Raw genomic sequence first — 55952 nt, forward strand, 5'->3', positions numbered from 1 at the left:
CCCCCCGGCGCGTCGTCACAGCCAGTGCACCGTGTGTTGTTCCGCCCGACAGTCTCAACGCGCGAGGCACCCCGGGTCCGTCATGTCGCTATGCGTGAGTGACGGGCACTGTTCGAAGCGAGGCGAGTCCTGCTTGCCATTGACCTGAAGATCAATCATTCTTCGCGGTACAGAACCGAGTTCCAGAGCCACGCGTCGGTGAGATCCGGATCCGTCTCGTGTGGCCAGAAGTTCGTGTCGCTCAGTTCCAGAGCCACCAGCGCTACGCGTGTGGGTGCGCCGGCAGGTCGACGACGGAGCGCCCATAGGGACTTCGCCTTAGTCCCTAAGACCTGCAATCGGCGGACGCGCCGGCGCTCTCATCACCGACTCCACCGTCTCCTGGACCTCGAACTGCTTCACAGACCGCTCAAGCCGCTGAACCTGCGTGCTGGCGAATCTTCGTCCACTGGCCGTGGGCGCTACATACGGGGCAGCGTCTAGCTGAACTGGGGATGGTGCGGGCCGCCCAGTTTGACGGAGATGGCGTCCACGAGCCTGCGGTAGGGGGCGCCGTCCGGCGCTGTCGGGTCGTCCTCGTCGGCTTCGGCGGCGACTTCGTCCGCGATGAGAGCCGATTCGATCAGTTGCAGGAGCAGGTCTGTCCAGCGCGGGCCGGTCATCGTCATCCTGGCGTCGGTCCGCTTGACGTCGGTGCCCGCGCGGAGCAGGCGCTGCTGGCGGCCGGTCAATTCAACGGCGTATCTGCGGTCGGGACGCAGGCCAAGCTCGTTCAATGCTTCCAGGCTGACGTCGCCCAGCCCGCGATAGTCGATGGCGTCCGGGGACACGGTGAACTCGCACCAGGACGTCCAGGCCTGCTCGTCGTTCGGGTCGCTGAAGGAGAGGGGGTTGCGGGCCCGTTCCTGGGTGTCGTCGGCTCGTGCCCGCCAGCGGTAGCTTCTGCCCGGCGCCAGGTCGCCCGGACCGAACTCCAGGATCTCCGTACCGGATGTGTTGATGGTTTCGCTGCCGTCGAGCTGCTGGTACTGGTAGGTGATCGCTTCGCCCGGCCCCGCTGTCGCGGACACGCTGGTCAGTGTCGTGCCGACCACTGGCCGCCCGGTACCGGCGACACAACCTGCCTGGCCCGCGGTAATCGGCCGGGTCGGTGCCGGCCGGGTGGGCGCGGCCGGCCACCACAGCTTCGGGTCCGCGACCGTGCCGTCCGGCCGTTCGCAGGCGATGTCGAACAAGGCGTTCTCAACTTGGCGGTACTTATCGGCCAGTTCCTGCGCCGCCTTGCGGCACTGCGCGTACAAGGCCTTGTCATCGTCGCCTGGCCCGGCTTGCGCGGGCACCGACCCGGCGGCGGCGAGCAACATCACGAGAGCGGCGAACCCGGCTGGCCAGCGCAGCACCGCGCGCGTACGCCCCGCAGCCACCACCGCCACCCCCCATGCATCCGACCGCCACTCCATCGGCTGCCGGACGCCGGACTCAAGGAGCCTTACCCGTACGGGGCTTCAGGGCGCGCGCTCAAGACCTTCGACGGCCGTGGTCGTAAGCGCGCCTCGTCGCGATCAACACTCGCAAGCCGGCTCAAGTTCCAGCTTCGCCGCCACGTGCCGCCGATTCCGTGCGGGCGGATCTCAGGGGCGGAGCGCCATGCGGGCTCGGAAGCGATGGATCCCGGCGGCAACAGCGCCCGTGGTGGCAGGTGAGTTGGATCACCGGCGGGCAGCCATGACGGCATATGCTGCCCCCTGTCGCCAGGTATCAGCGTCTCCGGATCACGCATGGATCACGCAAGCGTCCACAAGGGGCACGAAAAGGGCCCCGACCAGAGCAGAAATGCCTGGTCAGGGCCATGATCACCTGTGCGCCGCGTAGGACTTGAACCTACAACCCGCGGATTAAGAGTCCGCTGCTCTGCCAATTGAGCTAGCGGCGCTCGCTGGCAACGGGAGAAACATTAACACGACCTTCCGGCGCTCCGAAAATCGGGGCTCCGGCATGATCGCCGTCGGCAAGCCGCCGCTCGGTGGGCCCCTTCTGTTGCTGCGGTAAGGCAGGATGTGCCCGCGGAACGTGAGAACGGGGCAGAGGATGGTCGGCATGCGGCGGCGCTCGCTACTGGCGGTTGTGGCACTGGTGGTGGTGGCGCCGCTGGCGCTGGGCGGGTGTGGGAAGGGCCGGGCGAAGCCGGCTGACGCCGCCTGGGTCGGGGCTTCCGCGGGGCCTTCGGCGGGGGCATCCGGTTCGCCGGGTTCCGGGCCGGCTGGGCAGAACGGCGGGAGTTCGGCCCTCGAGTTGAGCGTGACGCCTGCCACCGGGAAGAAGGGCGTGCCGGTCAGTGCCGAGATCGGGTTCAAGGTCGCCGGCGGGAAGGTGACGACCGTCTCCCTCGCGGACGACAAGGGTAAGGCCGTCTCCGGTGAGCTGCGCGAGGACGGTTCCGCCTGGGTACCGGGCAAGACCCTGCAGACCAGCAAGAGGTACGTGGCCACGGTCACGGCCGTGAACGAGGCCGGGCAGTCGAAGACCGAGACCACCACCTTCACCACCATGGGCCGGCCGGGGCATGAGACCGGTACGGGCCTGTACCTCTTCGACGACCGCACCTACGGGGTCGCCATGCCGGTCGTGGTCGAGTTCAACCCCGGCATCAAGAAGAAGGACCGGGCCGCCGTACAGAAGCGGATGTTCGTCAAGAGCGCGCCCGCGCAGCCCGGAACCTGGTCGTGGACCTCGAGTGGCACCCAGGCCTATTACCGTGCTCCGAAGTTCTGGCAGTCGGGCACCGAGCTCGCCGTGCGTATCGCTGTCGGCGGGCTGCCGACCGGCGGGGGACGGTACGGCGACCGGGACCGGGCCGCGACCGCGAAGATCGGGCGTAGCTTCGTCATGAAGGTCGACAACAAGACGAAGAAGATGGCCGTCGTCCAGGACGGAAAGACCGTACGGACGCTGCCCGTCAGCCTCGGCAAGAAGAGCACCCCGTCGTCGAGCGGGACCATGGTGGTGATGGACAAGCAGGCCTCGACCGTCTTCGACACCATCGCCGAGCTGGGGCCCGAGCAGGGCTATCGCACCGAGATCGAGTACGCCCAGCGGCTGACCTGGTCCGGCCAGTTCATCCACGCGGCGGAGTGGTCGGTGGGTGCCCAGGGTCACCGGAACGTGTCACACGGATGTGTCAATGTCTCTCCCTCGAACGCGCGGTGGTTGTTCGGCAAGACGCTCATCGGTGATCCGGTCACCGTTCGGGGTACGGAGGACAAGCTGACGTACGGCAACGGGTGGACGCCGTGGGACGTGAGCTGGAAGGAGTTCGTCAAGGGCAGCGCCCTCCCGGTGCCCGCCGAGCTGGCCGCGCAGGCGGGTCAGGACTGACGCTAAAGGCGCGCGGTCGGAAACCCGTCACTCGGGGGCCTGCGCCCGTATCGGGGGCGCCTGGCCAGGCCGGATGGGGGTACGCGGCACGAATCCGGGATTGGAGCTCTGGCATTCATGACGGATGATGGTCGCCGGGACGACAGCGCGGTGAGAGGGATCATGAGACTTCGCAGAGTGACCGGCCCGGCCGGGCGGCGCCAGTGGCGTAGTGCCGCGGTGGCCTTGGTGGCTGCCGGTGTGCTGCTGAGCGCCGGTTGCAGCGGTGACGACAAGTCCGATTCCCCCTCCTGGCAGGGCGGGTCGGCCGGACCTGGCGAGTCGGGCGCGCCGGCGCCGGCGCCGACCCTGAGCACCGTCGCTGTGACCTCGCCGGCCGCGAACGCGACCGGGGTCAAGGCCATCACCGAGATCAAGTACGAGACCGAGGACCCCGCCAACACGTCCGTCGAGGTCAAGGACGGCGACGGCGGCGAGGTCAAGGGCACCCTCGACAAGGATGAGAAGGTCTTCCGGCCGGCGAAGGCGCTCGGCTGGGGCGAGACCTACACGGTGACCGTCAACGGCACCCCCTCGGGTGACAAGGGCGGGTCCACCACCAGCTCCTTCACGGTGATGAAGAAGCCGTCGAAGCTGGTGCGGATTTCCAGCTTCCTGGCGGACGGCCAGACCGTCGGCGTGGGCATGCCGATGATCGTCAGGTTCGGCCGCTCGGTCCCGGAGAAGTACCGCGCCGACGTCGAGCGCCGGATGGCCGTCACCGCCACGCCGGCGCAGGAGGGCACCTGGCACTGGACCAGCCCGACCGAGGTGCACTACCGCCCCAAGACGTACTGGAAGCCGTACACGAAGATCTTCTACAAGGTCCAGCTGGCCGGCGTTCCGATGGGTGACGGCTGGTACGGCCGCTCCGACGTGACTGTGGATCTCAAGGTCGGCCGCGCCTTCGTCATGACGGTGGACAACCGCACCAAGCACATGACCGTCAAGCAGGACGGCAAGACCATCAAGAGCATCCCGGTCAGCCTCGGCAAGAAGTCGACGCCGTCGTCGAGCGGCACCATGGTCATCATCGAGAAGAAGCGGCACACCGTCTTCGACACGATGGACGAGCTGCCCAAGGGCGAGGGCTACCGCACCGAGATCGACTTCGCCCAGCGGATCACGTGGAGCGGCCAGTTCGTCCATGCCGCCCGCTGGTCGGAGGGTGTCCAGGGGCACAGCAACGTCTCGCACGGCTGCGTCAACGTGTCGGAAGCGATGGGCAAGTGGCTCTTCGACCGCACGATGATGGGCGACCCGATCACGGTCAAGGGCACCGAGGCGAAGCTCCAGAACGGCAACGGCTGGACCGACTGGAACATGAGCTGGGACCAGTACAAGAACGGCAGCGCCCTCTAGGGCCTATCCGGCCGTCTCCAGCCCGGAGTCGGCGCAGACGGAGACCATGTCGGCCGCGGCGGCGCTGACGGCGGCCACCAGATCCGGTTCGTCCTCGCTGCCCTGGGCCTTCACCGCCTGCTCGTACGCCTGCTGGAGGCGGGCCGCCGCGTCCGCCACCGGGGCGTCGGCGGTCGCGGTGGACGCGTTGACGCCGGTGATCACGCCCGGCTGCATCAGGGTGGCGGCCTCGACCGCCTCGGCGATCCTGCCGCAGGCGATGGTGCCGGGTGGCTCGTCCGCGGCGGCGAGGGACGCCGGCGACGGTGCGAGCGATGCGGCCACCGGTTTCGGGCCGGTGCCCGAGCAGCCGGCGAGGGCCAGGACGACCGCGGAGATCGTTACGGGGAGTCGGTGCGACACCATCTCACCGTAAGCTTCCGGCGGGCGTCGGGCGGCTGGAACATCCGTGATCACTCAGACAGCTTGGCGCGTAGTTCCGCCGCGTCCGGGTGGTCGAGGTCGGTGAAGATCTGCAGCGCCTGACGCCACGCCTCCCGCGCGGCCGCCGGGTCACCCGCGGCCTGGTGCGCGTCCCCGAGGTGGCTCAGGATCGTCGCTTCGAGGCGGCGGTCGCCCTGCCGGTGGAACAGCTCCTGGGAGCGGCGGTAGCACCGGATGGCATCGTCGAATTCGCCGAGGTGGTGGTGGACGTAGCCCAGGCTGTCCCACGAATGGGCCGCTCCGGGCCAGTTCGCCACCTCTTCCTGGATGGCGACGGCGCGCTGGCAGTATTCGAGCGCCTCCGCGTAGTTTCCCAGCGTCACGTGGCACCAGCCCAGGTTGTTCAGCGCCGACGCCATGCCGGGCTGGTCGCCCAGCTGGCCGTACCGTTCCAGGGCCTGCTTGCCCTGGCGGAGGGTCTCCTCGTAGTGGCCGAGGCGGCGGGCCGTGGTGCCCAGGTTGAGGTGGACCAGGGCGCGCTCGTCGAGGTTGCCGGTGTCGCCGAACAGCTCGAGGGCGCGCGTCAGGTGGGTGTGGGCCTCCTCGGGGCGGCCCAGCTCACGGTAGGCGTTCCCCAGGTTGCACAGGATGCGGGCCTGCCAGAACGCGTCGCCGGCCCGCTCGGCGGCGGCCAGCGAGACGCCCAGGCAGGCGAGCCAGTCCCGGCCGTTCCACTGGCGCTCGAAGTACGTGGACATCGCCCACGGCAGCAGCCACGCGTGGGTGTCGAAACCCTGGGCCGCGGATTGGTCGACGGCGGCGCGCAGGCTGCGCTCCTCGGCGGCGAACCAGGCCAGCGCCGCCGGGACGCCGGGCAGATCGGCGGGGCGGACCTCGGGCGCGGCCGGCTCGGGGCGGTAGTGGAACCGGTGCCGGTGCGGGTACAGCCGCTCGTCGCCGGCCAGCGCGGTGTGCAGGTAATAGTCGAGGATGCGCAGGGTCGCGGCCCGGCGGTCCGCTTCCGGGTCGTTCCAGTCGGCCAGTTCCCGTGCGTACGCCCGCAGCAGGTCGTGACAGCCGAACCGCCCGGCCGGCTGCTCGACCAGGAGGTTGGCCTGCACGAGCCGGGCCAGCGGGGCACGCGCTTCGGCGGCCGGCACCCCGAGCAGGGCGGCGATCCCGGCCAGGCCGGCGTCCGGGCCGGGGTGCAGCGCGAAGAGCCGGAACAGCCGGGCGGCCGGCGGGTCCAGGGTCCGGTACGACCAGGAGAACACCGCGCGGACGTCCGTGGCGGGGTCGGTGTCGGCCAGCGCGTCCAGGCGGTGCCGGGAGCCTGTCAGCTCGGCCGCCACCGTACCCAAAGCGAACTCCTCGTCGGTGGCGGCCCGGGCCGCCGTGATGGCCAGGGCCAGCGGGAGGCCGGCGCAGGCGGCGACGATCTCCGCCACCGCCGACGGTTCGGCGTCCACCCGGCGCGGCCCGATGCGCCGGGCCAGCAGGTCGCGCGCCTCGCCGGCGGGGAGCGTCTCCAGCCGTACGGGATGGGCGCCCTCGGCCGCGACCAGCCCACCCAGCCGGCCGCGGCTGGTGACCAGCACCAGGCACCCGGCCGCGCCCGGCAGCAGCGGCCGGACCTGCCCCGCGTCGGCGGCGTTGTCCAGCAGGATCAGCATCCGGCGTCCGCTGAGCAGGCTGCGGAAGAGCGCGGACTGGCCGGCGAGGTCCCCCGGCATGCGCTGGGGGAGCACACCGAGCGCCTCGAGGAAGCCGCGCAACGCCTCGGCCGGCGCGGCCGGCGGGCCGCTCGGATCGAAGCCGCGCAGGTTGACGTAGAGCTGACCGTCCGGGAACCGGTCATCGAGGCGGTGCGCCCAGTGGACGGCGAGCGCGCTCTTGCCGACGCCCGCCGTGCCCGAGAGCGTCGCCACGACGGCTTCCCGCCCGGTACGGCCGAGAAGGTGGTCGAGGCGCGCCAGTTCCGCCCGGCGCCCGGTGAATCCCCGGACGTCCATCGGCAGCTGGCGGGGGCGGCCGGCGTCCGGTGCGGGCCGGCTCTGCATCGCCTGCCGCAGCTCGGCCCCGGGTGCGGTGCCGAGCTCGTCGTGCAGGCGCTGGCGGGTCCGGGCGAACACCGCCTGAGCCTCCGCCTCCCGGCCGTCCCGGCGCAGCGTGCGGATCAGCAGCACGGCGAGCGGCTCCACCAGCGGATGCTCGTCCAGCAGCGGCCGCAGCAGCTCGGCCACGACGGCCGGGGCGGTGCCGAGGCCGAGCTCGACGGGGGCCAGCGCCAGGGCCGCCCCCAGCCGCTGCTGGGCCAGGTCGTCGCGCAGGCCGGCGGCCCAGTCACCGCCCAGGCCGGCCAGCGGCTGGTCCGTCCACAGCGCCAGCGCCTCCCGCAGGTGCGCCGCGACCTCGGACGGGGAAAGCCCGCTGCGGCGGGACCGGGCGATCAGCTCGCGGAAGCGGCTCAGGTCGATCCGGTCGGGGTCGGCGGCCAGCGCGTACCCGCCGCTGCGGAACTCCAGGCGGGGAGCGTCCGCGCCGATCTCCTCGAACACGCGGCGCAGGCGCAGCACGTATGTGTGCAGGGCGTTACGGACCGTCCGCGGCGGCGTGCCGTCCCAGACCCGGTCGATCAGCTCCTCGAGCGGCACGGCGCGGCCGGCCTCGGCGGCGACCCCGGCCAGCACCGCACGCTGCTTCGCCGGGCCCAGGTCGAGCCGGTTCCCGGCCACCCAGAGCTCGACCGGACCGAGCAGGCGTAACTCCCACATGGGTTTCAGTCTTCATCAATCCGGATTTCAGCGTAAGCGGGCAGGATCGGGCGTGCTCGATGCACGGGGGTGGGTGGCGCCGTCGATGCCCTCGCGGCGCCACCCAGAGCGCACCGGTGGTCGGTCAGACCACGCTCGCGTGCGCCGCGAGAATCCGCCAGCCGCACGCGTCGTCGTGGATCCAGGTGCGGGTGTAGCGCATCCGGGCGTCGAACGGCACGCCGTCGATGCTGCCGCTCAGCCGGCCGAGGAACCACGTCACCCCGGTGCCGCCGGCGACGAGCACGTCCAGGTGCTCCTCGTCGAGGGAGCGGATGACCTGCGAGCCCTCGCGGTGCACCCGCAGGTCGTCGGCCTTGGAGTAGAGCCTGCCGTCCGGCCCGGTGAAGACCAGCCGGTCGTGGAGCAGCCGGTCCAGCGCCGTGACGTCGGATGCGACCTGGGCGGCCTGCAACCGCCGTTCGGCGTCGCGGAGTTCGTCATCCATGCGTTCTTTCTAGCCGTCCGCGCCCCGTGCGCCGGCGGCGGGCGTCACTTCGGCTGGACGAGCCATTTCCACGCGCGCCGCAGGCCGTCACCGAGGGAGTCGTTCTCCGCGGCGGCGTCCTCGCTGGGCTCGGGGAGCCGGCCGGCCGGCACGGCGACGATCACGCCGTGCGCGTAGATGCCGTCGACCTGGTCGGCGGCGGCGTACCGGTGGCCGTCCCCGGTCTTCACGACCAGGCCGTGGAAGATGTCCTCCTGGTCCCCGGCGAGGACGTGCGCCACGGTGCCGACCCGGTCACCCGCGCGGTCGTAGACCGGGGTGCCGTCGGCCAGGACGAGGAACGACTGCGGTGCCCCGAGGTCCTCGGGTGCGGAATCGGTGTCGGGCATGCGAGGGGACGTACCCAGGCCGGCCGGCGGATAACCGGGCCGTCAGTCGCCCGGCGGCAGGACGGCCACCTCGCGATAGAACCGGTTGATCGTGCGTACGGTCGATTCGAAGTCGTCCAGGGTGAACGGCTTGGTCACGTACGCATTGGCCTGGTGCTGGTAGCTGGCGGCGATGTCCTGGTCGGCGCCGGACGTGGTCAGGATGACCACGGGGATGGCCTTGAGCCGGTCGTCGGTCTTGATCGCGGCCAGCGTCTCGCGACCGTCCATGCGCGGCATGTTGAGGTCGAGGAGGATGAGGTCCGGACGGTGCGCTTCGCCGTACGGCGCGATCCGCCGCAGGTAGTCCAGCGCCTCGCGGCCGTCGGACACGCGTTTGACCGTCGTCCGGGTCTCGGAACTCTCCAGCGCCTCCGAGATCATGAAGGCGTCCGCGTCGTCGTCGTCGACGACGAGGATCTCGAGACTTCGCACTCTGCCCCCTTATTTGCAGTGCGGCAAGCATAGGGGCGGGCCGACCGGAATACCACCTCTGCCAGGTATGAAATGCGGCGCGGCGAGACATGTCTCATAACCGGCCATCGAATGCCACTGATGCCGGGGTTGCCGCGTCTTGTCGTCGTGGAGAAAGAATCGGACCGGAAGCCGCAGCGGCGGCGCCTTCTCCGTCGGATCGTCACCCGCCTGGTGGTGATCGCCCTCTTCTACTGCGGTACGGGAGCAGCCGCCGCGGAGGCGTACGTCGAGTCGGTGCCGGTGCCCCCGGCGCCCGTGGCACCCCAGGCCTCGACGCTGTACTTCCGGGACGGCCGGACGATCCTCGCGCGGGTCGGGACGATCGACCACAGTGACGTGCCGCTGTCGGCGGTGCCCCCGGCGGTCCGCACGGCGGTGCTCGCCGCCGAGGACCGGGACTTCTACGAGCACGCCGGCGTGTCGGTACGCGGCGTGCTGCGCGCGGTGGTGGCGGACGCGGGTGGCGGGCGGCAGGGCGCCTCGACCATCACCCAGCAGTACGTCCGCAACGCCTTCCTGACCCAGGACGTGTCCGTCGAGCGCAAAGCGAAGGAGGTGGCGCTGGCGATCCGGCTGGAGCGCGAGCACTCCAAGGACGAGATCCTCGAGCGCTACCTCAACACCATCTACTACGGACGTGGCGCGCAGGGGATCGCTGCGGCCGCCCATGCGTACTTCGGCATCACCCCGGACCGCCTGACGCCGGCGCAGGGTGCCGTGCTCGCCGCGGTCATCAAGGACCCGTACCGCTACGACCCCGCCAACGACGCCGCCGCGGCCCGCAGGCGGTGGAACTGGGTGGTGAAGGCGCAGCGGGACCTGGGGTGGCTGGCCGGCGAACCCGCGTACCCCCGGGTCGAACCGCCGTCGGCCAAGGGCCCGGGCCCGGACGGGCTCGTCATCGACCGGGTCGAGGCGGAACTCGCCGCGCACGGCGTCACCTCCCAGGCCCTGCACACCCAGGGGCTGTCGGTGGTCACGACGGTGGACCGGGCCGCGCAGCAGGCCGCCGCCGACCAGGTCGCGGGGCACCTCGCCGGCCAGCCCCGAGACCTGCGGGCGGCGCTGGTCGCGGTCGACCCCCGGACCGGCGGCGTCCGGGCGTACTACGGCGGGAAGCGGGGCCGCGGCTTCTTCGACGACGCCTCGGCGGCCCATCCGGCCGCGTCCACGTTCAAGCCGATCGTGCTCGCGGCCGCCCTGCGCCGGGGGATCAGCGCGACGTCACGGTGGGACGGCAGTTCGCCGCGCATCTTCCCGGGCCGCCTCGGGGTGCCGCTGCGGAACCAGAAGAACCTCCAGTGCCCCGACTGCACCCTCGAGAAGTCGATGGTCGAGTCGCTGAACACGCCGTTCTACGCGGTCACCGAGGAGATCGGCGCGGACACGGTCCGGGACATGGCGCACGCGCTGGGCATCTCCGAGCGGTACGCCGGAGCGCCCACGCTGGTCGACGCCAAGGGCGATCCCCGGCCCGGGAGGACCCGTCCCGACATCGCGATCGGCCGGTACCCGGTGACCCCGGGCGACCTGGCGACGGTCTACGGCACGTTCGCCTCGGGCGGCGTACGCCACGAGCGGCACTTCGTCGAAGCGGCGGCCGACTCGCAGGGCCGGCAGCTCTGGACCGCGGCGCCGGGCGCCCGTACCGTCCTCGCCCCCGAGATTGCGGCGGACGTCGGCTCGGTGCTCGGCGCGGTCGTGACCGCGGACCGGGTGCGGCCCGGGCGGCCTGCCGCGGGCAAGACCGGTACCCAGCAGTGGCGCGACACGAAGGACAACCAGGACGCGTGGATGGCCGGGTACACGCCCGACCTGGCGACCGCGGTGTGGGTCGGCCGGGAGCGGCCAGGGCCGATCCGGGACTCGTCCGGTAAGCCGATCCAGGGCGACACCGTGCCCGCGAAGCTGTGGAGCGCCTTCACGCGCGACGCTCTGATCGGGACCCCGGTCCGGACGCTGCCCGCGGCCGCGCATGTGGGGCGTACTGATGCCGGCGATGCGGGCCGGTCACGCCCTTCGGGCGACGCGGCGCCGGAGAAGAGCGCCAAGCCGGGATTCGGTACGCCGGTGGTGCGCACCGAGGGCTCCGGGAAGCGGCTGGCGCTGACGTTCGACGACGGCCCGTCGCCGTACACGCCGCAGGTGCTCGACCTGCTCGGCCGGTACGGCATCAAGGCGACGTTCTGCCTCGTGGGCGAGGAGGCGCAGCGCTACCCCGCGCTGGTGCGCCGGATCGTCGCCGAGGGACATGCGCTGTGCAACCACTCCTGGAAGCACGACGACCTCGGGGTGGTGCCGGCCGCGGCGACGCGAGCCGACATCGAGCGCACCGACGCGGCGATCGCGGCGGCGGCCCCGGGCGCCACCGTGCCGTTCTTCCGGGCGCCGTACGGCTCCTGGGGTGCCTCGGCCCGCGAGGGCGCCAAGCTGGGACACACCCCGCTCGGCTGGGTGGTCGACCCCGACGACTGGCTGAGGCCCGGCGCGGAGGTGATCGCCGACCGGATCGAGAAGCAGCTCGAGCCCCGGTCGGTGGTGCTGGTCCACGACGGCGGCGGCGACCGCAAGCAGACGGTGGCCGCGCTGCGCGAGCTGATTCCCCGGCTGCGGGCGGACGGATGGCGGTTCGACCTGCCGGAGCGCACCGTATCGCCGCGGGCGCTCCCGTCACCTGCCGCAACACCGTCCGATTCGCCCAGCCCTTCCCGCAGCCCTTCCCGCGGCCCCGAACCGTCCGCGAGCGCTTCGGCGGTGCCGGAGGTCAGTGGGTCACCGGCTCCGTGAACCATGCGGCGACCTCGGCGGGCGTCAGGTCGAACCCGGTCGCCCGGGCGCCCGCCCAGTTCGCCCCGACGAGCACGCCGTCCCGGTCCAGGCCGGGCAGCCAGCTCCCGAGCCAGTCCGGCAGGGGGATCTCGACGACCTCGAAGTCCCGGTACGCCTCGACGGCACCGACGACCCGCTCGGCGCGGGACCGCTTGGACCAGAAGGGCATCGCCCGCGTACCGTCCGCGTTGCGAGGGGCCGGGTAGCCGCCGGTGTCCCGGATGGACCAGACCCGGCCCTCCAGGGGTACCTCGCGGCGGAACGCCTTCGAATGGGCCGCGCTGAGCGACATTGCCGTTCCTCTCTCCGCCTCCGATTGCCCCTATCGTCGCTCCCCGGGCGGCTCCAGGTGATTTGAACGGGCAAATGTCAGCTGACGGTCGTGCACCCGGGCGAACACCAGCTGGCTGAGGATCGCGCCGACCATGGCGAGGAACATGTCCCACTGGGTGTCCCAGACGTCGCCCTGGGTGCCGAGGAAGTCGTCGGCCGCCGACCCGCCGATGAGCGCGGACCACCACTCGAAGAACTCCCAGCAGGCGCTGATGCCGAGCACCACGCAGACCACCAGGGCGAAGAGCCAGCCGCCCGGCCGTAGCGGGGTCCGGCGCAGCAGGATCTCCCGCGCGACGATTGCCGGGGTGATGCCCTGGAACAGGTGGCCGAGCCGGTCGTACGGGTTGCGGTCCAGCCCGAAGAGGTCGCGCACCCAGTCGCCGGCGGGCACCTCGGCGTAGGTCCAGTGGCCGCCGACCATGAGGATCAGCGCCTGCGCGAGGATCAGCCGGTACGCCAGCGGGGTCAGCGGGAACCGCCGGTACGTCAGCACCAGCAGCGGCGCCGCTATCAGGGCGGGCAGAACCTCGAGCAGCCAGGTCCCGTACGAGGCGGGCCGGATCGCCGACACCGCCAGCGCGACGGCGCCGGCCCCGAGCAGAAACGCCGGCTCGCGGCGTACCTGAGTCATGCGGGGAATGCTGTCAGCCGGCGCCGGCCGCCGGTATGAGTATCCGTACCAGTTCGCTCTAGGGTCGGACCATGGACATCAGGGTGGCGACTCCGGAGGACTGGCCGAGCATCTTCCCGTTCTGGTCCGCGATCGTCGAGGCCGGGGAAACGTACGCGTACCCGTTGGGTGCGAGCAGCGAAGAGGCCCGGGCACTGTGGATGGAGCAGCCGCCCGGACTCACCGTGGTGGCCGTCGACGGCGACGAGGTGCTCGGCTCCGCCAAGATGGGACCGAATCGTCCCGGGCGTGGCGCGCACATCGCCACCGGCAGCTTCATGGTGGGTCCCGCCGCTCAGGGACGTGGGGTGGGGCGGGCGCTGGGCGCGTACGTCCTCGACCGGGCGCGCAAGGAGGGCTACCACGGCATCCAGTTCAACGCCGTCGTCGAGTCGAACGCGGCCGCCGTACACCTGTGGAAGTCGCTCGGCTTCGAGGTGATGACGACGATCCCGGAGGCTTTCGACTCCGCTTCGCACGGGCGGGTCGGCCTGCACGTCATGTATCAGAAGCTGTAGAGGACGCCGGGGATGCGCGCGGCCGGCGGGGGCGGCCGGCCGCGCGCAAGTCTCTCTACCGGGTGGCCATGATCAGTGCGGCCGGGTCGGTGCAGACCAGCTGCAGCGCCCGGGCCACCACGGCCGGGTCGTACGTCGAGGCGTGGAACGTGGCCTCCAGGTGCAGCACGCCACCCATCTCGGAGGTGGTCAGCGTGATGCCCTCGGGGCCGTTGAGCGTCGGGACGCTCTGGTTCACCCGGTCCGCCGGCTCGGCCGCCCACGGCAGGTCGGCGAGCACGTCGTGGCGCCCCTGGTTGCTGAAGGTCAGCCGCGGCCGCGGCGACGCCGGCGCCTCGCCCGGGTAGGGGTCCGGCAGGCCGGGAGCCCCGGTGACGAGGAGCTTGCCCTCGCGCAGCAGCATCATCGTGAGGATCCGGCCGGTCGCCAGCTCGGCCTTGAGCGTCGTGTGGATCGCCGCGGGATCGGTCAGGCTCGCCGGCGTCAGGTACGGGCCCATGCAGAAGTTGCTGTCGATGCTGACGCCCTTGTCGACGTAGCGCCGCGCGTCCGCCAGGAACGTGCCGCCGGCCATGTCGGGGTTCAGCCCCAGCTCCTGCAGGGCCGCGGTGAACGCCGCGAAGGTGATCGCCGAGGTGGTCACGCCGGGGGAGTGCTCGTCCCGCCACACCCGCATCTTCGGCAGGACATCGGCCGAGCGTGCCGTCTCCACCGTCAGGCTCGCGGTCCAGGGGCGGGTCTCGGACTGCTCCGAGTGCGGCGGCCGCGCGAAGCTCAGGCCCTCCTTCCACCGTCCCGGCTTGGTGCCGAACTGCTTCCACCAGGCCTTCGGCAGCGCCCAGCGGTGCCGCTGCGACGGCGCGATCACCGCGGCCCGCTCCTCGCCGGCCGCCCGGACCAGCTCCCGCAGCAGCGTGTTGACCGGCCCCGCGTCGCCGTACGCGTGCGCCACTTTCATCGCCACGTAGCCGCCGCCGGCCAGGATCCGCACCGGGTGGTGGCCGCGGGGCTCCGCCTGCAGCTGCCGGGTCATCGCGTCGAAGTCGGCCGGTCCGTCGCCGAGGTCGGTCACGGCGTCCTGGACGTACGCGGCGAAGGCGTCAGCATCCATGTGCAGCCACCGAGCGCCGCTGCGGTCGAGGCGCGACACCGCCCGGTGCGCCGGGTCGGCCGCGTGCAGTCCGACCAGCGCGGCGCGCAACCGCGCGGCCGTGACCCCGGTCAGCGGTCCGACGGTACGGATGTACTCCAGCGGGAGCCACGCACGCTCGTGCAGGGTCAGGCTGGTGCTCGACATGATGTTCTCTCCTTCGGGAGCTGCCTTGGCGAAGACCACTCGCAGCACGGTCGGGGCGACGAGGACGGTCTCCGCCGCCATCACCAGCGCCACCCAGGTGACGAGCTCGGTGAGGCTGCCCCGGCTGCCGCCGTACCAGGCCGCGACGAGCTCGGCGACCCCGGCGAAGACCGAGAAGACGCCGGCGCCGCGGACGGTGCCCTGCACCCGGGAGATCGCCAGGAAGAAGTGGTGGAAGACGAACGGCAGGTAGGTCAGCGCCAGGATGGTCAGCGCCGTGCCGGCCGAGGCGGCGTAGCTCGCGCCGAAGATCGACATGATCGGGCCGGCGGCGATCGCGACCACGAGCGAGACCGGCAGGCCGCCACCGAGGCAGATGAGCAGGCCCATCCGCACCTTGGAGCGCAGCGCGGCCTTGTCGCCGCTGGCCACCGCGAACAGCGTGAGCGCCACGTTGCCGGGCACCATGGCAAGGAACGACAACACCATGAACGCGGTGTAGAACGACGCGTTCGCCTCTGCCGACAGCACCGCGGTGACCACCAGCGGCAGCGCCGCACGCGGCAGGTACGTCGCCAGGTTCAGCAGGTTGTGGTCGAACGTCGCCCGGCCCCGGCCGCGCAGCAGCGACGCGCGGGGGCGTACCGAATCGACCATGCCCTTGCGGCGCAGTGCCCGGCCCAGGACCGCGACCGAGAACACCATGCCGGCCACCCAGGTCAGCAGCAGTTCGCCGCCGGTGAGGGCGAGCGGGAGCAGGGCGAGGACGCCGAGCAGTGCCAGCTTGATCGCCGAGAACCAGGCGTTGCGCATCAGCTGCAGGGGGCCCTGGAGGAGGCCGACCAGGGCCTCGTCCAGCACCAGCGTCATCGCGTTGAGCGCGATGCCGAAAACCAGCAGCACGGTGGCGGCCGTGCTGCCGAGCGCTTCCCGCAACCCGGGGACGGCGAAGTGGGCGAGCCCCACGTAGATCAGCCCGCCGAGCGTCGCGGCGCTGCCGGCGACGAGCAGGCAGGTGCTGATCAGCTCCCACTTGCGGCCCTTCAGGGCGGGCAGGTCCGAGATCAGCATGGTGCCCATGCCGAACATCCCGATCGTGCCGATCAGGGTCATGGCGGACACCGCGGCCGAAGCCTGTCCGACCGCCGCGGCCGGGGCGGTGCGCGCCGCCAGCCACCAGTACGCGAACCCGAACAGCGACGTGATCGCGGTGGTCGCCATGAGCGAGCCGGCATTCAGGAAGAGGTCGAGGTGACCCCGCAGAACGGTGACAAGCCCACCGCGGCCGGGACCCTCGGGTCCGGGATCAAGGCTCTCCGGTACGGCCTCGGTTATCGTGCTTTCCACTACTACCGCCCCCAGTTGCAGTGATCGACTCGCAACGGTAGTTACCGACCGTGTTCGACGGCCATGGCAGAGTGGGGTAGATCGAGTGTTCCGTCCGGAGTGGAGCGTCTGCGGTCCGGCGGAGGGGCCCGGGACCGAACGGACGAGGTTTGTGACGGGTGTGGTTCGTGACTATTCCTCCCAGACCGGAATCGGCGGCAGTCCGCGCCCGGTCCGGGCGGCATCGGTCAGCTCCTGGATGAGCGCGGTCTTACCGCGCGTATACGCCTCGCCCGGCCCATGCCGGTCCATCAGCTCCCGCTTGAGGGCCGCGTAGCGCTCGCGCGCCTCCGGGTGGGCGAGCAGATAATCGCGCAGCAGACGCTCGTTGCGCGTCGCCCATGTGTCCATGGTCACGACGTGCAGGTGGTACGCCGTGCTGTCGTAGTCCTCACGCCGGTAGACGAGCCGCCGCGGCATGTCCGCCGGCTGGATCCGGTAACCGAGAGACTCCAGAGCGCCATCGTTGACCTCGTCGAGGTCGTCCAGCGCGGCCATCAGGTCGATGACCGGCTTGGCGGGCATCCCCGGTACGGCGGTGCTGCCGATGTGCTCGACGGCGGAGAAGAGCGGCGCCAGCGTGATGCACGCCTGCCGGCCGAGCTCGGCCCAGCGCGCTTCCGGCTCCGCGATCGTCACAACCAGCCCACCCTCTTCAGCCTGCGGTACAGCACCACCGATGCGACCGCCATCAGCAGCAGGACGGCGGGATAGCCGTACTTCCAGTCCAGCCCCGGCATGACCTTGAAGTTCATGCCGTAGATGCCGGCGATGGCGGTCTGCACAGCCGCGATGGCCGCCCAGGACGCGATCTTGCGCATGTCATTGTTCTGGTCGACGGAGACCTGGGCCAGTCGGGCCTGGAGGATCGAGTTCAGCAGATCATCGAACCCCGCGACCCGGTCCACCGCCCGCCCCAGGCGACCCCGTACGTCCACAAGGTACGGATAGAGCGCGTCGGGCACCACCCCACGGTCCAGCAGACGCTGCAACGGCTCCTGCAGGGGCAGCACGGCCCGCTTGAACTCCACCATCTCGCGCTTCAGTTGGTAGACGTGGGCGATGTCGGGCGCCTTGTCCGCCGCGAAGGCGACGGCCTCCAGCGCCTCCAGGTCCCGCTCGACGTGCCCGGCGACCTCCAGGTACAGATCGACCATCCGGTCACAGACCGCGTACGCGACCGCCCACGGACCGGCCGTCAGTTGCGCCGGTCGCGCTTCCAACTCCTCCCGTACGGGCTTGAGCGCGCCGGCCGCCCCGTGCCGGATCGTGATGACGAACTGCGGCCCGATCAGTACCGTGACGTCCCCGGTGTCCACCACCTCGGAGGTGGCGGTCAGCTCCTCGTGCTCCACGTAGCGAGCGGTCCGCAGCACCAGCCGGGTCACGTCACCGATCGTCTCGGCGGCCGGGCGGTGACCGGCCGCGGCGGCCTGGACCGCGGTCAGCTCGTGCAGCCCGAACACCGCGGCGATGGAGGCCATCGTGCTCTCGTCCGGCTCGTGCAGGCCGAGCCAGACGAAGGCGTCGCGCTGCCGCTGGGCGGCCTGGACGGCGTCGGCGTAGTGCGACAGCCCCGGCCGCCGCTTGCCGCCGTGGTAGACGGCGCAGTCGACGACGGCACCAGGATTGCGCCGCCGGGGCTGCGGAACGGTGTGTTCCGGGCGGCTCAAGCCCTCGATGAACCGGCCGAGCGTACGGGGGATGAGGTACGGCTCCCGCCGTCGCCGCCAGCCGAACATCCGCCGTGCCCTCCCGTCCTCGACGATCAACGGCCCCCGACGTTATCCGGCGGGTGCCCGCACCCGCCGCACTCCCCGCCCGCCGCGCTCACCGTCCGCCCGATACCGGCCACTTCCTGACCGCAAAGGGTGGGACGCTCGTCCCATGGCGAACACGAGCGCCCGGATGCTCCGGCTCCTCTCCCTCCTGCAGACCCACCGCTACTGGCCGGGATCCGAGCTCGCCGAGCGGCTCGAGGTCAGCCTCCGCACGCTGCGCCGCGACGTGGACCGGCTGCGTGACCTGGGCTATCCGGTGGACGCCGCGCGGGGAGTCGCCGGGGGATACCAGCTGCAGGCCGGCGCGGCGGTGCCGCCCCTGCTGCTCGACGATGACGAGGCGGTCGCCATCGCGGTCGGGCTGCGGACCGCGGCCGCCGGCGCCGTCGCGGGCTTCGAGGAGACATCGGTACGCGCCCTCGCCAAGGTCATCCAGCTGCTCCCGCCCCGCCTGCGCCGCCGCATCGACGCGCTGCAGGCGGTGACCGCCCCGGGCGTCCTCGGCGGCGGCCCGGTGCTGGACCCGGCCGCGCTGACCACGATCGCCCTGGCCTGCCGGGGCGAGGAACGGCTGCGCTTCGAATACGTCCCGCGTGACGGTGAGAGCGCCGGCCGGCACGTCGAGCCGCACCGCCTCGTCGCCCTCGGCCGCCGGTGGTATCTGATCGCCTGGGACCTCGACCGCGCGGACTGGCGCAGCTTCCGGGTCGACCGCCTCACGAACCCGTCCCTGACCGGCGCCCGCTTCCGGCCCCGCGACATCCCCGGCGGCGATCCGGTCGCCTGGATGCGGCAACGACTCGCCGCCGTGCCCAGCCGGCACGACGTCTCGGTGGTGCTGGCACTGCCCGCCGCGGCGGTGCGGCAGCAGGTCGGGCACTGGGCCTCGGTGGAGGCCGTCACCGACGACACGTGCCGGATCCGGATGAGCGTCGACGACCTGGGCTGGCCGGTGATGATCCTCGGCGTGCTCGACGCGGACTTCACCATCGAGTCTCCTCCGGAACTGCACGAGCGCGCCCGGCAGGCCGCGGACACCCTGCTGAGGGGTGCCGCGGATCGGCGCCCCCGTGGCGCCGATCCGCACTGAGAAACCTAGCCCCACCCTCTGACAGTTTTCTGTGGATGCGTCCACAGTGGTGGCCTACGCTGCGGCGATGACTGTCATCCGGGTACGCGGCCGCGCCCTGCCGAGCGGCGAGCAGGTCGACCTCTACGCCGACGGCGACCGCTGGACACCGGACCCCGTAGCCGGCGCCGACCTGATCGAGGGCTGGCTGCTGCCCGGACTGGTCGACGCGCACACCCACCCCGGCGCCGAGCAGATCGCCGACCCGATGGACGAGAAGATCCTCCGCGACGACCTGCACCGCCACGTCGACAGTGGAGTCACGCTGATCCGGTCACCCGGCCTGCCCGGCGACCCGCCGCCGTGGTTCGGTCACGACCCGGACGTACCGCGCGCCGTGCACGCCGGCCCGTGGATCGCCCGGCACGGCGAGTTCTTCGACGGCTGGGGCCGCCGAGCCGACCCGGACGGCCTGCCGGACCTCGCCGCCGCCCAGGCCGCCCGGAGCGGCTGGGCGAAGATCATCGCCGACTGGCGGGACGCCGACGACCACGTACCGGTGGCGGTCCTGCGCGAGATCGTCGCCCGGGTGCACGCGGTCGGCGGCCGGGTCGCGGTCCACTCCCAACAGCGAAGCGGCGGCGCGGCGGCGGTCGAGGCAGGCGTCGACTCCCTCGAGCACGGCATGTGGCTGGACCCCGCCCTCCTGCACCGGATGGCGGCCCAGGGCACCGCGCTGACCCCGACCCTGGCGGTCATGCAGGCCGGCGTACCGATCGTCAGCGCCCGGGAGGACTATCCGGCGAAGCGGTGGTACCTGGACGGCGTGGCGGCGCACCCGTCCCTGACCGCGGCCGCCGCGGAGGCCGGGGTGACGCTGCTGGCCGGAACCGACTCCCGGCCGCACGGCACGATCGCCGCCGAGGTGCGCGCCCTGGCTGCCGCGGGGGTCAGCACCCATGACGCGCTGGCGGCTGCCTCGTGGTCGGCCCGGGCCTATCTGGGCATGCCGGGGCTCGAGCCGGGCGCGCCTGCCGATGCGGTGGTCTACGCGGCGGACCCCCGTACGGACCTGGCCCAGCTGGACCACCCCCTCGCCGTCATCCTCCGCGGCGTCCGCGTCCGATAGCCAAGTTCGCATCAAGTGTTCGGTGTTCGGTAGTGACCGAACACCGAACGGTGTAGCCTTGAACCATGAGTTCGGTGTGGGGGGCGCAGGGTATTGAGGAGCTGCGTGAGGCCGCTACCGCGGTAGGTCTTGGCGCCGAGCCTGAATGCTCCGACAGCGGAGTCGACCTTGTGCTGATCAGCCCTGCGGGTGGCCGGACCCTGACCCGGGTGAAGCGAATTTCGCTCGCGTCAGCCGAAACCGTAGGACGTCAGCTTGCCCGGCGCGATGCCGACTCACGGGATTCGCCCGTGTCGGTCCTTGTCGCCGACCGCGTGACCGAAGCCGCCCGTCAACTACTGCGCGAGGCCGGGTGGAGCTGGCTCGATCTTCGTGGTCACCTTCACCTGGTCAGCGCGGAGCTCTTCGTAGACGTAGACGTTCCCCGGCTCAAGCCGGCCTCTGCGCCAGGGCTTCCCCTCGCCGGGCGCGTAGGCCAGGAGGTTGCAGCCTTCCTCCTGCTCGACCCGGCACGACCCGCGTCCGTACGAGAGATCGCAAGGATGCTCGATCGAGCACCGAGCTCTGTGTCGCAGGCTCTCACCACCATGCGATCCGCCGCCCTTGTCGACGATCAGCGCAGGCCGACCATTCCTCACCTGTTCTGGGAGCTCGCCCAACGTTGGACCCCGGACTCCACGGACCTCGGAAGCTGTCCCTCGCCGGCTGTGACGGGGGAGGCGAGGGTCGTGAACGATGTGCTTCGGCTGGGCTTGGACGACGTCGGCACGACCGGTTGGGCGCTCACGGAGACGATGGCGGCTGCTGCCTACGGGGCCGCCGTCACTGCTCGGTCGGATCACCCACCCGACTTCTACGTTCCAGATCAGGCAGTGATGAGACGAGCGCTTCACCTGCTTGGCCCGGCGTCCAGCCACGAGACTCGTGCGGCCACGATCCGGGTCGCACCATTTGCACTGGTGTGTGCTCGCCGCGTGAACCTGCCCGGTCAGGCATGGCCGCTGGCCGAGCCGCTCTTCGTGGCCCTCGACCTGGCACGAGATCCGGACCGCGGCCGTGAAGTCTTGGACGGGTGGACCCCTCCGCCAGGAGTCGGGCAACGTGTCTGGTGACGACTCGCCGACTGTTGTCGATCTCGTCGGCACTTCAATGTCGGCGCTTGCTCTCGCAATCCCGGCCATCGCTGAACGGACAGGTCGTGAGGTCATTGTGGTTGGCGGTCTGGCCGTCGTCTGCCGGTTGACGCGACCATACCGAGCTACCAGTGACCTGGACACGGTAAATCGACGGCACGAGGGCGAGCCCGCACAACTGGAATTGCTGATCTCGAGTGGTGCTGAACGAAGCGGCGTTTCAGGCGTTCTTGTGCCCACCGTCGCAGGTCCTGTGCAGGTGGACGTACTTGAGGTGACGGACGCAGATTTGGCCCCTCTGCCGGACGATCCAACGGACCGCCTGCACGTGCTGTCCCATGCGTGGGCGGCCGCGAGTGCGACGCCGGTGGCGATACGAGCCACCGGCAGTCCGGATCTCATGGTCGCTGTGGCGGAGCCCGGACCGATCATCGCCATGAAGCTGCAGTCGATCATGAACAGGGGGTCCCGGAAAGAGGGAACTGATCTACTGGACATCGTCCGTCTGTGCCTCGACCCCGTGGTCGGAGCAGTCCTACGTGTTCAGCTCGCGAGCGCCGATCCTCAGATCCGAGGCGATGCCGCACGCCATGCCCGGTTGTGGTTTCACGATCGCTGCGAGCGGTCGCTTCGCCGGATCCGAAGCATCCCGGAAGGCCGCGACACGGAACTGGATGATCTTCATCTGATCAACGAACTTCTCCAAGCCGCTCTGTCGGAGCCGAAACAAGGTCGAGTCCGATAATTCGGCAGGAGGTGTCGGAGGGGGCGGGCATACTGCCGGGCGTGAACGACATGCCTCGCACGGTGGACGACCTGCTTGCCCTGCGCCGCTCCGGTGAGAGGATCAAGTACGTGTTCTTCTGGGGACACCGTCCCCAGCATGACGGCAGTATCGGCACCGGCTGCCTCAGCCAGTGGTGGCCGTCCGCCTTCACCGTCGACGGCGTGCGCTTCGCCACTGCCGAGCACTACATGATGTGGCGCAAGGCGCTGCTCTTCGGCGACGGGGAGGCGGCCGGGCGGATCGTCGCCGCGAGGCACCCGCGGGAGGCGAAGATGATGGGCCGAGGGGTCCGCGGTTTCGACGACGAGACCTGGGTCGCGCGGCGCTACGGGATCGTCGTCGACGCGAGCGTCGCCAAGTTCGGTCAGCATGCCGAGCTGCGTGACTTCCTCGCCGGGACCGGAAAGCACGTCCTCGTCGAGGCGAGCCCGACGGATCGGGTGTGGGGGATCGGCCTGGCGGCGACCGACGAGCGGGCAGCCGACCCGGCCCGGTGGTGCGGCCTCAATCTGCTGGGCTTCGCGCTGATGGAGGACCGCGCCCGGCTGGGCACCTGAACCAGCCTCACCATTGGCGTGGTCGGCCGGCGCGGTCGCGGACGGTCGCCCAGACCATTTTGCCGCCCGCTGTTGGTAGGGCGCCCCAGGCGGTTGAGTCGGCGTGCACCACGCGGAGGCCGCGGCCGCGTTCGTCGAGGGGGTGGCCGTTGCGGACCGGTGGGAGGTCGAGCACTCGGGGGAGCATCTGGTCCCGGTCGCGTACGGCGAGGTGCAGGGCCGCCCCGCGCCGGGAGACGGCTATGTCGATCTGGGTTCGGGCGTGTTCCACGGCGTTGGTGACCAGTTCGGACATGACCGCCCGGGCGGGGTGCAGCAGCGTGGGCAGTTCCCACTCCTGGCAGACGCTGCCGACGAGGTCGCGCGCCCGGCTCGGGGACATCGGCGACGGGGGCAGCGACATCCGGACGACGTCCTGCGCCCGGTGTTCTGCCATGGCCGCTCGGGCCTCGGCCGCGGTCGCGTGGATCGGCAGTGTGCCGGCCCGGCCGAGCTGGGCGGCGAGGGATGCGCCCGGCGGCAGGCACAGCGCGAGTCCGGCGGCGGGTGTGGCGGCCGCCGTGGCGCGGGCCGCGCCCAGCCAGGTCGGGACGCTGATCGCCTGGGGGTCCTCGACCGCGGTCAGGTCGACGACGATTCCGGCCGGGCTCTCGGCGAGGCACATGCGCAGCGTGCGGGAGGCGGCGCCGTGCAGCGACGCCTTCCAGGTGCCGCGGACGGCCACGTCGATCACCGCCCCGTCCGCGTCCGCGGTGACCCTGAAATTCTCGTCGCCGGGATCGAACAGGTACGGGGGTTGCTCGTGCATGACGGCCCTTTCGCCGCTGGGTACTCGGAGTCTTCGGATCGGCTCGGTGCCCGTCAACGCCGGTGTCACCCGATCAGGATCGCCCGTTCAGTGTGATTGACATGCAGCCATGTACTTGCATGGCTGAATGTATGGGCGCGCGCCCTCGGCGAGCTGTGCGCGAGAGGCGCGGACAGAGCACCTATCTTGTCCGGTATGCCGATTTCGCCGTACCTGAAGAGCCTGCGTGATGTGGTCGGACCGCGACTGCTGCTCCTGCCGGGGGTCACCGCCGTGGTGTTCGACGACGACGGCCGGATCCTGCTCGGGCAGCGCAGCGACGACGGCTCCTGGTCGTTGATCGCCGGGGTCATGGACCCGGGGGAGCAGCCGGCCGAGACGGTGGTGCGTCACCTTCCGGTGCCGCGTCGTCGGCGGTGAGGCCCGGGTCAACGACGACGAGTCGCTGGCCGTCGGCTGGTTCCACCCGGCTGTCCTGCCACCCGTCGCCGAGCTGACCCGGCGGCGCATCGAGTGCGCGATGCGGCCCGGCGACTCCGCCTGGTTCCGGGCGCCGGGCGGGTGAGTCAGAGCCGGCGTGCCCGGACGTGGTCGTCGTGCCAGACGTCGCCGACCAGGAATTTCTTCGTACCGATGATCTCGAAGCCGTGTTTGGCGTAGAACTTCGCCGCGCGTGCGTTGCGCTGGTTGACGCCCAGCCAGCAGACCGTCGCGCCGGTCGCCGCGGCCGCCGCCAGCGTCTCGCTCATCAGCGCCGCGGCCGCGCCGGAGCCGTGGCTGTCCGGTGCCACGTAGAACTTGCTGAGCTCGATGCTGTCCGGGGCGGCGGTGGCCACGGTGGCGGCCAGTTCCGGGTCCTGGATCGGGCCGCCGACCAGCATCGCGTACCCGATGGGCTTGCCGTCCTCCTCCTCGGTGAGCAGCAGAATCCGGTCCGGATCGGCGAGGTACTGCTCGAAACCGGACTGCGAGAGATGCCGCGCGATGAAAGCGTCGATGTCTGCCTGCAGCGTGCCCGGCGGGGTGGCCAGGCCGAAGGTGCGTGCCGCGAGGTCGTGCAGGGCCGGGGCGTCCGCCGGGGTGGCGCGACGGGTGGAGATCGCCATGCCGCCACGATAACGGCGGCGTGACGAGCTTCATCGACCCGCCCCGAAACTGGAAAGAGGGTTTAAAGTTTCCGGCGGGCCGAAGACCGGCCTCTACGAGAAGGGCGTAGTGGTGACTAGAGAACTGGGCGATGTGATTCCGGCGCCGGCCGAAGTGCGGCCCGACGCGGCCGCACATTTCACGATCGACGACGGTACGGCGATCAGCGCCGCATCCGGCACGGAGCAGGTGGCGGCGTACCTCGCCGACGTCCTGCGCCCGGCCACGGGCTTCGGCCTGCCGGTGGGCGACGGGCCGGCCGCGATCGTGCTGCGGCTGGACGGGGCGCTGGGCGACGAGGAGTACCGGCTCGAGATCGCCGCCGCCGGCGTGACGCTGACCGGTGGCGCACCTGCCGGGCTGTTCCACGGCGTGCAGACGCTGCGCCAGCTGCTGCCCGCGGAGGTCTTCGCGACCGCGCCGCGGCAAGCGACCTGGCGGCTGCCCGGCGGTACCATCGCCGACCGGCCCCGCTTCGGCTACCGCGGCGCGATGCTGGACGTGGCGCGCCACTTCTTCACCGTCGACGAGGTCAAGTCCTACGTCGACAGCCTGGTCCAGTTCAAGATCAATCACTTGCACCTGCACCTAACCGACGACCAGGGCTGGCGCATCGAGATCGACAGCTGGCCCAAGCTCACCGCGATCAGCGGCGGCGACGGCACCGGCGTCGACGGCACCGGGCCCGGCTTCTACACCAAGGCCGACTACGCGGAGATCGTCGCGTACGCGGCCGCCCGCTTCGTGACCATCGTGCCGGAGATCGACATGCCCGGGCACGTGAACGCGGCCCAGGTGGCGTACCCGGAGCTCACCGCCGACGGGGTCGCCCCGCCGCAGCGCACGGACGTCGAGGTCGGCTACAGCTCGTTCGTCGCCGGCAAGGAGGAGACGTACGCGTTCGTCGGCGACGTCCTGCGCGAGGTGGCCGAGCTGACCCCGGGGCCGTACCTGCACATCGGCGGCGACGAGGCGCAAGCCACCACCGCCGAGGACTACCGCGCCTTCATCGAGCGGGTGCTGCCCCTGGTCACCGCGTACGGCAAGCGCCCGGTCGGCTGGCACGAGATGGCCGCGGTGGACCTGCCCGCCGCGGCGGTGCCGCAGTTCTGGCGCATCGAGGCCAGCGACGACGGTACTGCGCGAGCCGCGGCGAACGGCAGCAAGGTGCTCATGTCGCCGGCCGACCGGACGTACCTGGACATGAAGTACACCGCCGAGAGCCGGCTCGGGCTGGACTGGGCGGGCACCGTCGGCGTCGAGAAGGCGTACGGCTGGGACCCGGCCGAGCGGCTCCCCGGCGTCGGCGAGGAATCCGTGCTCGGCGTCGAGGCGCCGCTGTGGTCGGAGACCCTGCGCAGCCTGGCCGACGTGCAGACGATGACGTTCCCCCGGCTGCCCGCGATCGCCGAGATCGGCTGGTCGCCGCGCGCCGGCCGGGACTGGGAGTCCTTCCGCGGCCGGCTGGCCGCGTTCGCGCCCCGGTGGCGGGAACAGGGCGTCGCCTTCCACCCGTCGCCCGAGATCCCCTGGGTGGACTGACGCCTACGGCACCACCAGCCGGCGGCGGTGGCCCGTCCGCGGGCCGCCGCCGCCCTGCGGGATCAGCTCGAACCCCCCGATCGCCCGGCCGGTTTGCGAAACGGCCGCAATTAAAACGACGCTTAAATCTCCGTCCGCTCCTCGGCGACGTTTTCGCACGTCAATCGCGGCGACGGGCGGTCTGGCCCAACTGAACGGCGGGATGGCGGCGATGGTGCCGGCCGGGGCCGGCCCTAGGCTTGCCGGGTGCAGAACAGGGTGTGGGCCTCGGTCGCCGCGCTGGCCGGGTTTCTGGCGGTTGCGGCGCTGCAGCTGGCGCTCGTCGTCGTGCCGGTGCTGCTGGTGCTCTCCATGCTGCCCGGCGCCGCCGCCCTGCGGGTCGGGCTGCCGGTGTGCATCGCCACAGTCGGCGTCATGGGGTACGCGACCTGGCAGGCCCTGCACACCCGCCGGCCGGAACCGGTCGGGATCCCCGTGGGGCGGGCGGACGCGCCGGGCCTCTGGGCGCTGGTCGACGGGGCCGCGGCGGCCGCCGGGACGCGCGCGCCGGACCGGGTGACGATCGTGGCCGACGCGGCCGCCCGGGTCATCGAGCACACGCGTCTGCTGGGGCTCGCCGGGGGCCGTCGTGATCTGTACCTGGGCCTGCCGCTGCTCCAGGCGTGGGACGTCGCGCCACTGAAGGCTGTGGTGGCGCACGAGCTCGGGCATTTCTCGCCCGCCGCGGGCCGGCTCGCGCCGATGGCGTACCGGGGCCGGGTGGCGGTCGGACGGGTGGTTCCGCGCATTCCGCGGCGTAATCCGGCGGGTCCGCTGCTGCGGGCGTATGCCCGGTTCTATCGCCGGGTCGATGCGCCGTTCAGCACCGAGCAGGAGTTGCGCGCCGATCGGATCGCCGCCGGGTATGCGGGGACCGCCGCCGCTTCCGCCGTGTTGCGCGATCTGCCGGTTCTGGATGGGTTGGTGCGGATCTTCCATGCCGAGTATCTCGGGCCGGGGTGGCAGGCCGGTCACGTCCCGGACGACATCTTCGGCGGCTTCCTGCGGGTTCTCGCGGCCCGGGCGGAGGACGTCGCCGTGCTGCGTGCCCGGGATCCGGCGCTGCCGTCCACGTGGGACACCCATCCGCCTCGTAGCGAACGCCTGGCCGCTCTGACCGCGGCCGGAGGAGACGAGGGAGGCGAAGGGGAAGAGGCGGCCGAGCTGGTGCCCGACCTTCCGGGGCTGGGCCGTGCGCTGCAGGCGGTGGCCTTTCCCCCGCAGGGCCGGACCGCGGCCGGTTGGGACGACTTCTTCGGCGCCGCGCGTACCGTCGAGGTCGAGCGCGAGGCCGGCGCCGCCCTGACCACCCTGAGCCGGGTCGCCGGCAGCCCGGTCGCCACCGCGGCCGACGTCCTGGATCTCGCCGGTGATGGGCGGCTGCGCAAGCTCGCCGAGTCCGTCTTCCCCGGCCTGCCCGCCGACGAGACCGCGCTGCGGGTCGCCGAGCTCGTCACTCTGCTGCTGGCGGTCGCCGCCCTGCGCAGTGATGCGGCCCGCTGGCGGCACAGCTGGACCGGTACGGCCGAACTGGTCGCGCCGGACGGCGCGCATCTGGATCTCGGCGGCCTGGCGGCGCTGGCCGTCGACCCGGCGACCGTGGCGACCGCACGGGAGCGGCTTGCCGAGCTGGGTATCGACGTCTCGGCCGGGCCCGCGGCGCAGGGTGCGCATCCGCGCGCCGAGGTGGTCGGCGGGGTCGTCAACGTGGTGGTCGACGGCGCGCGGACCGATCTGCTCATCGTCGATACGGGATTGGTCCTGGTCCCGGGGCTGCCGCGGTCACAGAACGGCTCCGCGAAGCGGCGGCTGGCCGAGTTCGCCTCCGCCGACGTGCCGCGCCGGCAGGTCATCGCGCCGGAGACGCGCTTCGTCGCGTACGCGGATGTGGCCAGAGCCACACAGGTCAAGCGGCGGAGCTGGGATCTGGAGCTGCGGGACGGCGGGACGCTGAGTGTGCGGGGCGCGCTGGACTCCGACGAGCTTCCGGGCGGGTGGAACGCCCTCGGTGACGCCGTTGCGTTTCTGTCCCGTACCCGATAGTCACCCTCGGGGGATGAACCGATCCGCCTGCCGGACCGTGTTCTCTAGTGGATGGTCGCATGTCCGACGGAGCAGTCGCCCAGTCGTCACCGACCGTCACACTGGGATCTGGCGCCGTTCGCTTACCGTTCGCGGAAATGGGTAGAGAGAGCCCACGCGGACCGGCGAAAATCGCCATGACAGGGGGGAGGGGCGCTGATGGAACGGGGACCCATGGCGCTCTTCGGGGCCATCATCGCGGTGGGCCTCGGACCGGCGATGTGGCTGGGCGCGCAATTCGGTGAGGCGACACTGACGCCGCAGCGACCGCCCGCCGTGACCGTGCAGCACAACGACGCGACCAAGCCCCAGGGTGGATCCGGGGCCGGGGACGCGCCCGACCAGACCGAGATCGTCCGCACCGAGCCCAAGGCCGTGACGCAGCCCCTGCGGAGCCGCCCGAAGCCGGCGCCGTCGGCCTCCTCGGTCTCGCCGTCGCCGTCGGAGTCGGAGCCGACCACCCCGCCGACGGAGACCACGCCGCCCGCGGACGACGAGTCGCAGGAGCCCAGCACCCCGCCGACAGAGTCCACAACCGAGCCGACCACCCCGCCGACAGGGGACGACCCCGAGGAGCCGCTGCCGCCGGACCCGCCGTCCGGCGACTCCGGCACGGAAAAGGTCGCCGAGGCCTGAAAGCAGGCCTAGGACTCCAGCGCGACGACCGGGATCGTGCGCGCGCCGGCCTTCGCCTGATGCTCGGCGAAGAACGCGTACTGCCGGACGATCCGCTCCCAGGCCTGCGCATAGTCGTCGCCGGTCAGCGGGACCGCGCGGGCCTGGAACGTGCGGCCCGGCAGTTCCACCGTGACGGACGGGTCGGCCTGCAGGTTGCGGTACCACTGCGGGTGGTCGGCCGCGCCGGCGTTCGAGGCGATCACGAGGAGGCGGCCGTCCTCGTCGACGTACATCATCGGGCTCGTCCGCTGTTCGCCGCTCTTGCGTCCCCGTGTGGTGAGCAGCAGCAGCGGGCGGTCCTTCATCGAGGCGCCGCCGTCCGCCCGGAACTGGGCGATCAGCTGCCGGTTGTGGGCGAGAAGATCCTCGGGCATCGTCATGCCCCCGATCCTGCCGCGTGCGCGTCCAGATATGTCGCCGCCAGGCCGCGGGCGGTCGCCGCGAAGCGTTCGCGCAGCTCGATCGGGGCCAGCACCTCGGCGTCCGCACCGAGTTTGAGCAGCTCGATGTGTCCGTGCCGGATGGACTCGATGGGCACCACCGTGGTCAGCCAACCCCGCTCGTCCGGTGCCGAGGCGGATTCCCGGGCGACCCGGGACATCTCCGGCGGAAAGACGAACGCCATCCGGTCGAGGGCCTCGGCGGTCATCCGTACGGTGGCTGCCCCGGTGTAGACGCTGCGCTCGTACCGTTCGGTCCATTCCTGCCAGAAGCCGGCGAGGTCGAAGCCCGGCGGCCGGACGACCGCCTCCTCGCCCACTGCGGCCTCGAGGATGTTGACGACCCGGTACGCGGTGACGCGCTCGCCGGCAGCCGCCACCAGATACCAGCGGCCGGCCTTGAGCACCACACCCAGCGGCGAGAGCGTACGGGTGACCTCGCGCGGAGCCTTCCACCGCCGGTAACGGACCTCCAGCTGCCGCTCCCGCCACACCGCGTCCGCCACGGTCGCGAGGTGCGGGGTGGGCTCGTCCGCCCGGAACCAGCCGGGGGCGTCGAGGTGGAAGCGTTCCCGTACGCGATCCGCCCGGTCGGCGAGCTCACCCGGCAGTGACGCCCGCAGCTTGAGCTCCGCGGCGGCCAGCACCGACCCGAGGCCGAGCTCGGCGGCCGGGCCCGGCACCCCGGCGAGGAAGAGCGAGCCGGCCTCCTCGCGGGTGAGGCCGGTCAGCCGGGTGCGGTAGCCGTCGAGCAGCTGGTAGCCGCCCGCCGGCCCGCGATCGGCGTAGACCGGCACGCCGGCCGCGCCCAGCGACTCGACGTCGCGATAGACCGTGCGGACGGAGACCTCGAGCTCGTCGGCGAGCTCGTGCGCGGTCATCCGGCCACGCGTCTGCAGCAGAAGCAGCAGGGAGACCAGGCGGGCGGCGCGCACCCACCCAGTCTCCCAGGGCCGGCGGCCTGCTAGAGGCCGAGAATGCGGTTGAGGATGTCGCGGTAGCCGCGGAGCTGCACCCGCAGCGTCTCGGTGTCGTCACTGTCGGCGCCGAGGCCCTCCTTGCGCGACCTCAGGCCGGCGGTGAGCTTCTCGACGGCCTCCTCGACCAGGGCGGCGGCCTCGGTCGTGGCCTCCTTCGGGCTGTCGACGAAGCGGAGCTGCACGTCGCGCCACCGATCCTGGAGGGTCTGCGCGTCGGCGGCGGCGAACAGGGTGTCCGGCTGGCTCGCGGCGGGCGCGGCTGCGGCGGGCGCGGCTGCGACGGGCGCGGGAGCCTCCTCGGGCGCGGCCTCCAGCGTTTCCCCGGAGCCGCCCTCGTCCTTGAACGTCGGGGTGGCCGGCCGGTCATCGGCATCCTTGACCTGCGGGTCCTCGAAGCTTCCACGGTCGTCCAGGGCCACGTCGACCGGGTCCTCGACCGAGTCCTCGGCCCTCTCCTCCTGCGAGGCGGTGCCCGCGTACGTGGTCGTGTTGGACTGCGAGGGGGACTCGACCGCCCCGTCGCCGGGCGCCACGCTGCGGTCGTCGGCCACCCCGGAGGCTCCGTCCGTGTCGGGGTCGTTGGTGTCCCACCGGTCGTTGTCCGGGTTCGCCACCGCGGAGGCGGCGACCGCGCCGCCCACCGTGGACGCGCCGAACGCGGTCGGCTGCCGGCCGGGCTCGTGGAACTGGGTGCGGTCCGGGTCGTCGTCGACGTCCTGCGCCGAGCGGTCCCGGTCCGCGGTGTCGCGCGCCTCCTCGCCCGGGGCGTCGGACCAGGGGGACGGCGGACGCTGGCCGGGCACTGCCACGGGCTCCGACTGGACCCGCTCCGGGCGGTCGTCGGGCGCCGGGTCGTCGGTGGACTCGCGGGCGTCGTTGGAGAAGAAACGCATCGTCGGACTCCTCAGCGGCTCGTGGCGTCGGGACGGGAGCCCGCGACGTCGCTGTCGTGGTCGTTGATCTTCTGGGACGGGACCTTGGGGTCGGTGCCGGGGGCGGTGGCGCCCTCACTCCGTACCGGATTCTCGCCGAGCAGGTCGGCGAAGAGCGCGCGGTAGTGCACCAGAGCCTGACGGAGATCCTCGGTGTCGGCCTCGCCGTTGCTGCTGCGCTCGCTGATCGCGTGGGCGTCGCGGTAGTGCTCGAGCGTGCGAGCGTGCTCGACGGAGAGCGTGGCGAGCTGCTCGTCGTAGTCGCCGGTGGGGTAGCCGCGCTCGGCGATCAGCCGGGTCACCAGCTCGTCGGCCGTCGCCACGGCCTGCTCCGGCGCGTCCACGAACTGGATCTGCACCTCTTCCCACGCGACCGAGTACCGGGCCTTGTTCTCCGCCGACAGCGGCTTGAGCTCCAGCTCGGCGTGCCGCTTCTGGCGCTCCTCGAGCTCCCGCTCGCCCGCCGTACGGCTGTCCGCGTCACCGACGACGCGGTCGTATTCGGGTCCGAAGGTCTTCTGCAACTTCCTGCGGCGGCTGGCACGTACGCCGAACACGATCGCGGCGATCACCAGCAGCACGACGACGATGAGAATGATCACGAGTGTGGGGGACATCGGGCCGCCTCCTTCTTCACCCGCTGGTATTCCCACTCAACCAGGGTCATCAATCCTCCGAGGCGGTCAGGCTCTCCACTGGACCCGTTCTAGAAAATGGGACTGTCGTGAGATTGACAGAGCGACCGATCCGGCACGGAGCGGAACTGGCTCGGACCGCCCAGGTTACGTATTCTGCCGAGGGCGTACGCAGCTCATAGACGGTTGTTGACCCCTCAACCATCGTCCGCCGCGTGTGCCGTCCCGCACATCCCTCGGGCGGAGTCTGATGAGAACCCGCAATTGGTCGATCCGTTCGAAGATCATTGCGCTGGTGGCGGTGCCCCTCACGGCCCTGCTGGCGCTCTGGGCCTTCGCAACGGCAATCACCGCCGGCCCGGCGGTCAGCCTGCTGTCCGCGCAGACGCTGCTGGACACGGTGGGCACGCCGGGCGAGGTCCTGGTGGGCGAGGTCCAGCGCGAGCGGCGGCTCTCCGTGGTGTTCCTCGCCGACCCCAAGGTCTCCCCGGCCGACCTCACCGCCCAGCGGGCCGCCACCGACCGGGCCGGGGCCGACTTCCGGCGTACGGCCGGCAGCGCCGAGGCCCGCCGCGCCGCGGGTGACACCCTGGAATCCCGCATCCAGCAGATTTTCACCGACCTGGACGGCCTGGGCGCCGCCCGCGGTTACATCGACCGGCGTGAGATCGACATCGTCGGCGCCCAGAACCTCTACAACGGCATCGTGGACACCGGGTTCCAGATGTTCTCCGCCACCGCCACGTTCGGCGACGAGCGGGTCGACCGGGAGATCCGTGCCCTCATCACGGTCGGGCGCGGCCAGGAACACCTCAGCCGGGTGGACGCCCTCATCGCCGCCGCGCACGCCGCCGGGCGGTTCAGCGCCGAGACCCGTGCGGAGTTGTTCCAGGCCATCGGCACCTCCCGGTTCCTCTTCTCCCAGGGCGTCAACGACCTGCCCGAGCGCGACAGGGCGGCGTACCAGCGGCTCAGCAACGGTGCCGCGTTCAACCGGCTCCGCGAGCTGGAGAACCTGATCGTGTCCGACAGCAAGGCGGGCGCGCCGTCGCCGGTCGCCGCCGAGGCCTGGCAGCCGGCGTACGACACGACCGCCCAGCAGCTGCGCGCTTTCGAGATCAACGCCACCGACTCGATGGCCGACGAGGCGCGGCCGGTCGCCGTCGACATCCTGGCCCGGCTCGGCGTCGCCGGCCTGCTGGGACTCGCCGCCCTGATCGTCTCCGTCATCTTCTCCGTCCGGGTCGGGCGCTCGATCGTCGGCCGCCTGATCCGGCTGCGCCGCGAGGCGCTCGCGATGGCGGGGGAGCGGCTGCCCACGGTGGTCCGGCGCCTGCAGCGCGGCGAGCCGGTCGACGTCGACGCCGAGACCCCGCCCCTGGAGTACGGCCGCGACGAGATCGGCCAGCTCGGCCACGCGTTCAACGAGGTCCAGCGGACGGCGGTGCAGTCGGCCGTCGAGGAGGCCGACGTCCGCCGCGGCATCAACGAGGTCTTCCTCAACATCGCCCGGCGCAGCCAGACGCTGCTCCACCGCCAGCTGGCGCTGCTGGACAAGATGGAACGCCGCGAGACCGAGCCGGAGGAGCTGGAGGACCTCTACCGCGTCGACCACCTCGCCACCCGCATGCGGCGGCACGCCGAGGACCTGGTCATCCTCGCCGGCGCGGCGCCCGGCCGCGGCTGGCGCAACCCCGTGTCGCTGATCGACGTGGTGCGCGGCGCGATCAGCGAGGTCGAGGACTACAAGCGGATCGACATCGTGTCGGTCGAGCCCTCGGCGGTGCTGGGCCGGGCCGTCGGCGACGTCATCCACCTGCTGGCCGAGCTGCTGGAGAACGCCGCGTCCTTCTCGCCGCCGCAGACCCGGGTCCAGGTGGTCGGCCAGGAACTGCCCAACGGGTACGCCATGGAGATCGAGGACCGCGGTCTCGGCATGTCCGCCGACGCGCTCGCCGAGGCCAACCGCAAGCTGCTCGAGCCGCCGGACTTCGACCCGGCGGACAGTGCGCGGCTCGGCCTCTTCGTGGTGGCCCAGCTCGCCGCCCGGCAGGGCATCCGGGTCTCGCTGCGGCCCAGCGCCTACGGGGGCGTGACCGCGGTCGTACTCATCCCGGAAGAGCTGATCACCGCGGCGCCGCCCGGCCCGGGAGCACCCGCCCTGCCCGCGGGCCCGGCACCGGCGGCCGACTCCTGGGACCGCCCGGCCGGCCCGGATTCCGCGTCGCTCAACGGCAGATCAACCGCCCTCGACGGTACGCACACAGCCGGCGAGGAGGTCGTCCCGGACGAGGCGCCGGCCGCCCTGCCGCCGGTGACCGGGCCGACCCCGAGCGCGGTGGTCGAGGGCCTGACCGCCGACGGCCTGGTCCAGCGCCGCCGGACCGGGCGCCGCCGCAAGGACGGACCGGCCGACCCACCGGCCCAGCTGCCGCCGAACCTCACGTCGCCCGCCGGATTGGCCGGCGCGAGCGACGTCACCGAGGCGATACCGCGGGTCACCGACGACGGCCTGGACGTCGACTGGCCGTCCGGCAGTGATCACCACAACGGTCACGACCTCGGCACGCCCGGCCTGCTGCACGGTGAGGGACCGGCGCTTCTGCCCGGGCCGGGCACCTCGGACCCACCCGCCGCGCCACCTCGCATCCCGGCGCAGCGCCGCGCCGCCGAGCTGGTCCCGCCGGCACCGGCCGCCGAGCTGGAGGCGACGGCCGACGAGGCTCTGCTGCCCAAGCGGGTGCGGCAGGCCAGCCTGGCGCCCCAGCTCCGCGGTCCGGTCGTCGAGCGTGCGGAGGCCACCACGGTGCGCTCTCCAGAGGAAGTGCGCAGTCTCATGAGCGCCCTTCAGCGGGGCACGACCCGGGGGCGCCGGGAGGCGGCCGCCCTCACCGGGCGAGGCCCCGACATGGCGGCGAGTGAGCCCATCGCTGCCGGCAGTGAACAAGTGGCCAGGGACCGTGACGAAATCTTCGCCGGAACTGACGGACAACGGACGGCTGCACAGCCGACGTGGTCCGAGGCGGCTACCGTCACCATCCCGGCCGTGCCGAGCACCGTGGCCGGTCCCGACGGCTCCACGGACGGCGCTCCCGACGAGAACCACCAGATCCACCGGCCGGAGAAGGACGCATAAGTGGCACAGACGACGAACCAGAGCGCCAACCTCACCTGGCTCCTCGACGAGCTGGTCGAGCGCGTGCCGTCGGCGCGGCAGGCGGTGGTGCTCTCCGCCGACGGGCTCATGCTGGGTGCGTCGGCCGGGATGAGCCGGGAGGACGCCGAGCACCTGTCGGCGATGGCCGCCGGATTCCAGAGCCTCGCCAAGGGCGCCAGCCGGCATTTCCGGGCGGGGCCCGTGCGCCAGACCGTGGTGGAGATGGAGGACGCGTTCCTCTTCGTCACCGCGGCCGGGCTGGGCGCCTGCCTCGCGGTCGTGGCGGGCAGCGACGCGGATCTTGGGCTGGTCGCGTACGAGATGGCCATGCTCGTCACCCGGGTCGGCCAGACGATGGACGCGCCGGAGCGGCTCCCGGGGTCCGATGCCCGCTGACCCGAGGCGCGCGCCGCACGACTGGCTGGACCACGACGCGGGTCCGGTCGTGCGCCCGTACGCGATGACGCAGGGCCGCGTGGCACCGGCCGGCGGCGAATTCGATCTGGTCGCGTTCGTGGTGGCGACCTTGCCGGACGCGGCACCGTCGCCCGCGCTGCAACCGGAGCATCACGCGATCGTCGGCGCGGCGTGGGAGCCGATGTCGGTCGTGGAGTTAGCCTCCAAACTGGACCTCTCCATCGGGGTCGTCCGGGTCCTGCTGGGTGATCTACGCTCGGCCGGACTCATCTCGCTCTACGAGCCTCCCGCGGCCTCCCAGCCGCATGACGTCGACGTACTCAAGGCGGTTGTCAATGGACTCCGTGCGCTCTGACCGTGACGGCGCGCGCTCGCGCATCCCGGTCGCGCTCAAGATCCTCATCGCCGGCGGCTTCGGTGCGGGCAAGACCACCATGGTCGGCTCGGTCAGCGAGATCCGGCCGCTGCAGACCGAGGAGGTGCTGACCGGCGCCGAGGGTGCCGACGACACCGCCGGGGTCGAGACGAAGCGGACCACCACGGTGACGATGGACTTCGGTCGCATCACCATCACCGAGGACCTCCAGCTCTACCTGTTCGGCACGCCGGGCCAGGACCGTTTCTGGTTCCTCTGGGACGAGCTGTCGCAGGGCGCGCTCGGCGCGGTGGTGCTCGCCGACACGCGGCGCCTCGCCGACTGCTTTCCCTCCATCGACTACTTCGAGCAGCGCGGCACCCCGTTCGTGGTGGCCGTGAACTGCTTCGACGAGCGCCGGTTCGGCGCCGAAGCGGTGAGCCGCGCGCTCGATCTCGACCCGGGCGTCCCGGTGGTGGAGTTCGACGCGCGGGAGCCGCTGGCCGCCCGCAACGTCCTCATCGAGCTGGTCGAGTACGTAGCCCGCCGGCAGCTGGCGGCGGCCGGAGCCCGCTGACCGGCGCAGCTCAGCGGGGCTGGTGAAGCGGCGGGATGCAGAGCAGGCGTGAGCTGATCCGGTGCATCGTCTGCGCCGTCACCAGGCCGCGCACCAGCAGCTCCTCGGGGTGCGCGTACGCCCGCTCGAACCGCCCGAGCACGATCCGGTGGGCCGCCTCGGGCGTGATCCCGGGCAGCTTGGCGAGCTCGTGGCCCGGCGCGTGGTTGAGGTCGACCAGCCCGCCGTCGTCGAACGGGCGGACCAGGTCCGGGCGGCCGACCCCGAGCCGCCGGGCCTGCGCCGGGTCGAAGGCGGCGAACTGCCGGGCCTGCTCGCGTAGCGTCCGGCCGTACGGTGTGTCGCCCGGGTGCGCCGCCAGGATCCCGCCGTGCACGGCCGACGCCACCGCGCTCGCCATGAACAGGAAGAAGCCGATCCACTCGGCGCCGCTGAGGTTCTCGCTCTCCACCGGGGTCGGGTCGATCGCCATGAACACGCACGCCACCCCGAAGAGCGACGCGTAGCCGGCGGCGACGAGGAACTGGCGCTTGTCGCGGCGGTGGAAGCCGGCGTACACGAAGTAGATCCAGCTGCCGAACGAGCAGACGATGATCGGCAGCAGCGCAGCGAAGATCACCTCGCCGACCGGGAACCGTTGCGGCGGGCCCGGCAGGAAAGGCGCCGGTCCCCAGGACGACGGCGGCGGGGGCGGGGTCGCGACCGTCACGTCCGGGGGTACGTACTGCTGGACGTACGTCGGCGGCGGGGCGTCGGCGGCGATGTCGTCGCTGCCGGCCCACGGGTCGACCGGCTCTGAGTAGGCCTCCACGACACCCCCTCGGAGCAGCAAAGCTGTGAATCGGCAGCCGGCAGCAGCATAGCGGCAGCCGTACGGCAGCACTGTCCCACATTCCAGTGCACCGGCCACTTCCCGACGCCGTCGAGGAGGCCGCCTCGCCGTGAGCCGGAAGGGCCGGGATCTCGGCTTCACGCTCATGCATGACGGGTTCAGCGAGTCAATACGTTCAAATGTCTTTCTTAGTTGTGCGGCATGGTCTACCTTACTCGGGCCGCGGTTCACCATGATCTATACCTCGGCCGCGATTCCCCTGAGCGATCCCACGCTGGCGAACGGAGCGTAATGAGCTTGCGCAAGAGGCTTTCAATGAGTGAGGCGGCGTCCGTTGGTAGACGCTCCTTGTCCGTCGTCCTAGCCGTACTAGCTGCGACCGTTGTGGTTGTGGTGGCGGGCAACGGGCCGGCCAATGCGGCGGCCACGCAATGGTCTATCCACGCGAAGATGGACGGCGCTCCCACGGATCCGTATGCCACCCGCTGTGCTGAAGTGGCAGGCGCTTCCACCGCGAACAGCGCTCAAACCCAGATGTACGGGTGCAGGACGCACACCACCCACCAGCGGTGGTACTTCGATCTGCTCCCCAATGGCATCAACTACCGCCTCCGCAATGTGAAGAGCGGCAAGTGCATGAATGTGAAGGGCGCTTCCAAGCTCGAAGGCGCCAAGGTGATTCAGTACACATGCGGGAACGCCGACACCTACAACGATCAGTGGAGGCCCCTCAAGGTGAGTAGCCTTGGCGGGTACGACTATTATCAACTCATGAACCGTAATAGCACGTTGTGCCTGACTGTGCAGGGCGGCTCAAGCGCAGACGGCGCCGACCTGATTCAGGGCAACTGCGGCACTTTTCCTTCGTCAAGCAACAGTTTTACTTGGCGATCAACCGTCTAAGTTGACTGTTTCTCGAACTGTTCCCGCAGCTAGCGCTGATGTTGACCTGCCGAAACACGCCGGTTTGCCCCAGGTAGAACCCGGGCTCCGCCTCCGCGCGACCGCCGTACGGGTGTGGTGAGATCGGGGTATGGGCCCTAACGGCGAGTACCTCTTCCTCGGTTGCTACACCGGCGAGACCGGGGGGGAAGGTGAGGGCATCGCGTTGCTGCGGCGGGACGGCGCCACCGGCTCGCTCACCCGCCTCGGCGTGGTGGCCCGGACGCCGTCGCCGTCGTTCCTCGCCCGGCACCCGGTCCTCCCGGTGCTGTACGCGGTGAACGAGCTGAGCACCGGCACGGTGAGCGCCTTCGCGGTCGCCGACGACGCCTCCCTGTCCCCGCTGGCCGTGCAGCCGACCGGCGGCTCGGCGCCGTGTCACCTCGCGGTGTCCGCCGACGGCCGGCACCTGCTGGTCGCCAACTACGCCAGCGGCGACGTGGCGGTGCACCCGCTCGATGCCGACGGCGTGCCCGGCCGGCGCTCCGACCTGCTGAATCTCGACGGCAAGGGCCCGGTGGCCGACCGGCAGGAGGGCCCGCACGCGCACATGGTCGCCCCCGATCCGAGCGGCCCGGACGTACTGATCGCCGACCTGGGCTCGGACCGGGTGTGGCACACCCGGCTGGACCCGGTGTCCGGCCGGCTCACCCTGGTGGGCGCCGCGATCGAGGCGGAGCCCGGCACCGGGCCCCGGCACCTGCTGCGGACGACGGACGGCGCCGTGCTGATGGTCGGCGAGCTGAAGGGTGACCTGAGCTGGTTCCGTCCCGGCGGCAGCGGCGCGCTGGAGCGCGCCGGGGACAAGGCCACCAGCGCGCTGCGGCCCAACCAGCCCTCCGAGCTCGTCGCCGGCCGCGACGGCCGATTCGTGTACGTCGCCAACCGCGGTCCGGACACCGTCTCGGTCTTCGCGTGGGAGCCCTCGGGGGCCACGCTCGTCGCCGAGGTCGCCACGGAGGGTGAGTGGCCGCGGCACCTTACGCTGGTGGGCGATCACCTTTACGTAGCGAATGAACGTTCACACACGGTCACCGTCTTCCGGCTGGACCCGGACACCGGCCTCCCGCAGGTCCAGGGCGACCCCGTGCCGGAGGGCAGCCCGACCTGCATCCTGCGATGGGCCGCGCACAAAGCCGGTCAAGGGATGGCGGGGTAGCGGCCGGACACCGCCGGAGTGTCGTGATCTTCGCCGGATAAACCGCAAGTCGGACACGGTCCCAGCCACGCATCGAGACGAGGTGGTCACGCTCGGTAGTTTGGATATGCGGAATTTCCAATCCGAGTAACTTTCGTCCGAACGTATATGGCATTCGGGTCTCGCGATGCGCAGTATGGAGCGCGTGTCAGGCCGCCATCGCAGAAACTTCAGTCTCCGAGGAGCCGGCGTCGTCGCATCAGCGATGGCGATCGTCGTCGTCCTCGCCGGGTCCTGGCTTGGCTATCAGCGTCTCGCCGACAACGGTTGCTCAGGCCAGATCAAGCTCAACGTCGCCGCCGCGCCCGAGATCGCGCCTGCCGTGGAGCAGGCCGCGCAGCAGTGGTCCACAGCGGGTGCCGAGGTCAACGGCACCTGCGTCGCCGTGAGTGTCACCGGGGTCAACCCGGCCACCATGGCGTCCACCATCGCGCTCAAGCACGGCGTCGCGCTGACCGGCCTCGGTGCCGCCAGCAAGAGCGGTGCCACCCCGGACGTCTGGATCGCCGACTCCACCACCTGGCTCATGCGCCTGCGCTCGGAGGCCTCCGGCTTCGTGCCGACCGACGGCAAGTCGGTCGCCACCAGCCCGGTCGTCGTGGCCATGCCGAAGCCGGTGGCCGAGAGTGTCGGCTGGCCGTATCGCAAGCTGGGCTGGAACGACCTGCTCAAGCGGATCACCACCGGCAACGCGCTGCGCACCGGCATCGTCGACCCGACCCGGGATGCCGCCGGCCTGGCCGGCCTGCTCGCTCTCGGCAGTGCGGCGGGTGGCGGTCCGGAGGCGAAGGCCGCCCAGGTCGGTGCGCTGCGCGCGCTGGCCTCGGGAAGCTCGTCCCTGCGGGAGGACCTGCTCCAGAAGTTCCCCACCTCCACGGACCCGGCCGACCTGGCCAGCGGCATCAGCGCGGCGCCGCTGTCCGAGGAGGACGTGATCAAGTTCAACGCGGAGAAGCCGGTCGTGCCGCTGGCGGCGCTCTACCTCGACCCGCAGCCGCCGTCGCTGGACTACCCGTTCGCGGTCATGCCCGAGGTCGATCTGACCAAGTCGGCGGCCGCCACCGGCCTGCGCGAGGCCCTGCAGCGGCCGAGCTTCAAGAACGAGCTGGCCAAGGTGGGTCTCCGGGCCCCCGACGGCACCGTGGGCGCCGGTTTCGCCGCTCCGGTGGGCGCGCCGCAGGCCACCCCGGCGGCCACCACCGCCGCCAACGGCACCGAGGGCACCGCCGCGGCGGGGCTCGACGCCGGCTCGATCAACCAGGCGCTGGGCGGCTGGGCGGCCATCACGCTGCCGGGCCGGGTGCTCGCCGTGTTCGACGTGTCGGGCTCGATGAAGACGAAGGTTCCGACGGCCGGCGGCATCGACCGGGCCGCGGTGACGCGGGCAGCCGCGTCCCAGGGTCTGGCCCTGTTCGACGACAAGTGGGCGGTCGGCATTTGGCTCTTCTCCACCGAGATGGAGGGCAAGAAGCCGTACAAGGAGATCGTGCCGATCACTCCGCTGACGTCCGGCCGGGCGAAGCTCCAGGGCTCGATCGGCGCCATCCGGCCCAAGGACGGCGGGGACACCGGCCTGTACGACACGGCGCTCGCGGCGTACCGGTCGGTGCAGGACAGCTGGCAGCCCGGCATGGTCAACTCGGTGCTGCTCTTCACCGACGGCAAGAACGACAACCCGGACGGCATCTCGCGGGCGACGCTGATCTCCGAGCTGAAGAAGCTCGCCGACCCGAAGCGCCCGGTCCGCATGGTGGTCATCGGCATCGGTGACGAGGTCGACGCCAACGAGCTCGAGGCGATCACGAACGCGACCAGCGCCGGTGGCGTTTTCATCGCCCCCGACCCCGCGAAGATCTCCGACATCTTCCTCGAGGCGATCTCCTCGCGGTCCGGCGCCCGCTGACCTCAGCAGGAAGCCGCTCCACCCCGTGCGGGGTGGAGCGGCTTTCTCATTGACCGGGCCGGGTCCAGTCGAGGCACACCGCTACCGCGTCGTCCTCGAGGTCCGCGCTCACGTGGGCCCGGAGATCCCCGAGCAGGGAGCGCACCGCCTGCAGGGGTGCCATCGGCCCGGTACGCCGCACGAACCGGTGCAGGGCCGCCTCGCCGTACCGCCCGCTGTTTCCGACGGCTTCGGACACGCCGTCGCTGACGACGAAGAGGCGGTCGCCGGTGCGCAGCTGGACGGTCTGCGTCTCGAAGTCCGACGACTCGAACATGCCCAGCGGGAACTGTGACACCAGCGGCTGATCGAGCACGTCGCCGTCGCGCAGGATCATCATCCGCGGCGATCCCGTGTCGACGATCTGGAGCTCGCCGCTCGCCACGTTCAGCTCCAGCAGGAGCGCCTCCACGTGCGCGTCGCCCCGGTGCTGGGAGAAGATCGCCTGGTCGGCGAGCGCGGCCTGGTCGGCCAGGCTCAGGCCGGCGCGGCGGGCGTTGCGCAGGGCGTACACGGCCAGCGACGACAGCAGCGCCGCGTTCATGCCGTCGCCCATGCCGTTCAGCACGGTCACGAAGAGCCGGCCCTCGTACTCGGCCCAGTCGAAGCTGTCGCCGCGGACCGCGTACGCCGGCTCGAGCTGCCCGGCGAGGCTGAACGAGGCCCCGACCCGGCACCGCCCCGGCAGCAGCTCCCACTGCATCTCCGCGGCGAGGGTGAGCCGTCGGGTGCGGGCGGCCACCGCGTACCGGTCGGTGCCGGCCGCTGCAGCCTGCAGTTCGTGCGCGAGCAGTGTGGCGATCTCCGCGAGCTCGGCGCGGTCCTCCGCCGTCGCCGGCGTGGGCGAATGGCGCAGCACCCCCATCCGTTCCCCGCGCGCGGTCACTGGGAGGTACGTGACGTGGCCCGCGCTGACCTCGGACTGATGGTCGAAGCAGCGCCAAGCGGGGTCGCCGGGCCGGGTGATCGGGGCGCCGTCCAGCAGGGGGAGGAGGGCGGCGAGCCGGTAGTCGACGAGGAGGAGATCGAGGTCACCGACCGCGTACTCCTTGTCCACGATCTCGGCGAGGCACTCCACAACGCGGTCGGCGGGAGCGTCCGCCAGCGCACGTCGTACGGCAGTCAGACGATCGGACACGCTCTCACCTCCTCCACACGGTGGACCGTACGGGTAGTCTCGGCTGCACCATGGCCGAACACCATGGGCCGGATGGGCCACTCCATGCCGCGGCGGTCGACGACGCCGCGCCAGCCTTGCTGGCTGCCTGGGATGCTGCCCGCGAGCGCGCCACGCCCCGGCTCTCCTGGCCTCAGCTCAACGCCCTGCTGGTGGTGGAGCGTTCGGAGGGCATCAATCTGCGCGGCCTCGCGGGCCAGCTCAAGATGATTCTGTCGTCGGCCAGCCGGCTCTGCGACCGGCTCGTCGCGTCCGGGATGGTGGAGCGGGTGCCGGGCCGGATGGACCGGCGGGAGATTGCGCTTTATCTGACACCGTCGTCCCGGCAGCTGCTGGAGGACCTGCGCCGGACCCGCCGCGAGATCCTCGCCGACGTGCTGCGCCGGATGAGCCCCACGGGCCGGGCGGCCCTCATCCGCGGCCTCACGGAGTTCAGCTCCGCCGCCGCGGCCGAGGGCGACTCGGAGGCGCGCACGGCCTGAGGCCCAGGGCTCAGGGTCGATCACGGGCGAGCCAGCCGGCGGGGTCGTCGAGGACCGACCGGATCACCGCGCCGGCCGCGCCCCGCATCGCCGCGTCGGGGCCCAGCCGGGCGGCCCGCAGCTCGATGGCGGACCAGTCGGCGGTGAGCACCCGGCGGTCCACCTCCGCGCCGATCGCCTCGCGCAGCCGGGGCAGCAGCGGCGCGTAGATGCCGCCGAGCACGACCGTGCCGATGTCGAGCAGGTTCACCACGGCGCTGATCGCGGTGCCGAGGGCCTGGCCGGCCACGCTCAGATCCGCCCCGGCGAGCTCGGCGACCGTGGCGACCCCGGCCGCCCGGAGCATCGCCTCCTGGCCCGCGTACTGCTCGAGGCAGCCCTGGGCGCCGCAGCGGCAGGGCGGCCCGGCGGGGTCGATCGCGAGGTGCCCGATCTCGCCGCTCCAGCCGCGGACGCCCCGGAACAGGGTGCCGTCGAGGACGATGCCGGCGCCGATGCCGATCTCGCCGGAGACGTAGACGAAGCTGGGCGGCAGGTCGCCGGCGCCGAGCTCGCTGAGCGCCGCGAGGTTTGCCTCGTTGTCGACCGTGACCGGCAGGCCGTCGAGCAGGTCGCCCACGGCGACGTCGTGCCAGCCCAGGTTGGGTGCGATGCGGACCGTGCCGTCCGCGGCGACGAGGCCCGGGACCGCGAGCGCCGCCCCGGCCACGGTCAGCCCGTCGGCCTCGGCCCGCCGCAGCGCCTCCCGGGCGAGGCGGGACAGCCCGGCCAGGGCCGTGGCGGCGTCCACCGGGCGTTGGTCGCCCGGTTCCAGCAGGCGGTGCCGGACCCGGCCGGTGAGGTCGACGACGCAGGCGGCGCGGTAGTCGACGTTGATCTCGAGGCCCAGCCCGGCCGGGCCGTCGGGGGCGAGCCGCAGGCCGGCCGCGGGCCGCCCGGCGCGGTTGCGGGGGGCCGGTTCGACCTCGGTCAGCAGGGTTCCGGCGATCAGATCGTCGACGAGTGCCGAGACGGTCGCCCGGGTGAGGCCGCTGGCCGCGGCGGTCGCTGCCCGAGATATCGGATCTGGGCTATTCGCCACGATTTGCAGAACCAGGGCGAGATTATGGGCGCGCACGCTCGACTGCCGGACGGGAGCGCGGGATGCAGTCATCAGCCGGCTGGTCACGCCCTTGACAATGCCACACCGTCACCAAATAATTCAACCAATAAACAAATCCATCCTGCTTCCGTGGAGGTAGCCGTGCCGGTCCAGCCCACGCGCGACGACAAGTTCTCCTTCGGCCTCTGGACCGTCGGGTGGCAGGCCCGCGACCCGTTCGGCGACGCCACCCGGGCCCCGCTCGACCCGATCGAGGCCGTGCACAAGCTCGCCGGACTGGGGGCGTACGGCATCACCTTCCACGACGACGACCTGGTGCCGTTCGGCTCGGACGCGCACACCCGCGACGGGATCATCGCCGGGTTCAAGGAGGCGCTCGACGAGACCGGCATGGTCGTGCCGATGGTGACCACCAACCTCTTCACCCACCCCGTGTTCAAGGACGGCGGCTTCACCAGCAACGACCGCAGCGTCCGGCGCTACGCCCTGCGCAAGGTGCTGCGCAACATGGACCTCGCCGCCGAGCTGGGCGCGAAGACCCTGGTGCTCTGGGGCGGCCGCGAGGGCGCGGAGTACGACGTCGCCAAGGACGTCCAGGCTGCGCTCGACCGCTACCGCGAGGCCTTGGACCTGCTCGCGCAGTACTCCGAGGACAAGGGCTACGGCCTGCGCTTCGCCATCGAGCCCAAGCCGAACGAGCCCCGCGGCGACATCCTGCTGCCCACCGCCGGGCACGCCATCGCGTTCGTCCAGGAGCTCGAGCGGCCCGAGCTGTTCGGCATCAACCCCGAGGTCGGCCACGAGCAGATGTCGAACCTCAACTTCACCCAAGGCATCGCCCAGGCGCTGTGGCACGGCAAGCTGTTCCACATCGACCTGAACGGCCAGCACGGCCCCAAGTTCGACCAGGACCTCGTCTTCGGCCACGGCGACCTGCTCAGCGCGTTCTCGCTGGTCGACCTGCTGGAGAACGGCGCACCCGGGGGTGGCTCCGGTTACGACGGCCCCCGGCACTTCGACTACAAGCCGTCGCGCACGGAGGACTACGCCGGCGTCTGGGAGTCGGCGAAGGCGAACATGCGCATGTACCTGCTGCTCAAGGAGCGGGCGCAGGCCTTCCGCGCGGATCCGGAGGTCCAGGCCGCCTTGGCCGAATCGAAGGTCCTCGAGCTGGCGCAACCGACCCTGAGCGCCGGCGAGACCTACCAGGACCTGCTCGACGACAAGAGCGAGTTCGACGTCGATGCAGCCGGCGCCCAGGGTTACGGTTTCGTGAAGCTGCACCAGCTCGCCATCGACCACATTCTCAAAGCCTGAGGAGCACCATGATTCTGGTCGCCGGGATCGACAGCTCCACACAGTCCTGCAAGGTGGTCATCCGCGACGCGGAGACGGGCAAGCTGGTCCGGCAGGGCCGGGCGAGCCACCCCGAGGGCACGGAGGTGCATCCCGACGCGTGGTGGTCCGCGCTGCGGCAGGCCATCGAGGAGGCGGGCGGTCTCGACGACGTCGCCGCCGCGTCGGTGGCCGGCCAGCAGCACGGCATGGTCGTGCTGGACGAGGACGGCGAGGTGGTGCGCCCGGCGCTGCTGTGGAACGACACCCGCAGCGCCGGCGCCGCCGCCGAGCTGATCGACGAGCTGGGCGGCGCGGACGCCGGCCGCCGGGCCTGGGCGGACGCGGTCGGCATCGTCCCGGTCGCCAGCTTCACCCTCACCAAGCTGCGCTGGCTGGCCCGCCACGAGCCGGAGCACGCGGCCCGCGTGGCGGCGGTCTGCCTGCCGCACGACTGGCTGACCTGGAAACTGTCGGGCGCTCGCGGCCTGGACACGCTGCGCACCGACCGCAGCGATGCCAGCGGCACCCTCTACTGGTCCGCGGCGACCGGCGAATACCGCCCGGACCTGCTCGAGCTGGGATTCGGGCGGCGCATCCACGTCCCCGAGGTGCTCGGCCCCACCGGCGTCGCCGGTCACCTGCCCAACGGTGCCCCGCTCGGGCCGGGCGCCGGGGACAACGCGGCCGCGGGACTCGGCGCCGGCGCGTTGCCGGGAGACGTGGTGGTCTCCATCGGTACGTCCGGGACGGTCTTCGTCTCCTCCGAGGTCGCGCCGGACGACCCGAGCGGGACGGTGGCCGGATTCGCCGACACCACGGGCCGGTTCCTGCCCATCGTGGTGACGCTCAACGCCGCCCGGGTCCTCGATGCGGCCACCCGGTTGCTCGGCGTCGACCACGCGGAGCTGTCCCGGCTTGCGCTCTCCGCGCCGGCCGGGGCGGACGGGCTCGTGCTCATCCCGTACCTGGAAGGGGAGCGCACCCCCGACCGGCCGGACGCGACCGGGGCGATCCACGGGCTGACGCTGCGCACGTCCGACCCCGCGCATCTGGCCCGCGCCGCGGTCGAGGGCATGCTGTGCGCTCTGGCCGACGGACTCGACGCGCTGGTCGCGCACGGTGCCACCGCCAACCGCATCGTCCTGGTCGGCGGCGGCGCGCGCAGCGAGGCCGTGCGCCGCATCGCTCCCGCGCTGTTCGGGCTGCCGGTCCTGGTGCCACCGCCGGGGGAGTACGTCGCGGACGGCGCCGCCCGGCAGGCCGCCTGGGTCGTCGCGGGCGGGGACGCGCCGCCCGAGTGGTCGGCCGAGACCCCCGAGGTGTACGAGGACACCAGCGTCCCGTTGATCCGTGAGCAGTACGCGGCGGCCCGGGACAAAGTCGTCGACCGCCCCGCCCGCTAACCTTCAGCGCGTGACCAAGGGTGGCCCGGCGCATCGCGCGTACAGCGTGGTGGTCTTCGTCATCCTCGCCTCGCTCGACAACGTGGCCATCGGGCTGGTGCCGCCGCTCTACGGCAGCATCGGCGCGGACCTCGACGTCAGCGAGGCGCACATCGCGCTCGCCACCACGGTGATGTTCCTGCTCAGCGCGATGGCGGCGATCGGCTGGGCGTACGCGGGCGATCGCACCGACCGCAAACCGGTGCTGATCGCCGGCACCGTCATCTGGGTGGCCGGCACGGCGTGGTCCGGCCTGGCCGGCAACTACCCGTCGTTCCTGCTCTCCCAGGTGCTCGCCGCCATCGGTCTGGGCGGCGTGGCGAGCGTCAGCTTCGCCGTGGTCAGCGATCTGATCTCGCCGCGGCGGCGGGGGCTCGCGATGAGCTTCTGGGGACTCTCCCAGGGCGTCGGCACGCTCGCCGGGACGCTGGTGGGCGGCCTGCTCGGCGCGCAGGACTGGCGCCGGCCGTTCCTCGTGGCGGCCGCGGCCGGGGTGATCGCCACGGCCGCCTACCTCTTCACGTACGACGTGCCCCGCGGCGACAGCCAGCCGGAGCTGAGCGGCGTCACGTACGACGAGCGCATCCACCGCGACGACCTGCCGAAGATCCTCGCCCGGCGCACCAACGTGTGGCTGATCCTGCAGGGCTTGTCGGCGCAGGTGGCTTTCGGTTCGTTGGTCTGGCTGCCGGTCCTGTTCCGGGCGCGGGCCGAGGACCAGGGCTACTCCACGCCGACCGCCATCGTGGTGGGCAGCGTGTTCGCGACGCTCTTCCAGCTGGGCGGGGCCCTGTCCATCCTCGGTGGCCTCGCCGGCGACCGGCTGCAGCGGCGTACGCCCCGCGGCCGCGCCCTGGTCGCGGCGGTCGGCATCCTCGCCGCCGTACCGTTCTACGTGGTGCTCTACTTCGTGCCGTTCCGCATCGACGTGCCCGACGGGGCCGGGACCGGCGCGGTGGTCCGGGCCGTCCTCGCGGACGTGTGGACCGACCCCTCCGTCGGGCTCAGCCTGGCCACCGCCGTCCTCGCCCTTGCGCTGACCTCGGCGAACTCACCGAACTGGTTCGCGCTGATCGCCGACGTCAACCCGCCGGAGCACCGCGGCACCGTCTACAGCCTCGGCAACCTCTGCAACGGCGTGGGCCGCGCCGGGGGCAACGTGCTCGTCGGCGTCGCGTTCCGCGGACTCTCCGGTGCCTTCCCGCCGCCGCTCAACTACGCCGTCGGGCTGGCGGCGTTCCAGTTCTTCTTCATCCCGACCGGGATCATGTACTGGCTGGCCAGCCGGACGGTGGCCAGGGACATGGCGGACACCCATGCGGCCCTGGCCAGCTACGCCGACCACGAAACGGCTACGCCCGCGCCCAGACCGTGACGTCCTGCGGCACCCGGCCGTCCTCGTCCAGCGGCTCGCTGGTCAGCAGCACCCGGGCGCCCACCGGCAGCTCGGCCGGCGCGTCGCCGAAGTTGGTCAGCACCAGGACGCCGCCGCTGCGGAACGTCAGCACGTCGGCGGGCGTGTCGAGCCAGGTCAGCGTCCCGGTGCCCAGCCCGTGCCCGGCCCGCAGACGCAGCGCCGACCGGTACAGCTCGTAGGTCGAGCCGGGCACGTCGCGTTGCCGGTCGAGGGCGTACTCGGCCCAGGACGCCGGCTGCGGAAGCCAGCTGGCGTCGGACGGGCCGAAGCCGTACGAGGGGGCGTCCGCCTCCCACGGAATCGGCACCCGGCAACCGTCGCGTCCGCGTTCGGTGTGGCCGGACCGTTCCCACGCCGGATCCTGCCGCATCTCGTCCGGGATCGAGGTGTGCTCCGGCAGCCCGAGCTCCTCACCCTGGTAGAGGTACGCCGACCCGGGCAGCGCCAGCATCTGCAGCGAGGCCGCGCGCGCCCGGCGCAGCCCCAGGGGCGCGTCGGGCTGCGGGTCGTCCGCGCCGATGCCGTGCCTGCGGGGCTCGCTGACCGGATAGCCGAGCCGGGTCGCGTGCCGCACCACGTCGTGATTGGAGAGCACCCACGTGGTGGGGGCGCCGACGGCGGCGTTGGCGGCGGTCGTGGTGTCGATGACGTCCCGCAGCGGGTCGGCGGCCCACGGGGTGTCGAGGTACTGGAAGTTGAACGCCTGATGCATCTCGTCGGGCCGGACGTAGTGCGCGAGCCGCTCCGCCGGCTGCACCCAGGCCTCGGCCACGAGGATCCGCTCACCCTCGTACGCGTTCAGCACCGTCCGCCAGTGCCGGTAGATCTCGTGCACGCCGTCCTGGTCCCACATCGGCGGGGGCGGGGCGCCCTCCGGGGCCAGGCCGCCGAGGACCTCGCCTGCGTACTCGTAGTCGGCGAGCTCGGCGTCCTTGATCAGCCCGTGCGCCACGTCCACCCGGAAGCCGTCGACGCCCCGGTCGAGCCAGAAGCGCAGGATCGCGTCGAACTCGGCCCGCACCCCGTCGTCGCCCCAGTTCAGATCGGGCTGGGTGACGTCGAAGAGGTGCAGGTACCACTGGCCGTCGGAGACCCGTTCCCAGGCCGGGCCGCCGAAGACGCTGCACCAGTCGTTCGGCGGCTCGCTGCCGTCAGCGCCGCGGCCGTCGCGGAAGATGTACCGCTCGCGCTCGGGGCTGGCGGGGGCGGCGGCCAGCGCGGCCCGGAACCAGGCGTGCTCGTTCGAGGTGTGGTTGGGCACCAGGTCGACGATGACCTTGAGGCCCAGCGTCTTCGCCTCGGCGATCATCTTGTCGGCGTCGCCGAGGTCGCCGAAGCGGGGATCGACCGATCGGTAGTCGGCCACGTCGTAGCCGGCGTCGTGCTGCGGCGACGGGTAGAACGGTGACAACCACACCGCGTCCACGCCGAGGTCGCGCAGGTCGCTCAGCCGCGCAGTGATGCCGGGCAGGTCGCCCATGCCGTCGCCGTTGCTGTCGGCGAAGGAGCGCGGATAGATCTGGTAGATGACGGCGCTGCGCCACCATTCAGTGGGGGAGGGCATACCCCCAGGCTAACCGTCCAGGATGGCGGCGAACCGTTCCTCCGCCAGGTCGAGTTGATCAAGGATGTGGTCCTTGGCCGCCACCGAGAGCGGCGTGTCCGGGCGCCCGACGAGCTCCCGCAGCTTGGGCACCAGCGGCCGGTATTTGATCGCCGAGCTGCGCGCCTTGTCGTACGTGGTGTGGATGATCCCGACGCCGTTGTCGGTGAAGTCGCTGACCTTGATGACCCGGGCCCACGGGTCCTTGTCGAGGCTGGCGGCCACGTGCGTGCGGTACTGCTCGTGCTTGTCCCGCAGCGGGTCGTACTCCGGGTTGGTGACCGAGCGGACCAGCCCGGCCACCCGCGGGTTGTACCGCCGGGTCAGCTCGGCGATCGCCGCCTCGGTCAGCTCGTGATGGCCGAGGTCGGCGGGCAGGCCGGCCAGCTCGGCGGGATGGTCCTCCACCGCGTCGTGCAGCAGCGCCGCCGTGAGCACGTCCACGTCCTGGATGCCGTAGTAACGCATGATCCGGATCGCGACCCGGAGCAGATGGTTCAGGTACGGCTCGCGGACCCGCCGGTCGTCGGCGTGCAGCCGGGACGCGAGTGCCAGCGCGTCCTCGAGCTGCGGCCGGTCGCCGGCCGGCAGGTTCTCGATCTCCAGCAGGAACCGCTGCCGCAGGCCGGCCTCGCCGTACACCTCGGTGATCGCGTGCAGCGGCATCGACAGCAGCATCCTTGGCGCCATGCCGAACAGGTATACCCGACTCGATCCCGGTCCGGGGCCGCGATCAGGAAGGTACGTTGATCAGCGGCTCATCCGTGACCACCGGCCGGGGCGGTACGGGACGCGGCGACGGGCGGCTGCCCGGCGTACGCCGCATCGCGGACAACGACGCCTGCTTGAGCGACCAGGGATGCGGGTTCTCGGCATGCACGCCGCGGCGGCGGATGCCGGCGCCGTCGGTGAACTCCTCCTCGGTCATGGCCTGCAGGCCGCTGAGCGCGACGCCGAGAATGGTGGCGGCGCTGACCAGGGTGATCGGCACGATCATCAGCAGCGGCCGGATGCCGGTGGTGCCGTGGGAGAGGTCGTGGCTGAGCTCGACGGTCATCGCCGCCATGCCGGTGTAGTGCATGCCGCACACGGCGAGCGCCATGATCGCGGCGGCGCCGAGCATCGGCAGCCAGCCCTGGACCGACACGGTGAACCACAGGGCTGCGGTGGACGCGACGATGGCGATGATGCCCGAGGCGATGACCATCGGCAGGTTGTAGTGGATCGTGCCGGAGACGTGCATGCCCGCCATGCCGGAATAGTGCATGCCCAGGACGCCGGCGCCGGTCAGCACGCCCGAGCTCACCACCCGCGGCACGCTGCGCCTGCCGTGCCCGACCACCATCAGCCCGAAGCCGACCGCGACGACGGCGAGGCCGAGGCTGACCATGGTGAGCAGCGGGCTGTAGCGGACCGGGCTCTCGGGGACGTCGAAGCCCAGCATCGCGGTGAAGTGCATGAGCCAGATGGCCGCACCACCGATGGAGAATGCAGCGATGATGAGCCAGCGAGTACGCCTGCTGCGGGTACGCGCCGATCGGGCGCGGCCGGTGGAGAGCAGGCCGACGAAGGAACCCAGAAGCGCCACCAGATAGGCGGCGATCGGGTTGAAGGCACCGTAGGTGAAGTGATGGACCTCGGCCACAGCCGGGACTCCTCGCGAACGTCGGGGGGATCGTTTCGCTGAGGATTGAGTCATGAGTCCGATCTAGGACATCGCACTTCGTGTGCGTGTCACTACATAGTGAACCGGGGCCACCGTATGGCTGCCTGCGAGAGGTAGCCATACGGCAGCCCCGGTGCGGTCGTAGGAGACCGGTCAGGAAACTGCCGGGGGGACGAGGGGTTAACTGAAGATGCTCACGCCGCCGGGGCCGACCAGCAGGCCCACGACGATGAGCACGACACCCCAGAGGATCTGCCGCCGGAACAGCGCGAGGATGCCGGCGACCACGAGTACGACTGCGAGGATCCAGAGCAAAAGTTCCATGGTCACCAGATACCCGACCCGCAGAAATCGAAAACCTGGTCTACATACGACGAGGCCCCGTCCCGGCGGCGGGACAGGGCCTCGGTGCATATCCAACTAAACCGCGACAAGCCCGGCGTCCACATTGTCCGACAGCAGCTGGTAGACGTTGTATGCCTGCTTGATCACCGGATGCGCCACGTTCCGCACGGGTACGCCGCCCGGCGTACGCCCCCGCTCGGCGCCGTGGTGTGCGTGCCCGTGCAGCGCCAGTGCGGTCGGCGCCGAGTCGATGGCCTGCCCGAGCAGGTACGACCCCAGGAACGGATAGATCTCCAGCGGCTCCCCGACCAGCGTCTCGGGCACCGGCGCGTAGTGCGTGAGCGCCACCAGTGCGTCGCACTCGAGGCCGCGCAGGGCGGCGCCGAGCTTCTCCGCGATCGCCTCCGTGGTGCCGACGAAATTCTTCATCTCCCGCTCGCCGAACGAGCTGGCGCACGCCCCGGCGAACCCGCCGCCGAAGCCCTTCGCGCCGGCGATGCCGAGCCGGTGGCCGTTGAGCTCCAGCACCGTGCCGTCGCCCTCGAGCACCGTCATCCCGGAGTCGGTGAGCACCCTGGCCACGTCGTCCTGCTGGTCGCTCTGGTGATCGTGGTTGCCGAGCACGACGACCACCGGGACGCCGAGTTCGCCGAACTCGGTCGCCATGCACTTCGCCTCCTCGACCGTCCCGTGCCGGGTGAGATCGCCCGCGACCAGCAGGGCGTCGGCGACGTCCGGCAGGCGTTCCAGCGCGGGCCGGTAGCGGCCCAGCACGTCCTTGTCCACGTGGACGTCGCCCACGGCGGCGATCCGGATCATGAAATCTCCTCCACCTCGCTGGGCGCCGCGGCGCGCACGATGCCGATGTCACAGGCGATCTCCACGTCCGGGAAGTTCGTCGTGATCTGCCGGCAGATCTCGTCCCGGCGCTGCGCGCTCTCCACCTCGCCGCCGAGCACCAGCAGGTGCTCCCGGCGCTGCAGGGTGATCCCCTGTTCGGCGACCGCGCCGTCCTCGGTCAGGAGGCGCTGGATCTGCGCCTCCACGTACTCGTCGAGTTGTGGCGTCATCTCGTCATCCCCCCACTGTCAGCTGGGCGTTCCCCGGCTCCGGAACCACCTCGAGGCGGTCCAGCAGCACGAAGAACGCCTCCGCGTACGGCGACTTCGCCGTCTCCTCGCGTACCCGGTCCCAGTCGATCTGCTCCCTCAGCGACCGGGCCACGGGTAGGCCGGTCGCGAAATCGCAGTAGTGCTGGGTGTAACTCAGCAGCTTGTGCATCATCAGCTGGGTCGCCGACAGCACGGGCATGTTGATCGCCTCGACAGGACGCATCACCGTGTCGCGCAGGGTGGCGTCGGTCACCGGCGACTCCACCGGGCGGTAGATCAGGTCCACCATCCGGCCCTCGTCGTAGACCTTGACCAGCCAGTCCTCCGGCGGCTGCTCCACCTCGAAACCGACCTTGGCCAGCTCCGCCAGGGCCCGTTCCTTGTCCTGTTCGCGGATCAGGAAGTCGACGTCGTGGTCGCTGGAGTGGCCACCGTGGGCGTACACGGCGAAGCTGCCGCCGAGGGCGAACGGGACCTCGGCCTGCTTGAGCACGGAGGCCACCCGTTTGAGCGTGTTGACCAGGCCCTCGTCCACCCGGTGCGGCATGGCGTCTCCCTGTGTCGATGGATGTCCGTTTCCTTCACGGATCGACTACCCCTCAAGGCAATCCTTGTAACGCGAGCGGTCCCCGGCCCAAGGTCAAATTCCACTGCTAAGACCCATTTTGTACGCCCGGAGCAGCCCGCACGTCAGGAACGGTCGGTGACATCACCAGCTACCGTCGGTGGGTATGGTTCCCCGGCCTCGCAGCACCGCTCCCGTCGGCACCGCTCCCGTCGGCATCACTTCCGTCGGCACCATCGCTCTCGTGGGCATCGACGGCTCCGGCAAGACGACCCAGGCGCACCTCCTGGCCACGACGCTGGCCGGTCGCGGGTTGGCGGCGACCTACCGCCGCAACGCCGGAGGCCGCCGCTGGTTCGGCCGCCTCGCCACGGCGCTGGGCCGGCGCGACGGAGAACACCTGCTCGGCCGCCGGACGATGCTGTTCGTCGAGTCGGTGCTGCGCTGGCTGGCCATCCTCCGTACGCTCCTGCGCCGCCGGTTCACCGGTGAGGTCACCGTCATGGACCGCTACGCCGTGTGCCAGTACGCGAGCATCCGCGCCCACGCCAAGAACCCCCGGCCGGAACGGCTGAACCGGGCGGAGCGGCGGGCGCGGCTGGCGTACCGGATCTTCCCGAGGCCGGACGTGACGTTCCTGCTGGTCGTCGACCCGGAGATCGCCTACGACCGGATCGAGCGGCGCGGGTACGACCACGAGGAGATGGATTACCTGCGCGCGGCCGCGGCGGCCTATCGGGCGCTGCCGGAGCACGGCGACTTCGTGCTGATCGACGCGAACGGCACGCCGGAGCAGGTGCGGGCGGCGCTGCTGGCCCACCTGCCCGTACCGGACCCGGTGCCCGCGCCCATGATCCCGGCGCGCCGTGTCCCCGCCATGCTCGTCGCACACGCCCGGGCCCTGATCGTTGCGGCCGCGACGCTGGCCGCCGCCGCGACCGCGGTGACCCTGCAACTGGCCGAGGTCTTCTAGCTCCGGCCGTAGACGGGGATGCTCGCGCCGCTGATCGGGGCGGACGCGTCGTCGGCCAGGAAGGCGATGACCTGGGCGATCTCTGCCGGCGTGACCCACCGCGCGTGGTCCGCGTCCGGCTGATCCCGGCGGTTGGACGGGGTGTCGATCACGCTCGGCAGCACCGTGTTCGCCCGTACGCCCTCCCGGCGGTACTCGACGGAGACGGCGTTGGCGAACGCGACCACCGCCGCCTTCGCCGTGGCGTAGCCCGCGGCCCCGGCGAACGGCGCCACCGCCGCGCGGGACGAGACGCACACCACGGAGCCGCCGCCGGCCGCGACGAGATGAGGGAGTGCCGCCGCCGTCACGAGGTACGTCGGCCGCAGGTTCAGCCGCAGCATCGCCTCGAAGTCGTCCACCGGCGTCTCGTGCACCAGCCCACCCATCGCGAAGCCGCCCACCAGGTTGATCACCGCGCGCAGTGGTGCGCCGGGTTCGGACGCGGCGAGCGCCACGGCGGCGGCGACGTCCTCTGCCACGGTCACATCGGCTGCGATGCTCGTCACACCGGCCGGCAGCTTCCCCGTCGCCCCCTCGCGTACGGGAGCCACCACCCGCCATCCCGCGTCCCGCAGTTGCTCGACCACGGCCCCACCGAGACCGCCGGCCCCACCCGTCACCACCGCGCTGCGCTCCGCCATGCGGCCACGGTAGTCCTGTGTTTCGCATCACTGTCTGTGTGGCAAGCCGGTGTCGCGGTAAGGGTTGAGGTAGGCGGTGGTTGCACGGGTGGGGGTCACCCGGACGGGCTAGTGATCTGCGGCGCGATGTGCCGCATGGTGGCAGATGGTCCCGCGTCGACGAGGCGCCGGGATCTTTCGCCGTGGTGTTTGCATCAAGCCCGGCGGCAACCTGTCGATGCTGGACGTGAACCCAATTGGCTACCGGGCCGTACTGGGTAGTGACGAGCGTCGCAAGGCAATCCGTGACGGCCGTCGCTGTGACGGATGAGGGGCTGATGGTGTCATGTATCGGGCGAGGGGTATGCGTGACGGCACACAGCCGACAGCACGCATCCGACCCCGGGTACGGCTCCGAATGCCTTCGACGAGAGCCTTCTTCAGTAAGTATGCACGCGGCTCTCAGGTGACGCTCAGGCATTCGTGACACTTTCGACCCACCAGCCGGA

General features: G+C 71.5%; 53 protein-coding genes and 1 tRNA gene. 25 read left to right on the forward strand and 29 right to left on the reverse strand.

The window, feature by feature from the left end; translation table 11 throughout:
* Nucleotides 1-479 precede the first annotated feature (479 nt).
* Together AB0368_RS31550 and AB0368_RS31555 are read right to left on the reverse strand one after the other, a co-directional pair.
* Nucleotides 480-1364: a hypothetical protein gene (locus tag AB0368_RS31550; protein WP_366157662.1), complete on the reverse strand. Its 885-nt coding sequence runs from the start codon at nt 1362-1364 to the stop codon at nt 480-482.
* 496 nt (nt 1365-1860) lie between these two features.
* Nucleotides 1861-1933: transfer RNA gene (locus AB0368_RS31555), tRNA-Lys, on the reverse strand.
* Nucleotides 1934-2088: 155 nt separating this feature from the next.
* Here AB0368_RS31555 and AB0368_RS31560 point away from each other — a divergent pair.
* Together AB0368_RS31560 and AB0368_RS31565 are read left to right on the forward strand one after the other, a co-directional pair.
* Entirely contained in the window at nt 2089-3375 is a 1287-nt protein-coding gene (locus tag AB0368_RS31560) for an Ig-like domain-containing protein (protein WP_366157792.1), read from the forward strand.
* Between the two features lie 162 nt (nt 3376-3537).
* Entirely contained in the window at nt 3538-4776 is a 1239-nt protein-coding gene (locus AB0368_RS31565; protein ID WP_366157663.1) for an Ig-like domain-containing protein, read from the forward strand.
* A gap of 3 nt (nt 4777-4779) precedes the next feature.
* Here AB0368_RS31565 and AB0368_RS31570 read toward each other — a convergent pair whose 3' ends face one another.
* From AB0368_RS31570 to AB0368_RS31590, 5 genes are all read right to left on the reverse strand, one after another.
* Nucleotides 4780-5178 (reverse strand): hypothetical protein, encoded by a 399-nt coding sequence (locus tag AB0368_RS31570; protein WP_366157664.1) that lies wholly within the window; start codon nt 5176-5178, stop codon nt 4780-4782.
* Between the two features lie 50 nt (nt 5179-5228).
* Nucleotides 5229-7973: a tetratricopeptide repeat protein gene (locus AB0368_RS31575; protein ID WP_366157665.1), complete on the reverse strand. Its 2745-nt coding sequence runs from the start codon at nt 7971-7973 to the stop codon at nt 5229-5231.
* Between the two features lie 124 nt (nt 7974-8097).
* A complete protein-coding gene (locus tag AB0368_RS31580; RefSeq protein WP_366157666.1) occupies nt 8098-8460 on the reverse strand; it encodes a nuclear transport factor 2 family protein in 363 nt (120 codons plus the stop codon).
* A 44-nt stretch (nt 8461-8504) separates the two neighbouring features.
* A complete protein-coding gene (locus AB0368_RS31585; protein ID WP_366157667.1) occupies nt 8505-8849 on the reverse strand; it encodes a PRC-barrel domain-containing protein in 345 nt (114 codons plus the stop codon).
* A 42-nt stretch (nt 8850-8891) separates the two neighbouring features.
* Nucleotides 8892-9323, reverse strand: a complete 432-nt coding sequence (locus tag AB0368_RS31590) for a response regulator (RefSeq protein WP_366157668.1) — start codon at nt 9321-9323, stop codon at nt 8892-8894.
* A gap of 120 nt (nt 9324-9443) precedes the next feature.
* Between AB0368_RS31590 and AB0368_RS31595 the strand changes: the two genes are divergently transcribed.
* Nucleotides 9444-12152 carry a transglycosylase domain-containing protein gene (locus AB0368_RS31595; RefSeq protein WP_366157669.1) on the forward strand — a complete coding sequence of 903 codons (2709 nt, stop codon included), beginning with the start codon at nt 9444-9446 and terminating at the stop codon, nt 12150-12152.
* Here AB0368_RS31595 and AB0368_RS31600 read toward each other — a convergent pair.
* Both AB0368_RS31600 and AB0368_RS31605 read right to left on the reverse strand, forming a co-directional pair.
* The gene (locus AB0368_RS31600) at nt 12130-12486 is read right to left on the reverse strand and encodes a DUF2750 domain-containing protein (protein ID WP_366157670.1); all 357 of its coding nucleotides are present in this window, start codon (nt 12484-12486) and stop codon (nt 12130-12132) included. The genes AB0368_RS31595 and AB0368_RS31600 overlap by 23 nt on opposite strands.
* Nucleotides 12487-12516: 30 nt before the next feature.
* Nucleotides 12517-13161, reverse strand: coding sequence for a DUF2238 domain-containing protein (locus AB0368_RS31605; protein WP_366157671.1), 645 nt, complete (start codon nt 13159-13161; stop codon nt 12517-12519).
* A gap of 71 nt (nt 13162-13232) precedes the next feature.
* On the opposite strand from AB0368_RS31605, the gene AB0368_RS31610 reads away from it, so the two are divergent.
* The gene (locus tag AB0368_RS31610; protein ID WP_366157672.1) at nt 13233-13718 is read left to right on the forward strand and encodes a GNAT family N-acetyltransferase; all 486 of its coding nucleotides are present in this window, start codon (nt 13233-13235) and stop codon (nt 13716-13718) included.
* Nucleotides 13719-13773: 55 nt separating this feature from the next.
* Here the strand turns inward: AB0368_RS31610 and AB0368_RS31615 are convergent, their stop codons facing one another.
* From AB0368_RS31615 to AB0368_RS31625, 3 genes are all read right to left on the reverse strand, one after another.
* The gene (locus AB0368_RS31615) at nt 13774-16362 is read right to left on the reverse strand and encodes a hypothetical protein (RefSeq protein ID WP_366157673.1); all 2589 of its coding nucleotides are present in this window, start codon (nt 16360-16362) and stop codon (nt 13774-13776) included.
* Nucleotides 16363-16533: 171 nt separating this feature from the next.
* Complete coding sequence (locus AB0368_RS31620; RefSeq protein ID WP_366157674.1) at nt 16534-17040, reverse strand: GrpB family protein; 507 nt, start codon at nt 17038-17040, stop codon at nt 16534-16536.
* Nucleotides 17037-18173, reverse strand: a complete 1137-nt coding sequence (locus tag AB0368_RS31625; protein WP_366157675.1) for a magnesium and cobalt transport protein CorA — start codon at nt 18171-18173, stop codon at nt 17037-17039. The genes AB0368_RS31620 and AB0368_RS31625 overlap by 4 nt, the downstream gene beginning before the upstream one ends.
* A 115-nt stretch (nt 18174-18288) precedes the next feature.
* Between AB0368_RS31625 and AB0368_RS31630 the strand changes: the two genes are divergently transcribed.
* The 5 genes from AB0368_RS31630 to AB0368_RS31650 all read left to right on the forward strand — a co-directional run bounded on the left by AB0368_RS31630 (nt 18289) and on the right by AB0368_RS31650 (nt 22857).
* Complete coding sequence (locus tag AB0368_RS31630; protein ID WP_366157676.1) at nt 18289-19272, forward strand: YafY family protein; 984 nt, start codon at nt 18289-18291, stop codon at nt 19270-19272.
* 67 nt (nt 19273-19339) lie between these two features.
* Nucleotides 19340-20380 (forward strand): amidohydrolase family protein, encoded by a 1041-nt coding sequence (locus tag AB0368_RS31635; RefSeq protein ID WP_366157677.1) that lies wholly within the window; start codon nt 19340-19342, stop codon nt 20378-20380.
* 65 nt (nt 20381-20445) lie between these two features.
* On the forward strand, nt 20446-21492 hold the full coding sequence (locus AB0368_RS31640) for a hypothetical protein (RefSeq protein WP_366157678.1): 1047 nt from the start codon (nt 20446-20448) through the stop codon (nt 21490-21492).
* Nucleotides 21482-22258, forward strand: a complete 777-nt coding sequence (locus tag AB0368_RS31645; protein WP_366157679.1) for a hypothetical protein — start codon at nt 21482-21484, stop codon at nt 22256-22258. Before AB0368_RS31640 ends, AB0368_RS31645 begins: the two co-directional genes overlap by 11 nt.
* A 50-nt stretch (nt 22259-22308) precedes the next feature.
* Nucleotides 22309-22857: an NADAR family protein gene (locus AB0368_RS31650; RefSeq protein ID WP_366157793.1), complete on the forward strand. Its 549-nt coding sequence runs from the start codon at nt 22309-22311 to the stop codon at nt 22855-22857.
* 7 nt (nt 22858-22864) lie between these two features.
* Here the strand turns inward: AB0368_RS31650 and AB0368_RS31655 are convergent, their stop codons facing one another.
* Nucleotides 22865-23665 carry an ATP-binding protein gene (locus AB0368_RS31655; RefSeq protein WP_366157680.1) on the reverse strand — a complete coding sequence of 267 codons (801 nt, stop codon included), beginning with the start codon at nt 23663-23665 and terminating at the stop codon, nt 22865-22867.
* A gap of 195 nt (nt 23666-23860) precedes the next feature.
* Between AB0368_RS31655 and AB0368_RS31660 the strand changes: the two genes are divergently transcribed.
* Nucleotides 23861-24085, forward strand: a complete 225-nt coding sequence (locus AB0368_RS31660) for an NUDIX domain-containing protein (protein WP_366157681.1) — start codon at nt 23861-23863, stop codon at nt 24083-24085.
* Between the two features lie 146 nt (nt 24086-24231).
* Here the strand turns inward: AB0368_RS31660 and AB0368_RS31665 are convergent, their stop codons facing one another.
* Nucleotides 24232-24771, reverse strand: coding sequence for a GNAT family N-acetyltransferase (locus tag AB0368_RS31665; protein ID WP_366157682.1), 540 nt, complete (start codon nt 24769-24771; stop codon nt 24232-24234).
* Between the two features lie 112 nt (nt 24772-24883).
* Between AB0368_RS31665 and AB0368_RS31670 the strand changes: the two genes are divergently transcribed.
* The 3 genes from AB0368_RS31670 to AB0368_RS31680 all read left to right on the forward strand — a co-directional run bounded on the left by AB0368_RS31670 (nt 24884) and on the right by AB0368_RS31680 (nt 29110).
* The gene (locus tag AB0368_RS31670; protein ID WP_366157683.1) at nt 24884-26353 is read left to right on the forward strand and encodes a beta-N-acetylhexosaminidase; all 1470 of its coding nucleotides are present in this window, start codon (nt 24884-24886) and stop codon (nt 26351-26353) included.
* 246 nt (nt 26354-26599) lie between these two features.
* Complete coding sequence (locus tag AB0368_RS31675; RefSeq protein ID WP_366157684.1) at nt 26600-28435, forward strand: M48 family metallopeptidase; 1836 nt, start codon at nt 26600-26602, stop codon at nt 28433-28435.
* A gap of 198 nt (nt 28436-28633) precedes the next feature.
* Nucleotides 28634-29110 carry a hypothetical protein gene (locus tag AB0368_RS31680; protein ID WP_366157685.1) on the forward strand — a complete coding sequence of 159 codons (477 nt, stop codon included), beginning with the start codon at nt 28634-28636 and terminating at the stop codon, nt 29108-29110.
* Nucleotides 29111-29118: 8 nt separating this feature from the next.
* On the opposite strand, the gene AB0368_RS31685 is transcribed toward AB0368_RS31680, so the two are convergent.
* The 4 genes from AB0368_RS31685 to AB0368_RS31700 are packed head-to-tail and all read right to left on the reverse strand — an operon-like array spanning nt 29119 to nt 32121.
* Nucleotides 29119-29532: a nitroreductase/quinone reductase family protein gene (locus AB0368_RS31685; RefSeq protein WP_366157686.1), complete on the reverse strand. Its 414-nt coding sequence runs from the start codon at nt 29530-29532 to the stop codon at nt 29119-29121.
* Nucleotides 29529-30527, reverse strand: a complete 999-nt coding sequence (locus AB0368_RS31690; RefSeq protein ID WP_366157687.1) for a YafY family protein — start codon at nt 30525-30527, stop codon at nt 29529-29531. Before AB0368_RS31690 ends, AB0368_RS31685 begins: the two co-directional genes overlap by 4 nt.
* 29 nt (nt 30528-30556) lie before the next feature.
* A complete protein-coding gene (locus tag AB0368_RS31695) occupies nt 30557-31465 on the reverse strand; it encodes a hypothetical protein (RefSeq protein ID WP_366157688.1) in 909 nt (302 codons plus the stop codon).
* An 11-nt stretch (nt 31466-31476) separates the two neighbouring features.
* Entirely contained in the window at nt 31477-32121 is a 645-nt protein-coding gene (locus tag AB0368_RS31700; RefSeq protein WP_366157689.1) for a hypothetical protein, read from the reverse strand.
* A 268-nt stretch (nt 32122-32389) separates the two neighbouring features.
* Here AB0368_RS31700 and AB0368_RS31705 point away from each other — a divergent pair, with 268 nt between their 5' ends.
* The 4 genes from AB0368_RS31705 to AB0368_RS31720 are packed head-to-tail and all read left to right on the forward strand — an operon-like array spanning nt 32390 to nt 36645.
* Complete coding sequence (locus tag AB0368_RS31705) at nt 32390-35275, forward strand: nitrate- and nitrite sensing domain-containing protein (RefSeq protein ID WP_366157690.1); 2886 nt, start codon at nt 32390-32392, stop codon at nt 35273-35275.
* Entirely contained in the window at nt 35276-35692 is a 417-nt protein-coding gene (locus AB0368_RS31710) for a roadblock/LC7 domain-containing protein (protein WP_366157691.1), read from the forward strand. It begins immediately after the preceding gene.
* Nucleotides 35682-36068 (forward strand): DUF742 domain-containing protein, encoded by a 387-nt coding sequence (locus AB0368_RS31715; RefSeq protein ID WP_366157692.1) that lies wholly within the window; start codon nt 35682-35684, stop codon nt 36066-36068. The genes AB0368_RS31710 and AB0368_RS31715 overlap by 11 nt, the downstream gene beginning before the upstream one ends.
* Complete coding sequence (locus AB0368_RS31720) at nt 36049-36645, forward strand: ATP/GTP-binding protein (RefSeq protein WP_366157693.1); 597 nt, start codon at nt 36049-36051, stop codon at nt 36643-36645. Before AB0368_RS31715 ends, AB0368_RS31720 begins: the two co-directional genes overlap by 20 nt.
* Before the next feature lie 10 nt (nt 36646-36655).
* On the opposite strand, the gene AB0368_RS31725 is transcribed toward AB0368_RS31720, so the two are convergent.
* Entirely contained in the window at nt 36656-37456 is an 801-nt protein-coding gene (locus AB0368_RS31725; protein WP_366157694.1) for a hypothetical protein, read from the reverse strand.
* Nucleotides 37457-37867: 411 nt separating this feature from the next.
* On the opposite strand from AB0368_RS31725, the gene AB0368_RS31730 reads away from it, so the two are divergent.
* The 3 genes from AB0368_RS31730 (at nt 37868) to AB0368_RS31740 (ending at nt 41520) form a co-directional block, all read left to right on the forward strand.
* Nucleotides 37868-38380, forward strand: a complete 513-nt coding sequence (locus AB0368_RS31730; protein ID WP_366157695.1) for an RICIN domain-containing protein — start codon at nt 37868-37870, stop codon at nt 38378-38380.
* Nucleotides 38381-38510: 130 nt separating this feature from the next.
* Complete coding sequence (locus AB0368_RS31735; protein ID WP_366157696.1) at nt 38511-39578, forward strand: lactonase family protein; 1068 nt, start codon at nt 38511-38513, stop codon at nt 39576-39578.
* A gap of 244 nt (nt 39579-39822) precedes the next feature.
* Entirely contained in the window at nt 39823-41520 is a 1698-nt protein-coding gene (locus AB0368_RS31740; RefSeq protein ID WP_366157697.1) for a substrate-binding domain-containing protein, read from the forward strand.
* A gap of 46 nt (nt 41521-41566) precedes the next feature.
* On the opposite strand, the gene AB0368_RS31745 is transcribed toward AB0368_RS31740, so the two are convergent.
* Nucleotides 41567-42697, reverse strand: a complete 1131-nt coding sequence (locus AB0368_RS31745; protein ID WP_366157698.1) for a PP2C family protein-serine/threonine phosphatase — start codon at nt 42695-42697, stop codon at nt 41567-41569.
* Nucleotides 42698-42747: 50 nt separating this feature from the next.
* On the opposite strand from AB0368_RS31745, the gene AB0368_RS31750 reads away from it, so the two are divergent.
* Complete coding sequence (locus tag AB0368_RS31750) at nt 42748-43218, forward strand: MarR family transcriptional regulator (RefSeq protein ID WP_366157699.1); 471 nt, start codon at nt 42748-42750, stop codon at nt 43216-43218.
* Between the two features lie 10 nt (nt 43219-43228).
* On the opposite strand, the gene AB0368_RS31755 is transcribed toward AB0368_RS31750, so the two are convergent.
* Nucleotides 43229-44386: an ROK family protein gene (locus AB0368_RS31755; protein WP_366157700.1), complete on the reverse strand. Its 1158-nt coding sequence runs from the start codon at nt 44384-44386 to the stop codon at nt 43229-43231.
* A 75-nt stretch (nt 44387-44461) separates the two neighbouring features.
* Between AB0368_RS31755 and xylA the strand changes: the two genes are divergently transcribed.
* The 3 genes from xylA to AB0368_RS31770 are packed head-to-tail and all read left to right on the forward strand — an operon-like array spanning nt 44462 to nt 48475.
* Nucleotides 44462-45637: a xylose isomerase gene (gene xylA, locus AB0368_RS31760; RefSeq protein ID WP_366157794.1), complete on the forward strand. Its 1176-nt coding sequence runs from the start codon at nt 44462-44464 to the stop codon at nt 45635-45637.
* A gap of 8 nt (nt 45638-45645) precedes the next feature.
* Nucleotides 45646-47061 (forward strand): xylulokinase, encoded by a 1416-nt coding sequence (gene xylB / locus AB0368_RS31765; protein ID WP_366157701.1) that lies wholly within the window; start codon nt 45646-45648, stop codon nt 47059-47061.
* 10 nt (nt 47062-47071) lie between these two features.
* Nucleotides 47072-48475 carry an MFS transporter gene (locus tag AB0368_RS31770; RefSeq protein ID WP_366157702.1) on the forward strand — a complete coding sequence of 468 codons (1404 nt, stop codon included), beginning with the start codon at nt 47072-47074 and terminating at the stop codon, nt 48473-48475.
* Here AB0368_RS31770 and AB0368_RS31775 read toward each other — a convergent pair.
* From AB0368_RS31775 to AB0368_RS31805, 7 genes are all read right to left on the reverse strand, one after another.
* The gene (locus tag AB0368_RS31775) at nt 48453-50081 is read right to left on the reverse strand and encodes an alpha-amylase family glycosyl hydrolase (RefSeq protein ID WP_366157703.1); all 1629 of its coding nucleotides are present in this window, start codon (nt 50079-50081) and stop codon (nt 48453-48455) included. The two genes, AB0368_RS31770 and AB0368_RS31775, sit on opposite strands and share 23 nt — an antisense overlap.
* Nucleotides 50082-50090: 9 nt before the next feature.
* Nucleotides 50091-50810 (reverse strand): HD domain-containing protein, encoded by a 720-nt coding sequence (locus tag AB0368_RS31780; protein WP_366157704.1) that lies wholly within the window; start codon nt 50808-50810, stop codon nt 50091-50093.
* Nucleotides 50811-50853: 43 nt separating this feature from the next.
* The gene (locus tag AB0368_RS31785) at nt 50854-51765 is read right to left on the reverse strand and encodes an MHYT domain-containing protein (RefSeq protein WP_366157705.1); all 912 of its coding nucleotides are present in this window, start codon (nt 51763-51765) and stop codon (nt 50854-50856) included.
* A gap of 201 nt (nt 51766-51966) precedes the next feature.
* Complete coding sequence (locus AB0368_RS31790) at nt 51967-52110, reverse strand: GPGG-motif small membrane protein (RefSeq protein WP_364706203.1); 144 nt, start codon at nt 52108-52110, stop codon at nt 51967-51969.
* 96 nt (nt 52111-52206) lie between these two features.
* The gene (locus AB0368_RS31795) at nt 52207-52950 is read right to left on the reverse strand and encodes a metallophosphoesterase (protein WP_366157706.1); all 744 of its coding nucleotides are present in this window, start codon (nt 52948-52950) and stop codon (nt 52207-52209) included.
* On the reverse strand, nt 52947-53201 hold the full coding sequence (locus tag AB0368_RS31800) for a hypothetical protein (protein ID WP_366157707.1): 255 nt from the start codon (nt 53199-53201) through the stop codon (nt 52947-52949). Before AB0368_RS31800 ends, AB0368_RS31795 begins: the two co-directional genes overlap by 4 nt.
* Nucleotides 53202-53205: 4 nt before the next feature.
* A complete protein-coding gene (locus tag AB0368_RS31805; RefSeq protein WP_366157708.1) occupies nt 53206-53790 on the reverse strand; it encodes a nucleotidyltransferase in 585 nt (194 codons plus the stop codon).
* Between the two features lie 184 nt (nt 53791-53974).
* On the opposite strand from AB0368_RS31805, the gene AB0368_RS31810 reads away from it, so the two are divergent.
* Nucleotides 53975-54781, forward strand: a complete 807-nt coding sequence (locus AB0368_RS31810) for a dTMP kinase (protein WP_366157709.1) — start codon at nt 53975-53977, stop codon at nt 54779-54781.
* Here AB0368_RS31810 and AB0368_RS31815 read toward each other — a convergent pair.
* Nucleotides 54778-55464, reverse strand: coding sequence for an SDR family NAD(P)-dependent oxidoreductase (locus AB0368_RS31815; protein WP_366157710.1), 687 nt, complete (start codon nt 55462-55464; stop codon nt 54778-54780). The two genes, AB0368_RS31810 and AB0368_RS31815, sit on opposite strands and share 4 nt — an antisense overlap.
* Nucleotides 55465-55952 lie beyond the last annotated feature (488 nt).

The sequence above is a fragment of the Actinoplanes sp. NPDC051475 genome, from assembly GCF_040689425.1.
Lineage (GTDB): Bacteria > Actinomycetota > Actinomycetes > Mycobacteriales > Micromonosporaceae > Actinoplanes.

Excerpts from the sequence above, each read along its gene's own strand:
- AB0368_RS31775 (WP_366157703.1), bottom strand. The coding sequence starts at position 50,081 with ATGCCCTCCCCCACTGAATGGTGGCGCAGCGCCGTCATCTACCAGATC.
- AB0368_RS31790 (WP_364706203.1), bottom strand. The coding sequence starts at position 52,110 with ATGGAACTTTTGCTCTGGATCCTCGCAGTCGTACTCGTGGTCGCCGGC.
- AB0368_RS31780 (WP_366157704.1), bottom strand. The coding sequence starts at position 50,810 with ATGGCGCCAAGGATGCTGCTGTCGATGCCGCTGCACGCGATCACCGAG.
- AB0368_RS31720 (WP_366157693.1), top strand. The coding sequence starts at position 36,049 with ATGGACTCCGTGCGCTCTGACCGTGACGGCGCGCGCTCGCGCATCCCG.
- AB0368_RS31660 (WP_366157681.1), top strand. The coding sequence starts at position 23,861 with ATGCCGATTTCGCCGTACCTGAAGAGCCTGCGTGATGTGGTCGGACCG.
- AB0368_RS31705 (WP_366157690.1), top strand. The coding sequence starts at position 32,390 with ATGAGAACCCGCAATTGGTCGATCCGTTCGAAGATCATTGCGCTGGTG.
- AB0368_RS31550 (WP_366157662.1), bottom strand. The coding sequence starts at position 1,364 with ATGTTGCTCGCCGCCGCCGGGTCGGTGCCCGCGCAAGCCGGGCCAGGC.
- AB0368_RS31630 (WP_366157676.1), top strand. The coding sequence starts at position 18,289 with ATGGCGAACACGAGCGCCCGGATGCTCCGGCTCCTCTCCCTCCTGCAG.
- AB0368_RS31680 (WP_366157685.1), top strand. The coding sequence starts at position 28,634 with ATGGAACGGGGACCCATGGCGCTCTTCGGGGCCATCATCGCGGTGGGC.
- AB0368_RS31700 (WP_366157689.1), bottom strand. The coding sequence starts at position 32,121 with ATGTCCCCCACACTCGTGATCATTCTCATCGTCGTCGTGCTGCTGGTG.
- AB0368_RS31795 (WP_366157706.1), bottom strand. The coding sequence starts at position 52,950 with ATGATCCGGATCGCCGCCGTGGGCGACGTCCACGTGGACAAGGACGTG.
- AB0368_RS31740 (WP_366157697.1), top strand. The coding sequence starts at position 39,823 with ATGGCGATCGTCGTCGTCCTCGCCGGGTCCTGGCTTGGCTATCAGCGT.
- AB0368_RS31655 (WP_366157680.1), bottom strand. The coding sequence starts at position 23,665 with ATGCACGAGCAACCCCCGTACCTGTTCGATCCCGGCGACGAGAATTTC.
- AB0368_RS31575 (WP_366157665.1), bottom strand. The coding sequence starts at position 7,973 with ATGTGGGAGTTACGCCTGCTCGGTCCGGTCGAGCTCTGGGTGGCCGGG.
- xylB (WP_366157701.1), top strand. The coding sequence starts at position 45,646 with ATGATTCTGGTCGCCGGGATCGACAGCTCCACACAGTCCTGCAAGGTG.
- AB0368_RS31585 (WP_366157667.1), bottom strand. The coding sequence starts at position 8,849 with ATGCCCGACACCGATTCCGCACCCGAGGACCTCGGGGCACCGCAGTCG.
- AB0368_RS31565 (WP_366157663.1), top strand. The coding sequence starts at position 3,538 with ATGAGACTTCGCAGAGTGACCGGCCCGGCCGGGCGGCGCCAGTGGCGT.
- AB0368_RS31560 (WP_366157792.1), top strand. The coding sequence starts at position 2,089 with ATGGTCGGCATGCGGCGGCGCTCGCTACTGGCGGTTGTGGCACTGGTG.
- AB0368_RS31665 (WP_366157682.1), bottom strand. The coding sequence starts at position 24,771 with ATGGCGATCTCCACCCGTCGCGCCACCCCGGCGGACGCCCCGGCCCTG.
- AB0368_RS31640 (WP_366157678.1), top strand. The coding sequence starts at position 20,446 with ATGAGTTCGGTGTGGGGGGCGCAGGGTATTGAGGAGCTGCGTGAGGCC.
- AB0368_RS31685 (WP_366157686.1), bottom strand. The coding sequence starts at position 29,532 with ATGACGATGCCCGAGGATCTTCTCGCCCACAACCGGCAGCTGATCGCC.
- AB0368_RS31750 (WP_366157699.1), top strand. The coding sequence starts at position 42,748 with ATGGCCGAACACCATGGGCCGGATGGGCCACTCCATGCCGCGGCGGTC.
- AB0368_RS31800 (WP_366157707.1), bottom strand. The coding sequence starts at position 53,201 with ATGACGCCACAACTCGACGAGTACGTGGAGGCGCAGATCCAGCGCCTC.
- AB0368_RS31635 (WP_366157677.1), top strand. The coding sequence starts at position 19,340 with ATGACTGTCATCCGGGTACGCGGCCGCGCCCTGCCGAGCGGCGAGCAG.
- AB0368_RS31695 (WP_366157688.1), bottom strand. The coding sequence starts at position 31,465 with ATGCGTTTCTTCTCCAACGACGCCCGCGAGTCCACCGACGACCCGGCG.
- AB0368_RS31735 (WP_366157696.1), top strand. The coding sequence starts at position 38,511 with ATGGGCCCTAACGGCGAGTACCTCTTCCTCGGTTGCTACACCGGCGAG.
- AB0368_RS31815 (WP_366157710.1), bottom strand. The coding sequence starts at position 55,464 with ATGGCGGAGCGCAGCGCGGTGGTGACGGGTGGGGCCGGCGGTCTCGGT.
- AB0368_RS31580 (WP_366157666.1), bottom strand. The coding sequence starts at position 8,460 with ATGGATGACGAACTCCGCGACGCCGAACGGCGGTTGCAGGCCGCCCAG.
- AB0368_RS31715 (WP_366157692.1), top strand. The coding sequence starts at position 35,682 with ATGCCCGCTGACCCGAGGCGCGCGCCGCACGACTGGCTGGACCACGAC.
- AB0368_RS31600 (WP_366157670.1), bottom strand. The coding sequence starts at position 12,486 with ATGTCGCTCAGCGCGGCCCATTCGAAGGCGTTCCGCCGCGAGGTACCC.
- AB0368_RS31610 (WP_366157672.1), top strand. The coding sequence starts at position 13,233 with ATGGACATCAGGGTGGCGACTCCGGAGGACTGGCCGAGCATCTTCCCG.
- AB0368_RS31650 (WP_366157793.1), top strand. The coding sequence starts at position 22,309 with ATGCCTCGCACGGTGGACGACCTGCTTGCCCTGCGCCGCTCCGGTGAG.
- AB0368_RS31595 (WP_366157669.1), top strand. The coding sequence starts at position 9,444 with ATGCCGGGGTTGCCGCGTCTTGTCGTCGTGGAGAAAGAATCGGACCGG.
- AB0368_RS31805 (WP_366157708.1), bottom strand. The coding sequence starts at position 53,790 with ATGCCGCACCGGGTGGACGAGGGCCTGGTCAACACGCTCAAACGGGTG.
- AB0368_RS31810 (WP_366157709.1), top strand. The coding sequence starts at position 53,975 with ATGGTTCCCCGGCCTCGCAGCACCGCTCCCGTCGGCACCGCTCCCGTC.
- AB0368_RS31605 (WP_366157671.1), bottom strand. The coding sequence starts at position 13,161 with ATGACTCAGGTACGCCGCGAGCCGGCGTTTCTGCTCGGGGCCGGCGCC.